Genomic DNA, 55,147 nt, shown 5'->3' with positions numbered 1-55,147 from the left:
CCGGGCGACGGGCCACGCGGTCAGCGGCAGGACCAGCGGCAGGAAGACGAAGACCCCCATGGACGGTCAGTCTTCCGTACCGCCGTGGTCCGCGGGCGGGACGTTCCGAGTGTTCACCGGGCCCGGCCCGGCGGCCTCCAGCAGGGCCCGCAGCACCTGCTCGTCACCGGGCGGCAGGGCGGTGACGAAGCTGGCGAGCACCGCCTCGCGGTCCCGTTCGCCGTCGAGGAGCCGGCGCATCCGCAGGGCGGCGAGCCGGGCCACGTCGGCGGTGGGCGTCCACAGGAAGGCGCGGCCCTGCCGTTCCCGGGCGACGACGTCCTTGGCGAGCAGCCGGGTCAGGATGGTCACGACGGTGGTGTACGCGAGGTCGCCGCCGAGCCGCTCCTGCACCCAGGCGGCGGTGACGGGACCGCCGGCCTCGCGCAGCGCGCCCAGCACCTGCCCCTCCAGCTCCCCCTGCCCCCGCCGGGCCCGCGCCATGGTCCCGTCTCCCTCCGGCGTCGGCGTGTGGTGACACGCTCACCAGCGTGTCTGACCACGCTACTTCACGCCGGCCCTGCCTCCGTACGTCCGCCGGCCGCGACGGTGCGCGATCTCGCCGAGCACGATGTCCACGGCGAGGAAGGCGGCCAGCGGGATCCCGAGCAGCGGCACGAACCAGCCGAGGACCGCGACCACCGCCATCGCCGGGACGAGGAGGTACGGCGGGACCTCCGCCCAGGCCCCGCGCGGGATCGGCCGGCCGAAGGCGGAGCCGCGGCCGCGCTGCCACCACATGCGGTAGCCCCAGAGGATCAGCAGGATCAGCGCGACCGCGAGCAGGGCGAGGGCGAGCTGGTTGACCAGGCCGAAGAGGATGCCGGTGTGCAGGTCGATGCCCCAGCGGGTCAGTTTGGCGAGAACCGGGTAGTCGGCGAAGCGCAGGACGTCGGTCACCTCGCCGGCGCCCGGGTCCACGGCGACGGAGTCCTGCTTCTCGGGCCAGCTGCGCTGGACCTGCCGCACCACGTAGGCGCTGTTCGCGTCGGCGGGCGGGACGATCTCGACGGGGTCCCCGAGTCCCTCGGCGCGGGCGGCCGCGAGCACCTTGTCCAGACCGACGCCGTGCTCGGCGTCACCGCCCGTCCCGGCCGCCGTGCCGTGACCCGCGTGCTCGCCGCCGCTCGCGGCCGCCGAGACGGACGGGGTGGCCTGGCCGAGCGAGGTGCGCAGCTCGTCGATGTTGGCGCCGGCGTACGTGGACCAGGTCAGGCCGGTCGCCGAGAGGAAGACGAACCCGGCGGCGGCCCAGACGCCGACGGTGCCGTGCAGGCCCAGCGTGCGGCGCCGCCCGCTGGTGCCGCGCACCTTGCGCAGCGCCCGCCGCCGGGCGAACCACAGCACCAGGCCGCCGCCCGCGATCACCCACAGCCAGCTCGCGGCGAACTCGCTGTAGAGCCGCCCGGTGTCGCCGAGGTGGAGGTCGCGGTGGAGTTCGTCGATCCAGGTGCGCAGCGGCAGCGCGCCCGTCGAGCCGTACTGTTCCAGCGCGCCGCGCACCTTGCCGGTGTACGGGTCGACGAACACCGCGAGGGTGTGGTCCGGGTTGACACCCTTGACTCCCGACAGCAGCACCCTGGTGGTCGCGCCCGCCTCCGGCGACGGCCGTACCGCGGAGACCGTGCCCTCGGGGTGGGCCTTGCGGGCGGCGGCGACCTGTTCGGAGAGCGGCAGCTCGGTCCCGCCGACGGGGACGGTCAGCTCATGGGCGTACACCAGCTTCTCGGCCTGGAAGGAGAAGGCGTACAGCAGGCCGGTGGCGGCGGCGACGAGCAGGAAGGGGGCGACCAGGACGCCGGCGTAGAAGTGCAGGCGCAGGACGAGGGGGCGCAGCGGGGCCCAGCGGCTCGGCGACGCGGCGGGGGCGGCGGGTTGCGGGGCCTCGTCCGATGGGGGTCCCCCCGATCGAGCGGAGCCGAGATGGGGGGAGGTCGAAGGGGTGATGGGCATCGAGGGCTTCTCCGGGGAATGGTGCGGAGCGGGGACGGTCCAGTAGTCGGACCGCTCCCGGGCGGAGTTCCCCACGGTCGAAGTGACCTGAGTCACACCCCTCGCCATGGCATGCTGGCCCGATGGCATCTCCCAGTGCTCGCGCACCCCTTGCCGACCGGATCGAGGAACTCCTCGCCCCCGGCGGCCCGTTGCCCATCGTCGCGGCCGGCGACCCGGTGCTGCGGCGCGGAACCGAGCGGTACGACGGCCAGTTGGCCCCGGCCCTGCTGGCCCGCTTCGTCGAGGCACTGCGCGTCACCATGCACGCGGCACCGGGCGTGGGCCTCGCCGCGCCCCAGGTCGGCGTCCCGCTCCGCATCGCGGTCATCGAGGACCCGGCGCCGGTGCCCGAGGAGATCGCGGCGGCCCGGGGCCGGGTCCCGCAGCCGTTCCGGGTGCTGGTCAACCCGGTCTACGAGCCCGTCGGCACCGCCCGCGCCGCGTTCTTCGAGGGCTGCCTGAGCGTGCCGGGCTGGCAGGCGGTGGTGGCCCGGCCCGCGAGCGTCCGGCTGACCGGCGCGGACGAGCACGGGCACCCGCTCGACGAGGTGTTCACGGGGTGGCCGGCCCGCATCGTCCAGCACGAGACCGACCACCTCGACGGCATGCTCTACCTGGACCGGGCGGAGCCGCGCTCACTGTCCTCCAACGCCGCCATGACGGAGCGCTGGACACAGCCGACCCCGGCGACGGCCGCCGAGGCCCTGGGTTTCGAACTGCCGTGAGGCGACAGCGCTTCGCGAGGCGCGGTGCTCGTCAGCGCCCCGAACGGGGCGCTGGGGGTACCCCCGGCCGAAGGCTGGGGGAGGAACTGCGCGGCCAGCCCCCACCGGCCCGCAGACAACCCCCACGCCCCGTCTCCTCCTTGAGGCCTACCCCCTGTACGCCTCAAGGAGCCGCAACCACACCTCACTCAACGTCGGATAAGACGGCACCGCATGCCACAACCGGCCGATCGGCACCTCTCCGGCCACGGCGATCGTCGCCGAGTGGATCAGCTCACCCACCCCCGGCCCCACGAAAGTGACTCCGCGCAGGGTCTCCGTATCCAGGTCGACGACCATCCGGGCGCGCCCCTTGAAGCCGTCGGCGTACAGCCCGGCCCCGGCGACGGAGGAGAACTCGACGTCGACGGCCCGCACCCGGTGACCCGCCTGCTCCGCCTCGGCGAGGGAGAGTCCGACGGCCGCCGCCTCCGGGTCGGTGAAGACGACCTGCGGTACGGCGTGCTGGTCGGCGGTGGCCACGTGCGCACCCCACGGTGCGTCCAGGAGCGGCGTGTCCGCGACACGCGCCGCGATCGCCGCGCCCGCGATGCGGGCCTGGTACTTGCCCTGGTGGGTGAGGAGCGCCCGGTGGTTCACGTCCCCGACGCCGTACAGCCAGTCGGTGCCCTCGACCAGGAGGGTGTCGTCCACCGACAGCCAGGACCCCGGCTCCAGACCGACCGTGTCGAGGCCGATGTCGTCCGTGTGCGGGACGCGCCCGGTGGCGAACAGGATCTCGTCGGCCTCGATGCGGTCGCCCCTGTCGGTCACGGCCACGACCGTGCCGTTCTCGCGGGTGACCGACCGGACCGACGTACCGGTGCGGACGTCGACGCCGGCCTCCTCGAGCGCGTCGGCGACGAGCTCGCCGGCGAACGGCTCCATGCGGTTGAGCAGGCCCTTGCCCCGGACCAGGAGGGTGACCCGGGAGCCGAGGGCCTGCCAGGCGGTCGCCATCTCGGTGGCGACCACACCGCCGCCGACGACGATCAGCCGGCCGGGCGCCTCCTGGGCGCTGGTGGCCTCGCGGCTGGTCCAGGGCTTCACCTCGGCGAGGCCGGGCAGGTCGGGCAGCTGGGCGCGGGTGCCGGTGGCGACGGCCACCGCGTGCCGGGCGGTGAGGGTGGTGAGGGTGCCGTCGGGGCCGGTCACGGTGACCGTGCGGGGTCCGGCGAGGCGGCCGTGGCCGCGATAGAGGTCGGCGCTGATGCCGTCGAGCCAGGCGACCTGGCCGTCGTCCTTCCAGTCCGAGGCGAAGTAGTTGCGGCGGGCGAGGACCGCGGGGGTGTCGAGGGGGCCCTGGACCGCCTGGGCGAGCCCGGGCAGGCGGCGGGCGTCCGCCTGGGCGATGACCGGGCGCAGCAGGGCCTTGCTGGGCATGCAGGCCCAGTACGAGCATTCGCCGCCGACGAGTTCGCTCTCCACGACCGCGGTGGTGAGGCCGGCCGCACGGGTGCGGTCGGCCACGTTCTCCCCCACGGGCCCGGCCCCGAGCACCACGACGTCGTAAGCGATGGATTCCGTTTCCGTCATGGGGCCAGTCTTGCGGGTGGTGTGCGCGGAGGCCACACGGGTAGGCAGCCGGAATACCCGCCCGGCCGGACATGTTGTCGCGAGCGGTTCCGCCCCGCCCCGGGGCGCCCCCCACGTCAGGAAGAGGGAAGCACGCATGAGCAGCACCGTGGAGCTCACCAAGGAGAACTTCGACCAGACGGTCACCGAGAACGAGTTCGTCCTCATCGACTTCTGGGCGTCCTGGTGCGGCCCGTGCCGGATGTTCGCGCCGGTCTACGAGAAGGCCGCGCAGGACAACCCCGACCTGGTCTTCGGCAAGGTGGACACCGAGGCGCAGCCGGAGCTGGCGCAGGCCTTCGGTATCCAGTCGATCCCGACCCTGATGATCGTCCGCGACCAGGTCGCCGTCTTCGCCCAGCCGGGTGCCCTGCCGGAGGCCGCCCTGACGGACGTCATCGGCCAGGCCCGCAAGCTGGACATGGACGAGGTCCGCAAGAGCATCGCCGCACAGCAGGACGGTGCGCAGGGCGAGTGAGACCCGGCAGGCCGGGTCACGGCTGCTGACGGTCACCGGAAGGCGGGACGCGCCGCCGAACCGGGGCACGGGTGCCCGAGGCGGCGGCTCCGCCGGAGAAGGGTCCCACGGATCGTCGTCCACGGTCCGGTCGTCGCGTCGTTCACGGTCCGGCCGCCGCTGTGGGGGCGCCGGTCGGGATCAGCTGGACTCGCGCTGCACCACGGAGGCGCCGAGCACCCGGTGCGTCTCCGGTTCGCCGCCGGGGTCACGCACCACGCGGTCGACCAGTTCGGCGAGCTCGCGGCCGGAGGGCAGGTCGATGTGGATCGTGGAGAGCCGGGGCCGCAGCAGCCGGCCGAGCATCAGGTCGTCGGCGCCGAGCACCGCGGTGTCCTCGGGGATGCGCACGCCCTCGTCCTGGAGGGCGCGCATGAACAGCATCGCGTACTCGTCGTTGTACGCGAACACCGCGTCGAGCCCCAACTCCGGCCAGCGTGCGGCAAGTTCGGCCGCCGACTGTTCCGTGTAGCCGAGCGGCACCGCGGTCACCTCGGCGTCGGTGCCACGCAGCGCCTGGCGCACACCTTCGAGGCGGGGCCGGGAGAAGGTCTCCAGCCCCGCCTCCTCGGGGACGACCACGCCGATCCGGCGCCGGCCGCGGGCGTACAGGTGGCGTCCGGCGCAGTGGCCGACGGCGTCGTGGTCCATCAGCAGGGCGTGGGCGCCCTCGACGCGTTCGGGGCCGAAGGTGACCACGGCGCGGGCGCCGGCCCGCTTGAGGACCGCGACGCCCTCGGAGCCGAGTTCGGAGCCGGGGACCAGCACGGCCACCGGCCTCAACTCGGCCCAGGCGCGCGCGGCTTCGTCTCCGCGGAGGCCCGCGGTGCCGAACTGGACGACCGTGTAGTCGAGGCGGCTGAGGGCCCACTGGAGGTCGTTGATGAACTGCCCGTAGAGCGGGCCCACCGCGATGGCCGGGGCGGGCATCAGGACCATCCGGCTGTGTCCGGCGCGCAGGCTGCGGGCGGCCGCGTGCGGGACGTACCCGAGTTCCTTCGCGGCCTCGTGGACCCGGCGGCGGGTGGGCTCGCTGATCCGGACGGCACTGGTGTTGTTGAGGACGTAGGAGACGGTCGCACGGGAGACGCCGGCCAGGCGGGCCACGTCGGCGCTCGTGGGGACCGAGCGCGGGACCGGCGACGCTGCCGAGGTCGGTTTCGGGATCTGCACCATGACGTACGGCATCTTGGCAGAAGCCCGGCAAGGGGGGACCGGCGGGGCAAGGTGGTTGACGGTTCGACGAATTGGGTCCCCGGCCATCCGGCCGAGGACCCACCCCGCTATGGGACGAACATGTTCGTCACGAACTTGTTCGCACCGAACATGTTCGTTATGGTCGACGCATGCCAGCAACTCCCCGCTCCCGCCGGGAGCGTCCCGCCAAGCCCGCCCTGACCAGGGAGGGCATCGTCGCCGCCGCCGTGGAGATCCTGCGCGCCGAAGGCCTGCAGAAGGTCACCATGCGGCGTCTGGCCCAGGAGCTCGACACCGGGCCGGCCTCGCTGTACGTCTACGTCCGCAACACCGCCGAACTGCACGCGGCGGTCCTGGACGAGCTGCTCGGCTCCGTCGGCCCGGCCCCGACGGAGGGCGGCTGGCGGGAGCGGCTGGAGCGGGTGCTCATCGCGTACACGCAGATACTCCTGGAGTACCCGAGCCTCGCCCGCTCCGCGCTGACCGCGTGGCCGAGCGGCCCGCACTACCTGGACCTGATCGAGACCCTGCTGGGCCTGCTCGACGAGGGCGGGGTACCGCGCGAACGGGCCGCCTGGGGCGTCGACCTGCTGCTCCAACGCGCCACCGCGACCGCCGCCGAGCACGCGGGCGAGGCGTCCCGGGAGGACTGGGACGCCCTCGGCCGGGCGCTGAGCCAGGTGTCGGACCGTACCCACCCGCACATCGCCGCCGCCTCCGGGGTGCTCCTGTCGGGCGCGCCCGAGGCCCGCGTGACCTGGGCGTTCCAGGCCCTGATCAACGGCATCGAGCACACCGCCGTACCAGAACCCCGAGACTAGGAGCTCCTCATGTCCACTGCCCACCACCCCGTCGCGATCGTCGGTGCCGGTCTCGGCGGGCTCACGCTCGCCAGGGTGCTGCGGGTGCACGGCGTCGAGGCGGCCGTCTTCGACCTCGACGCCTCGGCCGCGGCCCGCACCCAGGGCGGCATGCTCGACATCCACGACGACTCCGGCCAGGTGGCGCTGCGCGCGGCCGGGCTGTACGACACGTTCCTGACGCACGTCCACGCGGGCGGCCAGGCGACCCGGGTCCTGGACAGGGACGCCCGGGTCCTGCTGGACATCCCCGACGACGGCGCCGGCGGGCGGCCGGAGATCGACCGGGGCGATCTGCGCGGGCTGCTGACCGGCTCTCTGCCGGAGGGCGTGATCCGCTGGGGCGCGAAGGTCACCGGCGCCCGCCCGATCGGTGGCGGGCGGCACGAGGTGACGTTCGCGGACGGCGGCTCCGTCACGACCGATCTGCTGGTCGGCGCGGACGGCGCCTGGTCCCGGGTGCGGCCCCTGGTCTCGGACGCACGGCCCGCGTACACCGGGGTCTCGTTCGTGGAGGCGGACCTGCCGGACGCGGACGTACGGCATCCGGTGAGCGCCGAAGTGGTCGGCGGGGGCATGCTGTTCGCGCTCGGCGCGGGCCGGGGTTTCCTCGGCCACCGGGAGAGCGACGGCAGCCTGCACGTGTACACGGCGGTGGAGGCGCCCGAGGACTGGCTGGACGGGATCGACTTCACCGACGCCGAGGCGGCGAAGCGGGCCGTGCTCGACCACTTCGGCGACTGGGACAAGAGCCTGCGGGCGCTGGTCGCGGACGCCGAGGGCCCGCTGGTGCCGCGGCGGATCCACGCCCTGCCGGTCGGCCACCGCTGGGACCGGGCACCCGGAGTCACTCTGCTCGGTGACGCGGCGCACCTGATGTCGCCGTTCGCCGGCGAGGGTGCCAACCTGGCGCTCGTCGACGGCGCCGACCTCGCCCTCGCGCTCATCGCGCACCCCGGCGACACGGAGGCCGCCGTGGCCGCCTACGAGGAGAAGATGTTCACGCGTGCCGAGCGGTCCGCCGCGGACTCCGCGGCGAGCGGCGCCCTGCTGTTCCGCGCCGACGCACCGCAGGGCCTGGTCGACATGTTCACCGCCACCGGGGCGGACGTCAGCGGGGCCGCGCCGTCCGTGTGACGCGGTCGACCAGGTCGGTCCAGCCGGCCTCCAGGCGCTCCATCGGCATCCCGCACTGCCTGGTCAGATGGTGGATCTGGGCGGGATCGAGATAGGCGAGCAGCGTCTGGGCGAGCAGTTCGCAGTCGGCGCCCGGCTCGATCTGCCGCAGCAGCATCGTGACGTGGGTACGCAGCGCCTGGATCGGCGGATTGGCGTAGCGCCGGGTGGGCTCGGGCTGGGCGGCCAGCTGGAGGTCCAGTTGCTCGGCCGAGCGGTAGAGCACCGCGACGCCGAACGCCCGCAGCCGCTCGACCGGCGGGGCGCCGGGGCCGAGGGGCGGCGGCCCGCCCAGGAAGTCCGCCTGGAGCTGCCGCGAGGAGTGGTCGAGCAGCGCCATCAGCAGTCCGGTGCGGTCGCCGAAGCGACGGAAGACCGTGCCCTTGCCCACCTCGGCCGCCGCGGCCACCGCCTCCATGGTCACGCCGGCCACCCCGTGCTCGGCGATCAGCCGGGCGGCGGCCTCCAGCAGCCGGGCACGGTTGCGGGCCGCGTCGGCACGCAGGCACGGCTCTTCGGGAGCGGGTCCGACTTCGAGCAACTGCGGCGCGTCGAATGGCTCCTGGGGCTGCGGGAGGGGCGGCAGGACGCTGGACATGAAGACAGCGTAAAGCATCGGGAACAGAACTGGACCGAGGTCCGGTTAGGGTGTTAGAAACTAAGCGGACCTCGGTCCGGATTCGTAACGGCAGTGTTTCACCCCCCCCTGGAGTTCCCATGTCTGTCCGCATCCTTGCGCTCGTCGGCAGCCTTCGCGCCGGTTCGCACAACCGCCAGCTCGCCGAGGCGGCCGTCAAGCTCGCCCCCGAGGGTGCCGTGGTCGAGGTCTTCGAGGGCCTGGCCGACATCCCGTTCTACAACGAGGACATCGACGTCGCGGGCAACGTCCCGGCCGCCGCCGCGAAGCTGCGCGAGGCCGCCCAGGCCGCCGACGCGTTCCTGCTCTTCTCCCCCGAGTACAACGGCACCATCCCGGCCGTGCTGAAGAACGCCATCGACTGGCTCTCCCGCCCGTACGGTGCCGGCGCCTTCGGCGGCAAGCCGGTCGCCGTCATCGGTACCGCCTTCGGCCAGTACGGCGGCGTGTGGGCGCAGGACGAGGCCCGCAAGGCCGTGGGCATCGCCGGCGGCAAGGTGATCGAGGACATCAAGCTGTCGATCCCCGGTTCGGTGACCCGCTTCGCCGAGACCCACCCGGCCGACGACACCGAGGTCGCCGCCCAGCTGACCGAGGTCGTCGCCCGCCTGCACGGCAACGTGGGCGTGGCCGCCTGAGGCACCCCCACGCCCGGAAAGGGGCCGGCACTCGCCGGCCCCTTTCGCGTCTTTCAGGTCGCGCTCCCGCTCAGGTCCCGCTCCCGGTCACTCGATCCCGGCGAGCCGCTGGACGGCCGGGGCGGCGAAGGTCTCCATCCATCCCGAGGTCTCACCCAGGCGCGGGGAGAGGATGACGGTGTCGAGGCCGAGCTTGGCGTAGCCCTCGATGTCACGGGTGAAGGCGTCCAGGTCGCCCGTGGTGGCCGGTTCGGCGCCGTACGCGATGGTCTTGCGGATGGTGTCGTAGTCCCTCCCGACGGTGTCGCAGTGGCCGCGCAGCACCTCCAGCTTGTGCCTCAGCTCCTCCGCGGAGGACGGGATGAGGTTGCAGGCGTCGGCGTACTGGGCGACCAGGCGCAGGGTCTTCTTCTCGCCCTGGCCGCCGATCATGATCTCGGGGTGCGGGGTGCTCACCGGAGCGGGGACGCAGAGCGTCTCGGCGAGCTTGTAGTGCCTGCCCTCGAAGGGGCCGTTGTTCTCCGGGTCCCACATCTGCAGGCAGATCCTGAGCGTCTCCTCCAGCCGCTCGAAGCGCTCCGCGAGCGGAGGGTAGGGCACGCCGAGTCCGTGGTGCTCACGGTCGTACCAGGCGGCGCCGATGCCGAGGGTGGCCCGGCCGACCGACACCACGTCGAGGGTGGTGGCGATCTTGGCGAGGAGTCCGGGGTGCCGGTACGTCACCCCGGTCACCAGGGCGCCGAGCCGCACCGTGGAGGTGCGGCCGGCGAGGTAGCCGAGGGTGGTGTAGGCCTCCAGCATGGGGTCCTCGGCGCCGCCGTTGAACTCCATCTGGAAGTAGTGGTCCATCACCGAGACCCAGCTGACGCCCGCGGCCTCGGCCGCGGCCCCGGCGGCGGCGAGTTCGGCGCCGAGGGCGGGTCCGCCGCCGGGGTGGTTGAACCGGTTGATGTGCACGCCCACGCGCATGACCGTTCTCCGTTCCGCCCTGATGTTCCACACTGGTGTTCCGCACCGGCGTACCGCGCCGGTGTTCCGCACCGATCGTCGTCCGCCTCCTCGACGCTAGGTCCTGGAGCGCGCTCGAAGTCAAGCCCCGGCGCCGGCGGCCCGGCGTGTCCGGACACGTTTCCGGACAGGCACCCGCCGGATGGCGGGGAGCTTCCGCCGTCCGGCGGCCCCCGGGAGGCGCACGGCCGCCCGGATCATGGGCACACGAGCCGCAGGACACCACAGCGAGGAGCCGCCATGACCGCCGTACCGCCCCCGTTCGACCCCGAACTCTCCGCCGCCCTGGAGCTGATCAAGGACATGATCTCGCCGTCGTTCACGATGGCGGACATCGCCGAGATCCGGCAGGGCGCGGGGATACGGCTCCTCGCCGAGCTGGACCTCACGATGGAGGGCGCGTTCGAGGTGGAGGACCGCACGGTCCCCGGCCCGGCGGACGCCCCCGAGATCTCGCTCCTGATCTGCCGCCCAGTCGCCCCGGCCGCCGCCGGTCCGCTCCCGGTGATCTACCACGTGCACGGCGGCGGCATGGTGCTCGGCAACAACCGGGTGGGCGTGGACGTCCCGCTGGCCTGGGCGAAGGAGCTGGGCGCGGTCGTGGTGTCGGTGGAGTACCGGCTGGCGCCCGAGCATCCGCATCCGGCGCCGGTGGAGGACGTGTACGCGGGCCTGCTGTGGACCGCGGAGCACGCGAAGGAGATCGGCGGCGACCCGGAACGGATCGTGATCGCCGGCGCCAGCGCGGGCGGCGGCCTCACCGCGGCCCTGGCCCTCCTCCTGAGGGACCGTCAGGGTCCGTCCGTGATCGGCCAGATGCTGATGTGCCCGATGCTCGACGACCGCAACGACACCCCCTCCAGCCACCAGATGAAGGGCCTCGGCGTCTGGGACCACACGTCCAACGAGACCGGCTGGACCGCCCTGCTGGGCGAGCACCGGGCCGGTCCCGACGTCTCCCCCTACGCGGCCCCGGCCCGCGCCACCGACCTCACGAACCTCCCCCCGGCCTTCCTCGACGTCGGCTCCGCCGAGACCTTCCGCGACGAGACCGTCACCTATGCCTCCCGCATCTGGCAGTCCGGCGGTATCGCCGAACTCCACGTCTGGCCCGGCGGCTTCCACGGCTTCGACGGCTTCGCCCCACAGGCCGCCCTGTCCCAGTCGGCCAGGGCGGCCCATGTGGACTGGCTGCGGCGGGTGCTGGCGCGCTGAGAGCCTGACGGACCCGCGGTCAGCGCGGGCCCAGGCCCAGCCCCCTGCGGTACGGCGGGCGTGGGCCCGCGGTGGCCGTGATGGTGGTGCAGGCCGGGTGGGCGGGGCAGGGGGCGGTCGGGGTCAGGAGGGTGTTGGACGTGAAGTGGAGGTGCTGGGGGTCGCCGCAGTCGGGGGCGGGGGGCCAGGCTCCCGGGTAGGGGCGGCGGGCGAGCCAGGTGGGGACCTTGTCGTCCCAGTAGTTGCCGGTGTAGCGGATGTTGCGGACGGGGCGGTCACCCCAGTTCTCGCTGCAGCCGCCTATGGAGGCGACGTAGTCGTGGACGACGTTGTCGCGGACGGTGATGCGGTTGCTGGAGTCGTCGGTGTAGATGCCGACGTTCCAGACGGCGCCCGGGCTGTCGGTGACGGCGTTGCGGGCGACCAGGGCGCCGTCGGCGTAGGAGGGGCCCTGGTCGCCGCGCAGGTAGATGCCGCCGCCGTCGGCGAGCAGGCGGTTGGTGGCGAGGACCCGGTTGCCGATGATGCGGTTGCGGCGGGTCAGGCCGCGCAGGTCCTCGCTGGGGCCGGAGAGGATGCCGGTGTAGGGGACGTGGTCGACCTGGTTGTGGGCGATGAGGGTGTCCTGGGTGGCGCTGTTCCAGAGGGCGGAGGCGGCGCGGTACTCGGTGCCGATGCGGTGGATCCAGTTGTCCGCGATGCGGTTGCCCGTGTTCGTGCCGCGGGTGGCCGGGGGCAGGACGCCCAGGGAGATGCCGCCGTCGGAGATGTCCGTGAAGACGTTGCCGGTGACCGTGGTGTGCGAGGTGCCGGCGGTGAGGGTCAGACCCTGGGCGCCCAGGTGGACGAAGCGGTTGCCGGCGAGGGTGATGCGGTCGCTGTGCCGGAAGGTGACGTTGCCCGGGACCGTGAGGGCGGTGATGTCGCCGCCCCGGCCCGGGCGCATGTACATGCTCCAGGCGGCGGCGAAACCGGCCGGTTCGTCCGGTGCCAGCCAGGTGGCGTGGGCGAAGGTCAGGCCGCGCAGGGTGAGGTCGTGGAGCGGGTGGGCGGCGGAGCTTCCGGTGCCGCTGAGCAGGGTCTGGAGGATGGGGGCGATGACCTCGGTGCGGGTCATGTCCTCGCCCGCGCGCGGGCGGTAGAGGAGAGTGTGGTGGCTTGGGCGGGAGCGGTCCAGGGACCAGGTTCCGGCCCGGGTGAGGAAGTCGGCGGCGTTCTCGACGTCGTGGGTCCGGGCGAGGGCGGCCGCGCCGTAGAGGGCCCGGGCCAGCCGCCAGCAGGGCTGGTCCATGGTGATCACGGTCCTGGCGGGGGTGGAGGCGGTCGCGGAGACGGCCTTCACGCCGCATCGGCCTTCCACGTAGTCGTAGCGGTAGACGACTTCGAGGCCGGCGGGGTGGTGCCAGGAGAGGGGGATCCTGCTGGTCGTGGTGTAGCCGGTGGCGGTCGGGGTGAGTTTTCCGGGCAGGGGTCCGCCGAGGGAGGCGCGGGGGGCCCGGTGGCCGTCGACGTAGAGCTGGCGGGTCTCCAGCCCGCCCACGTCGGCCCGCCAGACCCCGGGCCGGCCGGGGTCGGGGCGCCAGCCGGTGACCTGCCGGCCGCCGCTGAGGGTGACCGGTTCCTGGTGTGCGGTTCCGTAGCCGTACGCCTGGTAGACCACCCGGTGGCCGTGCCTGCCGGAGTCGGCGGGGGTCAGGCGGACGGGGGAGGTGAGGCGGTAGGTGCCGCCGCGCAGGTTCACCGTGACGTCGGAGGTCGTGCGCGGGGCGATGGCCCGCACCGCGCGCTGGGCGCGGGCCGGGGTGGCGAAGGGGCGGTCGAGGGTGCCGGGCCCGTGGTCGTCGCCCCACGGGGCCACGTAGAGCCGGGTGGGTGATGGGTGGTGGGGCGGCGCCGGTGTGCCGGCCGTCGATGCCAGTGCGGCCGCCACGGCCAGGGCGGCGGCCGCACTGCCCCGTGCTGTCCTCACGTCTCGTACCTCCCGCTCGTCGGATGGGCCCATCGTCGGGCGGGAGCGGCCTCGGGGGCGTCGGCCGATCGTCTATGGCTGGGCCTCCATCGTCTGTGCGTCGGGCGCCTTTGGTCGCCGTTCGCGCGTCGGGAGGTGGAGCGGACCGGGAGGTGGAGCGACCTGGGCTCAACCCCCGTTCGCCGACGCCTTCTTGATCGCCTCCCTGATCCTGGAGTAGGTGCCGCAGCGGCAGACGTTCTCGATGGCGTCGATGTCGGCGTCCGTGGGGTGCGGGGAGCGTTTCAGAAGGGCGGCGGCCGCCATGATCTGGCCGGGCTGGCAGAAGCCGCACTGGGCCACGTCACGGTCCAGCCAGGCCTGTTGGACGGGGTGCAGGGTGTCGCCGTCGGCCAGGCCCTCGATGGTGGTGACCGCGCGGTCCGCGCAGTCGGCGACCGGGACGACGCAGGGCTGGATCTCCTCGCCGTCGAGGTGGCTGGTGCAGGCGCGGCAGACGCCCACCCCGCAGCCGTACTTGGGACCGGTGACGCCGAGCAGGTCGCGCAGGACCCAGAGGAGGGGCATGTCGGCGGGGGCCTCGACCGTCACCGGCTTGCCGTTGAGGACGAAGGAATACGAACGCATCGGTGCCTTCTGGGAGTTGGGAACGGCAGTGGTCAGAAGTCGAGGGGGAAGCTGCGGGGTTTCCTGCCGGTGGCGCGGGCGTAGGCGTTGGCGACCGCGCCCGCAGCCGCGGGGACGCCGAGTTCACCGGCGCCGCCCGGGTCCCCGCCGGAGGGGATGATGTGCGCCTCGAACTCCAGCGGGGCGTGCCGCTGGCGGGCGTAGCGGAAGTCGGCGAAGCTGCCCTCGCGGACCGCGCCCCGGTCGATGTGCAGCCCCGCGCGCAGCACGGTGGAGATGCCGTCGACGGCGGTGCCCATGAGCTGCGCCTCCAGGCCGCGCGGGTTGACGGCCGTACCGACGTCGGCGGCCATCACCACCTTGGTGACCCGGGGGTTCTCCGGGTCGGTGGCGTCGATCTCGGCCAGGCAGGCGACCGCGGACCCGTACTCCTCGTGGACGGCCACGCCCTGGGCGGTACCCGCGGGCATCCGGCGCCCCCAGTTCCCGGCGGCGGCCGCCTTGGCGAGGACGGCCTTCACCGTCCTGCTGCGCAGGGTGGTACGGCGGAAGGCGACCGGGTCCCGGCCCAGCGCGCGGGCGATGTCGTCGACGACGATCTCCTCCGCCGTGCGCGTGGTCCCGGAGTCCACCGAGCGCCAGGCACCGAGCGGTACGGGCAGTTCGATGCCGCCCGAATCGCCGCTCACCCGGCCGAAGTTGTACAGCCCGCTGTCGCTGGGCAGCGGACGTACCGCGGCGGACTGCGCGGTCAGGCCCTGCCCGTCGGACGACTCCCCCACCGAGGCCGACATGTGCTGGAAGGCCACCACCCGCCCCCCGGCGACACTGGCCCGGATCCGGTGGTGGTCGGCGGGGCGCATCCTGCCGTGCCGGATGTCGTCGTTGCGGCTCCACATCAGCTTCACGGGCCGACGGGCCGCCCTGGAGATGAGCGCCGCCTCGGTCGCCTGGTCGAAATTGAGCCGCCGCCCGAACGAGCCGCCGCCGCGCATCACATGGACGCGTACGGCGGTCCTGGAGAGCCCGAGCAGGTCGGCAACGGCCTCGCGGGCCTCCATCGGGGTCTGGGTGGCGAACCACAGCTCGGCCCGGTCGGAGCGGACGTCGGCGACGGCCGTGAGCACCTCCATCGGGGCATGGCTGACGAACGCGAACGCGAACTCGCCCTCGATCTGCGTCGATCCCCGCGGCGGGGTGCCGAGCCGGGGTACCGCGGCGCGCAGCCGGGCGCGGATCTCCTTGTCGGACAGGGCAACGAGCGGGCCGTCGGCCCAGGTGATCCGCAGCGCGTCCCGAGCCTGGAAGGCGTGGTGGAAGGTGTCCGCCACGACGGCGACCCCGCCCGGTGTCTTCACGACCGCGTGGACGCCGGGCAGGGCGCGGGCCGCGGTGTCGTCGAGGGAGACCAGTCTGCCGCGCAGGGTCGGCGGCCGGGCCACCACGGTCGGCTTCGCGCCCGCCACCGCCAGGTCACCGGCGTACTTCGCGGCCCCCGTGACGATGTCCCGGGCGTCGATCCTGGTCGTCGGCTTCCCGATCACCCGGTGCCGGGAGGCCGGCTTGGGCCTGCTCGGCACGTCCGGGTTACGGATCCGGGCCGCGCTCGCGGTGAGGGAGCCGAAGGTGGCCGTCCGGCCGTCGGGGGCCACGACCATGGTGTTCCGGGTGTGCAGGACGCGCGCGGGGAGCCGCCAGCGGCGGGCGGCCGCGGTCACCAGCCGGGCGCGCGCGGTGGCGGCCAGCTGCCGGGCCGGGCCGTACAGCGAGCTGACCGAACTGGAGCCGCCGGTGTACTGGTTGCCCTTGCTGCGGGCGTCGGCGAGCGGGATCCGGACGTCGGCGAGGCGGGCGTCCAGCTCCTCGGCGATCATCATGGCGACGGCGGTGGTGATGCCCTGGCCGACCTCGACGCGGGGCAGCCGTACGACGACCTCGTTGGCCGCGGTGACCTCCAGGACGAGCATCTCCTCGTCGGTGCCGGTGACCAGGACACCCGGGGCCGCGGTGGCGCCGTCGGCCCGCGGGGTGTCGCAGCCGAGCGGGGCGGCGACCGTGAGGGTGGCCGCGGCCACCGTGTACACCATGAATCTCCGGCGGGACGGTCCGGCGGCGGCCCGCCGGGGCTCGTTGCGGTCCAAGCTGGGCTCCTGTCGGTCGGTTCCTGTGCCGGCGCTGTGTGCGGCCGGGCCTCGACAGCTAGGAGGGGCGGGCGCCCGCGCGGGTTGCCTGCCGTGCCGGGCTCTCCTCGCCGTACCGCCGGATGACGCATCATGGCCGTATGAAAGAGCTGGCGGGGCGGCTGGCCGCGGTGGACCCGGATGCCGGGGCCGCCGTCGCGGTCATCGCCTACTTCGACCGGCTGGCCGAGACCCGGGCCGGTCTGGAGGCGCTGGTGCGCGGCGCCGCCGTGCTCGCCGGGTGCCCGGCGCGGCTGGCGGACGAGGAGCGGCGGGTCCGGCTGCGGGTGGAGCAGGACGGACGGCGGACGGACGTGGCGGGCGCTCCCGAGCCCGGGTGGCCGTGCGCGCCGCTGGTGCCGGGCGGGCCGCCGGCGCTGTGGCTGGAGCGGGCCGGGGCCGACGGTCCGAGTGTCGTCGACGCGGTGATCCTGGAGCGGGTCTCGGCGGCCGTGCGGTCCGTGCTCGACCGCACCCGGGGGCGGGCCCCAGGGCCGCCGGTGGACGACCCCGCGCTGGTCGAGACGGTCCTGGACGCAGCCGCCCCGCTACCGGCCCGGCTGCACGCGGCCCGCAGGCTGGGCCTGGACACCGCCGACCGGGCGGCGCGCTTCCGGGCGGTGGCGCCGGCCGACGGACCACCCCGGATCGTGGCCGACGGGACGCCCCGGATCACGGCCGACGGCGCGCCACCGGTGCCGCCGGCCGGACGCGCGGGCGTGGGGACGGCCGTGGCCGTCGCGGACCTCCCCCGGTCCTGGGCGGCGGCCCGCACCGCGCTGCGGTTCACCTACGACGCCGGCGCACAGGAGCCCGGCGGCCCGCCCGTCGTGCACGCCGACGAACTGGGCGGGGTCGCGCTGCTCGCCGATCTCGTCGTACCCGGTACGGAACCGGCACCGGACGTCCGCGCGGTGCGGGCCGCCGCGGCGGACGCGCCCTGGATGCTGCGCACGCTGCACGCGGTCGCGTCGACGGCGAGCCTGCGGGCGGCGGCCGCCGACGTCAACGTCCATCACTCGACGCTCCAGGACCGGTTGACGCACGCCGAGCATCTGCTGGGCTGGTCGGTGCGCACCCCGCAGGGCCGGTTCCGGCTGCAACTCGCCCTCACCATGCACCACCTGATGGGCAGCCAGTAGAGGTCAGTAGACGTCCCGGACGTAACGCTTGTCCGCGGCCAGCTGCTTGACGTACACGGTCGCCTCGTCCTCGGTCAGTCCGCCGTGCACGGTGGCGATGTCCTTCAGGGCCCGGTCGACGTCCTTGGCCATCCGGGAGGCGTCGCCGCAGACGTAGAAGTGGGCGCCGTCCTGGAGCCAGGACCACAGCAACGGCCCGTGTTCGCGCATCCGGTCCTGGACGTACACCTTGGCACGCTGGTCGCGCGAGAAGGCGGTGTCGAGGCGGCTCAGGGTGCCCTCGGCGAGCAGGGCGGTGAGCTCCTCCTCGTAGTAGAAGTCGGTGGCCCGGTGCTGTTCGCCGAAGAACAGCCAGTTGGGGGCGCGGTGGCCGCGGGCGCGGCGCTCCTCCAGGAAGCCGACGAACGGCGCCACGCCGGTGCCGGGGCCGACCATGACCATGGGGGTCGCCGGGTCGGCGGGCGGCCGGAAGTGCGGGGAGCGCTGGACGTGCACCGGGACCGGCGTGCCGGGTTCGGCGTCCGCGAGGAACGGCGAGCAGACGCCCTGCCGGGGCCTGCCGCGCAGGTTCTCGTAGCGGACGACGGAGACGGTGAGCGAGACCTGGTGGGGGTCGGTCAGCGGACTGGACGAGATGGAGTACAGGCGCGGCTGGAGCCTGCCGAGGACGCCCGCCCATTCCCGGGCGTCGGCACGGATCCCGAACTCGGCGACGACGTCGACCGCCTGGCGGCCCCAGGTCCACTTGGCCAGCTCGTCCTTGTTGTCGGGACGCAGCAGCTTGCGCAACTCGCGGGGGTCACGGGTGCGTTCGGCGGCGAAGCGGAGCAGGTCCGGGGTGACCCGGGTGATGTCCAGATGGCGGGCGAAGGCCTCGGCGAGCGGGACTTCGCCGACTCCGCCGACATCCACGCCGGTTGCGGCGTCGAGGCCGGTGACGTCCAGCCATTCCGCCACCAGGTCACGGGAGTTGAGGGGACGGACGCCGAGCGCGTCGCCCGCCTCGTAGACCAGTGGGGTCTCGCTGTCGCGGGTGTCGAAGGTGAAGCGGCGGACCTCCTTGCCGGCGCCGGGCAGGCTGAGCAGCCGGTTGCCGACGAGGCGGGCGGTGGTGGGGGCGGGGCGCCGGGACCTGGCGGGCGCGGGGGCCGGCGCCGCGGAGCCGTCCTTGAGCGCGGTCAGCACCCGGTCCAGCCAGGCCTCCGCCTGGGTCTCGTAGTCCGGTTCGCAGTCGGTGCGCGGCGCGATGCGGACCGCGCCGAGTTCGTCCATCCGGCTGTCCAGGCGCCGCCCGTGCCCGCAGAAGTCGTCGTAGCTGGAGTCGCCGAAGGCCAGCACGGCGTACCGGCGGCCTTCGAGGCGCCCGGCGTCGAGGGCGGCGAGGCCGTCCCAGAAACCCGCGCCGTTGTCGGGGGCGTCGCCGTCGCCGAAGGTGCTGGTGATCAGGAGCAGGTCGGCGCCCGTGGGCAGGGTGGCCGGGTCGGCCTGGTCCATGGCGACGAGGGAGGCCGCGTGGCCGCCCGCGGTGAGGCGCTCGGCGGTGCTGGCGGCGAAGTCCTCGGCGTTGCCGGTCTGCGAGGCCCAGAGGACCACCACCTGGCGGCCCGGCGTGGGGAGGGGGGCCGGGGTCACGGTGGACCGGGAGTACATGCCGGCGAGGGTGCCGTTGACCCACAGGGCGTGCTCGGGGCTGAACGGCGCGTCCGGCGGCAGCACGGGGACGCCGGGGGCGCCGACCGGGATGCCGGCGAGGAAGCCGAGCAGGTACTGCCGTTCGGACGCGGTGAGGACCGGCGGCGGGGTGGGGCCGAGGCCGAAGACGGAGGCGGCGGAGGGCAGCACGGCGGGGGGCGCGACGACGCCGCCACCGGCTACGGCGGCGCCGCCACCGGGTACGGCGGCAGCGGGTGCGACGACGGCGGCCGGGGTCTCCTGCGCACCGGGCACCTGCACGCTCACCGGTGTCGACACCTTGGTCAGCGACACCGCGCACACCTTCAGCTCGGGCTGGAACGACAGGGGATCGACGGCGTCGCTGGTCACGGCGTTGACGCTGAGGTACTCGCCGAACAGGTCGTTCCAGTGGAAGGGCGCGAAGCAGGAGCCGGGCAGCACCCGGTCCGTGACGACCGCCGGCAGCACCGCGCGGCCGCGCCGTGAGGCGACCTCCACGGAGTCGCCGTCGGCGAGCCCGAGCGCGGCCGCGTCCTCGGGGTGGACCTCGACGAACGGGCCCGGGTCGAGCTTGTTCAGCTTGGCGACCTTCGCGGTCTTGGTCAGGGTGTGCCACTGGTGCTGGAGGCGGCCGGTGTTCAGGACGAACGGGTAGTCGTCGTCCGGCATCTCGGCGGGGTCCACGTGCGGCCGGGCGTGGAAGACGGCGCGCCCGGAGGCGGTGGCGAAGGTGAGGGAGCCGTCGGCGTCGACGTACCGGACGGGGTTGCGGTCGGGGCCGTCGGCGGTGGCGGCCGGCCACTGGACGGGGGCGGTGCGCAGCCGGTCGTAGGTCACGCCCCGCAGGTCGTAGCCGGTCTGCGGGTTGTGGAAGCGCTTGATCTCCTCGAAGATCTCCTCCGCGCTGTCGTAGGAGAAGCCGTCCTCGTATCCCATCGCGCGGGCCACGCCGGCGATCAGCCGCCAGTCGGCGGTGGCCTCGCCGGGCGGGTCGGCGGCGGGGCGGGCGAGGGTGAGGTTGCGCTCGCTGTTGATGAGGACGCCCTCGGTCTCGGTCCACAGGGCGGCGGGCAGGACGACGTCGGCGTAGGCGTTGGTCTCGGTGTCGGTGAAGACGTCCTGGGTGACGACGAACTCGGCGGCCTCCAGGCCCTCGATGACGGTCCTGCGGTTGGCGACGGAGGCGACCGGGTTGGTGCAGATGATCCAGCAGGCCTTGATCTCGCCGTCGGCCATCTTCCGGAACATCTCCACCGTGCCCTTGCCGACGCCGTCGGCGCGGATCGAGCCGGGCGCGAGCCCCCACTGCTCCTCGACGAACGCGCGGTCCGCGGCGGCGAGGACCGACCGCTGGCCGGGCAGGCCCGGTCCCATGTACCCCATCTCCCGGCCGCCCATGGCGTTGGGCTGGCCGGTGAGGGAGAGCGGGCCGCTGCCCGGACGGCAGATCTTCCCGGTCGCGAGGTGCAGGTTGACCAGGGCGTTGGTGTTCCAGGTGCCGTGCGTGGACTGGTTGAGGCCCATGGTCCAGCAGCTGGTCCACTCCCCCGCCTCGCCGATCAGCCGGGCCGCCGCGCGCAGGTCGGCCTCGGGGATCCCGGTGATGTCCGAGACGGCGGCGGGCGGGTAGTCCGCGAGGAACTCCGGCATCGCCTCCCAGCCCTCGGTGTACGCGGCGACGAAGCCGGGGTCGGTGTGCCCGTTCTCGTACAGCAGGTGGAGCAGGCCGTTCAGGAGCGCGAGGTCGGTGCCGGGCTTGACCTGCAGGAACAGGTCGGCCTTGTCGGCCGTGGCGGTGCGGCGCGGGTCGACGACGATCAGCTTCGCGCCCGCCTTCACCCGGTCCATCAGGCGCAGGAAGAGGATGGGGTGGCAGTCGGCCATGTTGGCGCCGATGACGAGGAAGACGTCCGCCTTGTCGAGGTCCTGGTACGAGCCGGGCGGGCCGTCGGCGCCGAGCGAGAGCTTGTAGCCGGTGCCGGCGCTGGCCATGCACAGCCGGGAGTTGGACTCGATGTTGTTGGTGCGGAGCCAGCCCTTGGTGAGCTTGTTGGCGAGGTACTGGGCCTCCAGGCTCATCTGGCCGGAGACGTAGAGGGCGACCGCGTCCGGGCCGTGTTCGTCGACGATCGCGCGCAGCCGCCGCGCGGTCTCGGCGACCGCCGCGTCCACGGCCGACGGCACCGCCTCCGCGCCCCGCTCGGGCCGCAGCAGGGCGGTGGTCAGGCGGCCGGGCGCGGCGAGCATGTCGGCGGTGGTGGCGCCCTTCGTGCACAGCCGGCCGAAGTTCGCCGGGTGCTCCTTGTCGCCGGACGCCTTCAGGACGGTACGGCGGCCGTCCGGGCCCATGCCGATGTCCAGGACCATGCCGCAGCCGACCCCGCAGTACGAGCAGACGGTCCGCACCCTGCCGGTGTCGGTGCTGCGCGAGTCCGGCGCGGCCACGGGCGCCCCCTGTTCCTGCTGGTCAGCCTCTTCCATTCGACACCGACGGTAGGTAGGGCTGATTACACCGGCGTCACCGCTCCTGATCAACGGGGGTTAAGGCCGCCGCACAGCCCCGCTCCGGGCGGTGTGAGCGAAGGCGCCCGGGATGCCCGCCGGAGCCGTCCCGGGATGCGCCGTGCCGGGACCTGTTGCACGATGAGGGCGGCCGAGGGAGGGGGCAGGCGAGGAGGACCGGGTGGACAGGGACACCTCCTCTCGACGACGGGCCGCACCGGCGCCGGCGCCGGCAACCGCGCCTGCGGCGACCGCGCGGGACACACCGAGGTCACCGGGCGCACGGGACACACCGAAGACGCCGGGTGCGCCCGTCGCGCGGGGCACACCGGCTCCGGCCGCGGCGAAGGCGTCCCCCGTCGGCATCGGCTACGTCGACATGCTGCGTGGCATCGTCGAGGACGCGGCCGTGGGCTTCGCCGTCCTCGGCACCGATCTGCGCTACCTCTACGTCAATCCGCACATGGCCCAGGCGACGGGCGTGCCGGCCGCCGCCTACCTGGGCCACACCCAGCGCGAGGTGCTGCCGCACATCCAGCGGCCCGACCAGGTGCTGCGGGACGTCATCCGCGACGGACGGCCGCGCGAGGCCATCATCACCGGACGCACCTGGGTGGACTCGCCGTACCAGGTCCGGGAGTGGCGGTGTGTGTACCACCGGCTCGTGGACGGCACGGGCAGGGTGGTGGGCGTGGCCGCGGTGGGCCTGGAGATCAGCGAGCCGCAGCAGTACCTGTACGAGCTGGAGCGCGCCCACCGGCGGCTGGCGCTGCTGGACTCGGCCGCGTCCCGGATCGGCACCGGCACCGACGTCGCCGGGACCTGCCGGGAGCTGGCGGAGTTCGTCGTACCGGAGCTGGCGGACGCGGCCGGAGTGGAGCTCACTCCGCCGGACACCGTGTCGGCGCGGCGGACGCCGACACGGCTCGCGGCGTACGCCACGCGCCCCGGGCTGGCCACCGGGCTGGCGGCCCTCGACTCGCGCGGCGAACTGGTCGGCTGGCCACGCGGCACCGGGACCCGGCGGAACCTGGCGGCGGGCCGGATCTGGCGCCGCAGCGCGATCACCGCGGCGCAGTGGCGGTCGCTGATCCCGCGCTGGGCGCCCGCCCAGGCGTGTCTGGCCGCCCGGGTCCACTCGGTGCTGCTCGCCCCCCTGGTCTCGGACGGCCGGGTGCTCGGCATCCTGCTGCTGGCCCGGGCCGGGGACTCCGGGCCGTTCTCGAACGAGGACGCCACGGTGGCCCGCGAGCTCGCCGCCCGCGCCGCCCGCGCCCTGGACCGGGCGGTCCGCTTCGAACGCGAGCACACCATGGCCCTGGAGCTGCAGCGGGCCCTGCTGGCCGAGCCCGGCCAGTTGCAGCAGCACGCCGGTGTGGAGACCACGGCCCGCTACCGTCCCGCCGACGACGGCTCGATGATCGGCGGTGACTGGTACGACGTCCTGGCACTGCCCGACGGCCGCACGATGCTGGTCATCGGGGACGTGATGGGCCACGGTGTGGACGCGGCCGTGGCGATGAGCCACTACCGTTCGACGCTCCGCGCCCTGGCCCTCGCGGGGCTCTCGCCGCGCCGCATCCTGCAGCACGCGGACCGCATGGTCGCCGACTCCGGCTTCGAGCGGGTGGCCACCTGCTTCCTCGCGCTCGGCGACCCGGACGTCGCCACGCTCACCTACGCCAGCGCCGGCCATCTGCCGCCGGTCTGGCTCACCCCTGAGGGCGAGATGCAACTGGTCCCGGTGCCGGTCGGCCCGCCGCTGGGCAGCGGGCTCGGCCGGTACGAGCAGGGCGTCACCCCGGAACGCGGCGGGGTGCTGCTCCTGTACACGGACGGGCTGGTGGAGCGGCGCGGCGAGGACATCGACCGCGGTCTGGCACGGCTGACGGGACTGTCGCTGTGCCCCACCGATCCGCTGGACAAGATCCTCGACACGGTCCTGGCGCACCTCGCCACCGGTTCCGAGGACGACATCGCGCTGCTCGCGGCCCGCGCGGTACGCGGCTGAGCGGCACGCCCGTACGCCGGGGCGCGCGCCCGCCGTGCCTCCGGCAGCCGTGTGACACCGCCGCGGGTGGCTCGTTCACCGCCGGGGAAGCGATCAGCAGTGAGGACCGGGTATGCGGCACGAGGAGAACGGCACGGCGGCCGCCGTGGAGCAGGCGCTGCGGGACTGGCTGTCCGGGGACGCCGAGGGTCCGCTCACGGAGGTGCACCGCTGGGCGCTCCATCCGCCGGGCAAGCTGCTGCGGCCGGTGCTGCTGCTGGAGTCGGCGGCGGCGGTGGGCGGGTCCTGCGAGCGGGTCATGCCCGCGGCGGTCGGGGTGGAGCTGGTGCACGTGGCGAGCCTGCTGCACGACGACATCCTCGACGACGACCAGCTGCGCCGCGGCAAGCCGTCGGGGCATGCGAGGTTCGGGCCGGGCGCGGCCGTCCTGGGCGGTGACGCGCTGATGTTCGCGCTGTTCGAGCAGGTGGTGGAGTGCGGTCGGCGCGGGGTGCCGGAGGCGGCCGTGAACCGGGCCGTGGGCATGCTGGCGCGGGCCGGCCGGCGGATGGCGCAGGGGGTGGCCCGGGAACTGGACCCGGTCCGGGCGCCGGACGCGATCGGCGGGTATCTGGAGATGGTCCGGCTGAAGACGTCGGCGCTGCTCGGCGCGTGCTGCGCGACGGGGGCGGTGCTGGGCGGCGGCTCGCCGGGGCAGGCGCGGGCCCTGGCCGGGTACGGCGAGGCGCTCGGAGTCGCGTTCCAGATCCGCGACGACCTGCTGCCGTACGGCCCGGAGGCCGGGCGGGAGGGCAAGCCCGCCGACAGCGACGTGCGCAACGACCGGCCCAGCCTGCCCCTGCTGCTGGCCGGGCCGGTCTCGAAGGATCCGGAGAAGGTGGGGCGGCTGCTGGTGGAGACGGGCGTGCTGGAGGAGTGCACGCGGATGGCGCGCGCCTATGCGGAACGGGCCTGCCGGGAGCTGGACGCGCTGCCGCAGGGCCCGCACCGGACCGCGCTGTGCCGGATCGCCGAGGCGCTGGCAACCGGGCCGTGGCGTGCGGGCGGAGCCGGTTGACGGCGACGCGGCTGCCCGGCCATCTGGAGACGCTGCGCCCGTACGACCTGGTGGTCACCCCGGTCATCACCGCGCTCGGCCTCACGGCGTGTGCCGGGGCGCTGTACACCGCCGACTACCTCACCCGGCACGAGGACGGGCGGACCAAGCCGTACCGCCCCATCCCCTCCGGACGGCTGCGGGCCGCCACCGCACGGCGGTGCGCGGTCCTCCTCCGGCCGGTGGCGTTCGTCCTGGCCACGCTGGCCGACCGGCGTTCCCTCAGCCGCGGGTTCAGTCGTAGGTGATGACCATGCGGAAGCGCGCGGCCCCGGTGAGCATCTTCTGGTAGGCCTCGTCCGCCTGCTCCAGCGGTACGGTCTCGATCGTCGGGCGGATTCCGTGCAGGGCGCTGAACTCCATGGTGTCCTGCACGTCCCGCGCGGTGCCGGACGGATGGCCGCGGATCTCCCGCGCGCCCGTGAGCAGCTGGAGCGGGCTGATCCCGAGCGGCTCGGGGTCGATGCCGATCACCACCAGCTCGCCCCGGGGCCCCAGCCCGTCCACGGCCGCGGAGATCGCCTGGGAGTTGCCCGCGGTGGCGAGCACGACCTTGGCGCCGCCGAGCGACTGGAGGGACTGCGCGACCGGGGTCTCGGCCGTGGAGTCGACGTAGTGGTGGGCGCCGAGCTGCTTGGCGAGGTCGGCCTTCTCGGCGCCTCGGGCGACGGCCACCGTCTCGAAGCCCATGGCCACCGCGTACTTCACCCCGAGGTGGCCGAGCCCGCCGAGGCCGACGACGGCGACCAGGTCACCGGGCTGGGCCGGGCTGCGCCGCAGACCGTTGAAGGTGGTCACGCCCGCGCAGCCCAGGGGGGCGGCGTCGGCCGAGGCCAGCCCGTCGGGGATGCGGGCCAGCGCGTCGACCGGTGCGATCACCTGCGCGCCGAAACCGCCGTCGTAGGACCAGCCGGGCACCTTCAGGTTCTCGCAGACGATGAAGTCGCCCTGGCGGCAGGGCTTGCAGTGGCCGCAGCTGCCGCCGAACCAGCCGACGCCCACGCGGTCGCCGAGCTGCCAGCCCCAAGCCTCGATGCCCTCGCCGAGCTCCTCGATCCGCCCGGCGATCTCGTGGCCGGGTACCACCGGGAACGTGACACCGGGCAGTGCGGCGGTGACGAAGAAGGTGTCGCTGTGGCAGATGCCGCAGGCCTCGACGGCGATCCGCACATGGCCGGGGCCCGGCCTCGGCACCTCCCGCTCGACGATCTCGAACGGCCCGCCCAGAGCGGTCACCTGCGCGACTCGGTAGGTACTCATGCGTCTCTCCCGGAACGGGTACGACGGGTAGGGTCCGAAGCCCCCCACCCAGCACACCAGCTCCGGGCCGATCCCGCGCGCCGAGCCCCGCCCGGCACCGTCGCCCGGTCCGGCGGTCGGGTGCGGGCCGGTGGGGGCTCGTCGCGCGGTTCCTCCCCCAGCCTTCGGCCGGGGGTACCCCCAGCGCCCCTTACGGGGCGCTGCAGCGGATCAGGAGGTGATGCCGTTGTACTGGTCCCAGGTGTAGGCGAGGTCGGGTGAGGAGGGCTTGCCGGGCCAGTTGAAGTAGTCCCAGACGAGTTCGGCGGGGTTGGTGGCGAGGTAGCCCCGGCCGGGCAGGTCGTCGCCGTCGTCCCAGGCCCAGGGCGGGTTGGCCGCGTCGGTGTCGCACGCTCCGTCGGCCGGGCCGAGGACCCCGCCCGCGCCGCACTTGGCTCCGTAGGGGTTGGAGCTGTCGTCGCCCGCGAAGTTGTCCGGCGTCGCGAACAACGTCGTCAGGGTGCGGTTCGCCCACATGCCGTTCGCGGCGAAGACGTCGGTCAGGGTGTACTGCACGTCCCGGTCGTCGGAGCCGGACGGCACCTCCGCGGTGGAGCCGGGGTAGTAGACGATGCCGTCGCCGCTCGCGTACTGGCTGCGCTCCTGGGACAGGTATCCCTCGGCCCAGGCGGCGTGCGTGTTGGGCTGCTGGGTGGTGAACGGGCGGCCGTGGCCGTCGTCGTGCGGGTCGCCCTGGAGCTTCAGTGTGCCGTCGACGCTCTCCTGGCCGCTGGTGAAGTCGCTGCCGGAGGGCACCCAGGAGTAGAAGTTGCTGTGCGCGACGGTGACGGCGGCCTTCAACTGGCCGTGCGCGGAGCCGTCGTTGGCCACGACGACCAGGACTCCCTCGGCGTCGTTCTCGTGCTCGGTGAGGTCCTCCTGGTAGTTGTCGAGGACGCCGTCCGACCAGTCGCGCGGGTGGAAGTACGTGTACAGCAGGTAGGAGAAGGACGGGGTCTGGACGACCGAGTAGTAGACGTGGGCGGCGAGCGGGAACTGGCTGGTGTTCTCCCAGTTGTCGCGGCCGTTGAGGTCGCCGTCGTAGTCGTACGACGTGATGTAGTCGGACTTGCCGCCGAGTGCGGTCTCGCCGGTGGAGTCGACGTCCTGGAAGTTGACCGGGGCCCACCACTGGGCGAGGGCGGCGCGGTCGGTGGCGGCGTCCGCGGCGGCGGGGGTCGGCTGGGTGAGGCCGGCACCGCAGACGGCGGCGAGGGCGGCCGTCACGGCGAGGGATCTGCGTCGGGTCAGAGGCACACGGAAACGGTGGGGGCGGCTGGTTGCCACGGTTCCTCCGGGGGCGGCGAAAGGAACCGGCACGTCGGTGAAGTCGACGTGCCGGTACGGGAGTTGACGCATGTTCCGGTGGTGCGTGTGGTGCCGCGCGTACGATACAGCGCGGCGCGCGCGGCCCGGCAGGGCCTCAGCAGGTGACGGTGCCCCTGCGCAGGGCGTGACCGCTGTCGTTGCTGTCGTCGGACCACCACACCGGCTTGGTGCCGCCGCTGCACGCGTCGGAGCCGGAGACGGCGAAGCCCTCGTTGTTGTAGTTGTCCATGCCGGTCGGGCGGTTGTAGACGGCGGTGGTGGCGAAGACACCGGAGGAGTTGATCTGCATGGTGCGGTGCCGGCCGGAGCAGGTGTCGTCGCAGACCACCCAGAGACGGGACGTCTGCGGCTCCCACTGGAGCTCCATGACACCGGCCATGCCGCTGCTGAGGGACGCCACGCGGGTGAAGGTGCCGCCGTCCTCGAGGACGTAGCCGTAGATCATGCCGGTGCCCTCGACGCCGACGAAGAACACCCCGCCGGTGTGCGAGCCGTAGTTCGCCGGGTTGTAGGCGGCACCGGTCGAGGCGTCCTTGAACCCGGCCGCGGTCAGGGTGGCGTCGGGGACCCAGGTGATGCCTTCCAGGCCGAGGTTGGAGCCCACCGACGGCAGGTCGGAGGTCAGGTTCCACTCGGCGGCCGCGGTGATGGCGGTGGCGGTGCCGCTCACGTCGTACTTGAGGACGGAGAGCCTGCTGGTGCCGGACGAGTCCGCGTTGCGCTCACTCGCCACGTACACACCGCCGCTGGAGCCGGAGCCGGTGAGCGTGACGCCCTCGTCGTCGGGCGTGCCCGAACCGCTCGGGAACCTGAGCGTCTTGCCGGAGGTCCAGCCGCTGCTGGTGTCGGCCTTCCAGGCGGTGGAGCCGTTGGGCACCAGCCGCCACAGCTTGCCGCTGTTCTGCGCCGCCCACAGCACGCTCCCCTCCTGGTAGAGGCCGCTCATGTCGGAGCCGAAGGCGTTCTTGGTGTCGGCGGTGGCGACCGAGCTGCCGCCCGGCCACGCGGTCGCCGAAATACCGCCGGAGCCACAGTCGTTGGCGGCGCCGAGGGTCAGCGCGGCCGACCCGAAGGAGCCGGTGCCGTCGGGGCAGCGCGACCAGGAGGGGTCGGAGTGCGAGGTCCAGCTGAAGCTGTCGACCAGGGTGGTGCCGTCCGCGAGGTACAGGCGCGCCTCGTCGGAGGAGCCCAGACCGAAGGCGTTGTGCACGTCGAAGGCGACGAAGCCGCCGGGGGCGAGCGTGGTCCCGGAGGCTATCGCGTACTTGGAGCTGTCGTTGTCGTCCCTGAGGATCCATCCGGAGACGTCGACCGTGGCGGTGCCCTTGTTGTAGAGCTCCACCGAGTCGTCGACGCTCCCGGTGGTGGCCACCTCGTTGATCCGGATGTCGTCGGCCGCCGCCGCGTGGGCGGGCGACGCCGTCAGGGCACCGACGACGAGCGTCGGTCCGGCGACGGCGACGAGCAGAACACGGAGGCTGTGGCGCCACCGGCGAGCACGTGATTCGGTCACGAAATCCGTCCTGGGGTTTCGTTGTGACAGGCCGCCAGGACCTTTCCGACACCGCCCGAACGGCCGCCTTCACGCAGGTGAGGGGGTTATGAACGGTGAGCGAACCGCCAAGATCGCTCCGGGCGGCCGGAGGTGGCCGTCCAGACCGTGGCGAGCAGGGCAATGACGAGCACCGGGAGCAACTGGGACGCGTGGGTGCCCGCACCGTCCGCCGCGCGGGCGACGAGGTTGTCGAGCCCCAGAGCGGTACCGACCGCCGTCCGGGCCCGTCCCGCGGCCCACCGCCGCGCTAACTCGCCCTCGACGAGGGCTTGTTGGCGATTTCACGCAGCGCGTGGATGACGCTGCCGAGGTGCGCGCGGGCGGCCTGTTCGGCGGCGGCCGGGTCACGGCCACAGACGGCGTCGATGATCGCGAGGTGCTCCGGGAGCGAGACGGCCGGCCGCCCCGGCTGCAGGGCGAGCCGGAACTGGTGCCGTACCGACTGGCCGCGCAGCCGCTCCAGCACTCCCCCGGCCGTGGACTGGCCGCTCAGCTCCATGAGCCGGCGGTGCAGCCGGTTGTTCAGCTCGGAGTAGGTCATGACCTCCCCGGCCTCGACCGCCCCGATCATCCCCGCGCGGATCTCCCGCAGTTCGGCGATCTCCGCGTCGGTCACCCGCTGGGCGGCCTTGGCGGCGCACAGGCCTTCGACCACCATCCGCACCTCGGTGATCTCGATCGCCTCGGCCAGCGGCACCGCGCGCACCCGGGCGCCACGGTTGGGGATGCGCTCCACCAGCCCCTCGTTGCCCAGCTGGAGCAGGGCCGAGCGCACGGCACCCCGGCTGACCGCGAACCGCTCCGCCAGGTCGACTTCCACGAGCCGCTGGTCCGGCACGTACTCCCCGCGCACGATCGCCGCGCGGATGACCTCGACGACCGGGTCGGACCCGGACGGGATGTTGGGTGCTGCCGGCACGTGGTGCCCCTTTCCGCAACGGAACAGATCGCCAACGATATTGTCGCCAATCCTGCCCTGCCGTGACGGCCTCCGGCCAGGGACGATGAGCACGACCCGAAGACACCCGTGGACTCCGCCGCCCGGCCGAGCGTCCATGCGCGGACCGGCACCGGCCGGCCGGTGCCGTCGGGGTAGGCGGCGGGGCCGCCGTTGCGCATCACCTCACACGTGACCGCCGAGGTCGGACGGTCGACACGACGGGCGACCGTTCGCGAGGTCGCCGCCCTGAGCCGGTCACCCCACGAAGGAAGTTCATGTACCTGAACCTTGCGCACATGCATGTACGCGAGCGGCGCCGCATGCGAGACTCCTTCAACTCCCCCACTCATCAGTTCAGTTGGAGAGGAAGGCACCCATGCACATGTCCCGCAGGGCCGTGCTGGCCACCGCAGGCGGCGCCGCGGTGGCGTACGCCGCCGCACCTCAGTCCGCGCAGGCGCTCACCGGCCAGGTGCCGGCGGCGACCGAGACGGTGCTGCGTGACGCGGCCGACTACGCGGTCGCGAAGGTGCGTGCCGTCGCGCCCGGGGTGAGCGCCTTCCCCGTCGGGACGAAGTTCGAGAAGTGGGTCTACTCCCAGAACGGCGACTGGGTCGGCGGATTCTGGCCCGGAATCCTCTGGATGAGCTGGCTCCACAGCGGCGACGACAGCCTGCACGCCCTCGCCCTGGCGTCGGCCGCGAAACTCGCCCCCCGCCAGTACGACACCAGCACACACGACCTGGGTTTCCTGTTCACCCCGTCCTGGGTCACCGCCTGGCGGCTGACCGGCGACACGTCCTGGCGGGACGGCGCGGTACAGGCGGCGCGTTCACTGCTCCAGCGCTACAACCCCCGTGGCCGCTACCTGCGGGCCTGGGGTGCGCTCAACACCTCCGACAACGCGGGGCGCATGATCATCGACACGATGATGAACCTCGACCTTCTCGTCTTCGCCGCCCGGCAGACCGGCGAGAGCGCGTTCATGGACGCGGCCGTGGGACACGCGCAGACCACCCGGCGCCTCTTCCCACGACCGGACGGATCCACCCCGCACGCCTACGACCTCGACCCCGCCACCGGCGCCCCCATCGGCCCGAACACCGTCCAGGGCTACAGCCCCACCTCCTGCTGGGCCCGCGGACAGGCCTGGGGCATCTACGGGTTCACCACGATGTACCGGCGCACCGGCGACCGCCGGTTCCTCGCCACCGCCCGCACGCTCGCCGACTACGCCGTCAAGGCCCTCGGCCCGGACCACGTGCCCGTCTGGGACTATCGCGCACCGCAGCAGCCGTACGACGTCAAGGACGCCTCCGCCGGGACCGTCATGGCCTGCGGGCTTCTCGACCTGGCCGCCGCCACGGGCAGCCGGCCCTACCGCAGCACCGCGCTGCGCATCCTCGGTGCCCTGTGCGAGACCTGCCTCACCACCCACTCCACCCGCGCCGAGGCCGTCGTCGCCCGCTGCACCCGCAACCGCCCCGCCGAGGACGGCATCGAGATCTCCCTCCCCTATGCCGACTACTACCTCCTCGAAGCGATCCTGCGCGTCCTGCTCCCCCACGACCTGGACCGGGCGATCGATCTGTCGACGGTCTGACGAGGCACTCCTCAGCCGGCACACGGGGTGAACAGCCGCTGATGTTCACCCGTACCCCCTGTCGTACGCCCGGCCGTCGGCCGGGGCAGGACCACCCGGAAACGGAGGGCAACGTGCTGCAGCAGCCACGAGCCCGGCACACCGGCCGCCTGATGCGCGGCGCGACCCTGGCCGCGACCCTGGCGATCGTCCCCCTGACCGCGGCCTGTGGCGGCGGTGACGACGACGCCGACACGAAGCGGAGGCAGACGAAGGTCTCCGTGTCGGACGCCCCCGCGAACGGTGTGGTGGCTCCGGCCAAGGTCGAGGTGATCGCCGGCCTGACCGGCTGCAAGCCCAAGATCCGCATCGAGGCCACGGAACTGCGCCAGGGCCTGTGCCACACCAGGAAGGTCGACTACCTCATCACCACCTTCCCCACCGACGAACTCAAGGAGACCTGGCTGGACTCCGCCTCGGGGTACGGCGGCCAGTACCTGGTCGGCACCCGGTGGATCGTCAGCGCCCAGCCGGAGATGCTGGACGGGTTCCGCGACAGACTCGGCGGCACGATCCGGCAACTGCGCGGCTTCGGCCCGGCGGCGGAACCGAGCGCGTCGTAGCGCGGCGGCGCAGGAACCGCCTCCGCCCGTCTCGTATCGGGGGCGGCTCGGTCATGGGGCGAGCCTAGGGCGTGGCGCTCGTCGTCCCGGCGGTGCCGGTCGGCGGTGCGGTGAGGGGGGACGGCTGCTGCGGCGGGGACGCCTCCCCCGAGTCCGCCTGGACGACGAGGACGACCGCGATGACCGCCGTCGTGAGGGCAGCCATGGTGGCCAGCCACCAGATCCCGATCGCTTTCGCGTGAGCGGCCATGGCACCCTCCTTCGACGCGGAGCGTACGCCGTTGCCCGGAGACGGAAGAACTCTCTTTTCACAGCACGCGACAGCCGGCGCCCCACACCACCGGCCGCACCGCCACATTCTGACCGTCTTCCTCGGTTGTCGCGCCGAATTGAAAAATCTGCAAGGTAATTGACCCGGTATCACCGGAAAGAGCACGACGGCCGTCGACTCGAAGCGCGCCCGCAGCGCCGTCCGACGCGTCCCGTTGAGCCGTTCCCCATGGCCGGCCGGCGAAGGGCTTGTGGAGGTGATGTGCGGGCATACGGGATTCACCCCTTCGAGAGGAGCCAGTTCATGCCCGGCATAGTTGCGGCGGTGTTGTTCTTCATCGCCTTCCTGATCAACGCGGCGGACATCAGCACCAATGACACGTTCACCTCCACGAACCTGATGCTGCTGGGGCTGACCGCCCTGGCCCTGCACGTAGCGGGAATCGGAACCGGCTGGTCGTACCGACGGCGGCGCTGATCGCCGCTTCCGCAGGCCTCACGATCGGTGACCGCCACAGCCTCCTGTGAGACAGACCGTCAAATTACCGAACCGTAACCTGCAAGCCGCTGTCACGAGTAACTTACTCGTGCGTAAGGTCTGGCGCACCGCCATCGAGCGGCACGAGCGCGCCCCTGGGACGGTCGCTCCCGTGCCGCGTGTGCACCTCACTGCCAGCCGCTTCTCAGGAGGTTCGCCATGCCCGCACGCAGACGGCTTCTGGCCGCAGCGGTCACCACCGCCGCCGCCTGCCTAGGCGCTCAGGCCCTCTCGGACACCCCCGCCACGGCGGCGGACGAGGTGGTCTCCCGGGGTGTCGACATCCCCGCGTTCTACAACCCGCCCGCCCACCTGCCCGCGGCCGACGGCGCCCTCGTCCGCACCGAGCCCCTCCCACTCGCCCTCAGCCTGCCCGGACTCGACGGCCCGCTTCCCGGCAGCGCGACCCGTCTGATGTACAAGTCCACGGACTCCAACGGTCAGCCGGTGGCCGTAACCGGCGCCTACATCGAACCGTCCGCTGCATGGCAGGGCGACGGACCGCGCCCCCTGGTCGTCGTGGCACCCGGAACCATGGGACAGGGCGACCAGTGCGCCGCCTCCCTGGGACTCGAACACCCGCTGACGGCCAACAGCCAGACGGTGTCCGTCGGTTACGAGGACCTGGCGGTCTACCGTCTCCTCGCGAAGGGCATCGCGGTGGTCGTCACCGACTACGTCGGTCTCGGCGCGACCGACCGGCTGCACACCTATGTCAACCGCGTCGACGAGGGGCACGCGGTGCTGGACGCCGCCCGCGCCGCCCGCTCGGTCGGCGGAGCCTCCGTCACCCACGCGTCCCCGGTGGGGCTGTTCGGCTACAGCCAGGGCGGCGGGGCGACCGCAGCCGCAGCCGAACTCCAGGCGTCCTACGCCCCCGACGTCACACTCGCCGGCACCTACGCGGGCGCGCCGCCCGCCGACCTGACCTCGGTGACCAAGGCCATCGACGGCAGCGAACTGGCCGGCGCGCTGGGCTGGTCGCTCAACGGCTTCCTCCAGTCCGACCCCTCGCTGAAGCCGATCGCCGAGGCGCACCTCAACGCCGCCGGCAAGGCCGCCCTCGCCGACCTGTCGACCATGTGCGTCGGCGACGCGATCTTCGGCTACGCCTACGCGAAGAGCACCAAATGGACGACCGACGGACGGTCCATCAGCGACATCATCGCCGACACACCCGCACTCCAGTCGTTCCTGAACAGCCAGCGCATCGGCACCCTCACGCCGTCCGGGCCCGTCCGTGTCGCAACCGGCGTCAGCGACAACCTCGTTCCACACGCCCAGGCCCGGCAACTCGCCGTCGACTGGTGCCGCAAGGGAGGCGATGTCACCTACAAGGCCGTCGTGCTGCCCAACGTCGGCAGCGCCCTCCTCAACCACTTCGCCCCGCTCCTCACCGACCAGACCGACGCCGTCCACTGGCTGGCCGACCGGCTCGCCGGCAAGGCGACCACCTCCAACTGCTCCAGCATGCCCCTCCAGCCCTGATCCGCCGGCCGGTGGGCGGCGGACAGTGCGTGCCGGCCGGTGGGCGGCGGACAGTGCGTGCCGCCCACCTCACCGTCGGCCGGGCGCGGGCCTCCGCATCACCGGCGTCAGGCGGGCCGCCGAGCGTCCGGGGCGCTTTCAGTCGGCGGTCGCCGTGGACGGGGTCCCGGGTGGCAGGTTGAACGGGGTGACCACCTGGATCGCCGAGGGGAGGGGCGGGCCGTCGTCCGGCAGGGCCCGGTGGGCCCGCATGACGGTCTGGCAGGCGCGGCGCATGTCCTGGCGCAGGTCGTGGTGGAGCACCGCGGACAGCCGGCGCTCGCGGAGCAGGCGGGTGTTGTCGTGGTCGAGGTCGTGGGCGACGAACACCGCGCACTGCCGTCCGAGGACGTCGAAGGCCTCGAGGGTGGCCCGGTTGCCGCCGCCCACGGAGTACACGGCGACGACGTCCTCGTCGCGTCGGAGAGCCTCCCGGACGAGGTCGTACTGGGTGGCGTCCAGCCCGTCGCTGTCCGTGACCTCCACCAGCGAGCGGTGCGGGGCGGCGAGGCGCATCGCGCTGCGGAAACCCATCTCGCGTTCCTCCTCACCGCGGAAGGAACCCCGGCTGATGGTGGTGAGCACGTTTCCCGGCCGGTCGCCGAGCCACTGTTCGAGCAGGTAGGCGGCGGTGGCGCCGGCCGCGCGGTTGTCGATGCCGATGTAGGCGAGGCGGGCGCTGTGCGGAAGGTCGGTCACCAGGGTGACCACCGGGATGCCGGCCGCGACCAGCCGCCCGACCGCGGCCGCCGTCTCCGGTACGTCGGGGGCCTTGAGGATCACGCCCTGCGTACCGCGCTTGGCGATCCTCTCCAGGGCGGAGACCAGATCCTCGGGCGGGCAGGTCTCGCGGAAGTGGAAGCGGGAGCGCACGACGGCCGGGTGCAGGGCCGGCAGTTCGGCCTCCAGCGCCCCGCGTACGGCGGTGGAGAACCGCTCCGGTGCCTGCATGACGATGTCGATCATGAACGTGCGGCCGCCGATGCGGACCTGGGTCTGCTGGCGGTCCAGGTCCTTGATGGCCTGGTGGACCTCGCGGACGGTGCCCTCCCGCACGTTGCCCCGCTGATGGAGGACGCGGTCGACGGTGGCCGTGCTCAGCCCGGCCTGACGGGCGATTTCCCTGATCGTATAGGGGTGGCGCATGACGGATTCCAGCGGACGGTGATGGACTTTTGATGCACTGCTGAGCATTGAATGACGGGTTCGGGTTCTCAACACTGACAGAAAGGCAGGCACGGCGAAAGGACCCGGATGCCCTCCCAGACCACCGCACAGCGGACTCGGCTGACCGAGGCCGACTGCGACCTCGACGCGTTCCGCTCGCTCGTCGAGCAGGCGACGGATGCCGCCGACCACCCCTCGGCGGAGCGGGTGGAACAGAACGTGCCGCTGTACGACAGCGACCGGCTCCGCACCCTCACGGCCACCGCCGACGGCCGCCGCGAGGTCCAGGACGAGCTGGTCCGGGCACTGCTCGACGGACCCGGCATCGTCGTCCTCAAGGGCGCGTTCGCCGACCCCGACGTCGTGGACCGGGCCACCGAGACCTTCACCGCGCTGATCGAGGAGGAGCGTGCGAGCGGTGCCGCCCGCGGCGACCACTTCGCCGAGCCGGGCGCCAACGACCGCGTGTGGAACGCCCTGGACAAGGTGGCCGTACGGGCACCAGAGGTGTTCGCCGACTACTACGCCAACGACATGACCGCGCTGATCGCCGAGGCCTGGCTGGGCCCCGCCTACCAGGTCACCTCACAGGTCAACGTCGTGAACCCGGGCGGCGCCGCGCAGAGCGTGCACCGCGACTACCACCTCGGTTTCCTCTCCCGGGAGCGGGCCGCCGCCTACCCGGCGCACGTCCACCGCCTGTCGCCGGTCCTCACCCTCCAGGGCGCCGTCGCCCACTGCGACATGCCCGTCGAGTCCGGCCCCACGCTCTACCTCCCGCACTCCCAGAAGTACGAGCCCGGCTACCTCGCCTGGCGCCTGCCCGAGTTCGTCGAGTACTTCGACGCCCACCACGTCCAGCTCCCCCTGGACAAGGGCGACGCGGCCTTCTTCAATCCCGCGCTCTTCCACGCCGCCGGGCACAACCGCTCCGCCGGTATCCGCCGCATGGCTAACCTGCTGCAGATCTCCTCCGCCTTCGGGCGCGCCATGGAGACGGTGGACCGCGAGGCGATGGCGAACGCCCTCTTCCCGGTGCTGCTGCGCCGCAAGGCCGAGGGCGTCTCGGAGGACTGGCTGCGCCGCGTGGTCGCCGCCACCGCCGAGGGCTACCCCTTCCCCACCGACCTGGACCTCGACCCACCGGTCGACGGCCTCGCCCCGCCCTCCCAGGCCGACACCCTCCGGCAGGCCGTCGACGAGGGCTGGACACCCGACCGGCTGGAGCACGAACTGCGGGCCGGCGCCGAGCGCCGCCACGGCTGAAAGGAACACCGCACTCATGGCACTTCTTCAGGGCAAGGTCGTCCTGGTCAACGGCGGCAGCCAGGGCGTCGGCGCCGGCATCGTACGGGCGGCCGTACGCGAGGGCGCGGCCGTCGTCCTGACCGGCCGCCGCGCCGAGTTGGGTGAGAAGCTCGCCGCCGACACCGGCGCGCTCTTCGTACGGGCGGACCTCGCCGACCCGGCGCAGGCCCGCGACTCCGTCGTACGCACCCTGGAGGCGCACGGCCGGATCGACTGCCTGGTCAACGCGGCCGGGCTGACCTCGCGTGGCTCGCTCCTGGACACCACACCCGACATGTTCGACCAGCACATGGCGATCAACCTGCGGGCGCCGTTCTTCTCGATGCAGGCGGCCGTGGCCGACATGAAGGCCCGCAAGGCACCCGGCACCATCGTCAACATCATCTCCAACTGCGCCCACGGCGGCCCGCCCTACCTGGCCGCCTACTCCGCGGCCAAAGCAGGCCTTGCCGGGCTGACCCGCAACGCCGCCCACGCCCACCGCTGGGACAGGATCCGCATCAACGGCCTCAACATCGGCTGGACCGACACCGAGGGCGAGGACGCCGTCCAGCGCGCCTTCCACGACGCCGGCGACGACTGGCGGGAGAAGGCCGCCGCGGCCCAGCCCATGGGCAAGCTCGGCCAGGTCGACGAGATCGCCGACTTCGTCGTCCTCCTGCTCTCCGACCGCAGCGGAGTGGTGACCGGATCCGTCATCGACTGGGACCAGATCGTCTTCGGCGGGATGGACTGAGCCGCTCTTGGACGAGTGCCACCTGGCGGCCGGGTTCCCGGTCCGGCGGACGGTGGTCCCGGCCACTCCCTTGCTCAACCTATCGAATCTCGATAGATTCCCATCGTAACTCGATGGAAGGAGGAGCCGTGGGGAAGCTGACCGTGCGTGCGCTGCGCGCCGTGCTCACGCTGGTACTCGTCGGCACCGCGTTCGTACAGGCGATGATGGTCTGGGTGTTGGCCAGCGGGAGCGATCCGGAGGACGGGACACTCCCGCTGACGGCGTTCCGCCTGATCACGATCCTGGGCATGACCTCGGCCCAGGTCGCCCTGGTCTGCGTATGGCGGCTGGTGTCGATGGTGCGACACGGAACCGTGTTCTCCCACGCCGCCTTCCGGTACGTGGACGGCGTGATCGGCGCGATCGTGGCGGCCGCCCTCCTGTGGTTCGCGGTCACGGCCGTCAACGCGCCGGGCCAGCGGGACGACCCGGGCGTCACCCTCATCATGGGCGGGATCGGCGTGGCCGTCCTCGGGGTCGCGCTCATCGTGCTCGTGCTGCGGATGCTGCTCGCCCAGGCTGTCGCACGCGACGTCGAGGCGAGGGAGATGCAGGCCGAGTTGGACGAGGTGATCTGATGCCGATCGCCGTCGACATCGACGTGATGCTGGCCAGGCGGAAGATGTCCGTGGGCGAACTCGCCGACCGCGTGGGGATCACGCCCGCCAATCTGGCGGTGCTCAAGAACGGCCGCGCCAAGGCGGTACGCTTCGCGACCCTCGCCGCGCTCTGCGAGGTGCTCGAATGCCAGCCCGGCGACCTGCTGCGCTGGGAGGCCGAGGACGGGCATGAACACGGATCGCCGGGATCGGCCCGGGCGGAGGATGTCGCCTGATCGGGTCGCGCTCGCCGGGAGTGGCCCGATACCTCACGTCCGTCCCGAAAGGTCTCGGTAATCTGCGGACCCTGAGACGGTCAGAGGGAACTGGAGATTCGTTCACATGTCCAAGATCGCCCTGTTCGGCGCCACCGGCACCATCGGATCCCGCATCCTGGACGAGGCGCTCCGCCGTGGCCACATGGTCACAGCGGTCGTCCGCGACCCGGCGAAGCTCACCCGGAACGACCCCGGCCTGACCGTGGTCACCGGCGACGTCCTGGATCCCGGGTCCGTCGCCGAAGCGGCCAAGGGGCAGGACGTCGTGATCAGCGCGGTCGGCGGAGGCGACGGGCCCGGCCACGTCGCCACCATCAGGCCCGGCGCCGAATCCCTGGTCGCCGGCGTCCGCAGCCTGGAGGGACCGGCACCCCGGCTCGTCCTGGTCGGCGGCGCCGGTTCCCTGCGCAGGCCGGACGGCACGCAGGTCTGGGACGCGGAGGGCCTGCCGGAGTTCCTGCTCCAGATCATGCACGCCCACGGGGACGCCCTGGACTACTGCCGCACCGTCAGCGATGTGCGCTGGACCAGCCTCAGCCCCGCTGCCACGATCGAGCCGGGCGAGCGCACCGGCGTCTACCGCATCGCCAAGGAAGATCTGATCATCGCCGAGGACGGCGGCAGCCGTATCTCCGCCGAGGACTACGCGGTCGCCCTGCTCGACGAGATCGAACAGCCACGGCACATCGGCGAGCGCTTCACCGTCGGCTACTGACAGGTCGGAAACGTCCCCGGAGACCGAGCCCCCGGCTGCCCCCGGCGGGGCGGGGGCGACGCCCGTGGTTAGGGTTACGGCATGTACACACGGGGGCGCAACCTCAGATTCACCGCGGTGTCGGCCATGGTCGTCCTGGCCCTGACCGGGTTCTCCTCGAGCCGTGACCAGCACGGCAGTGACGGTGGCGGTTGCAGCGGTTCCCGCCAGGACCACGACGGTTCGAGGCCGTCCCCGAGCGGAACCGGCACTCACCGTGCGCAGCCCACCCGCCCCGCCACCCCCACGGCGTCCCCCTCCCGCGCCACCGCCCGGCCTCTGAAGAACGGCACCGCCGCCCTCGTGCGCTGCGCGAGCGCGGACGACCCCTACGCCACCGTCGAAGTCAGGAATCCGAACACACGCGAGGGCCTCTTCACCGTGAAGATCGCTTTCAAGGACAGGAACGGCTTCACCGTCATCGACACCTCTGATCAGGTGTCGGTGGCCGCGAAGGACAAGGCGACCCTGCGCGTACCCGTCGCCGGTACGGGACGTGTGGACGCGATCGATCACTGCGACGTCGATCCGAAAGCCACGGTCGACTGACAGCAGAAGGACGACCGGCCGGCAGTGTCACCCGTCCAGCACGGCCAGGGCGTCGATCTCCACCAGCAGTCCCGGCGGCAGCTGCAGGTAGACATCGGTGAGGTACACGCGCGGCATCACGACGTCGTCGAGGCCGGCGCCGGCCGCCTTGAGGGCGGCGGTGACGTCGCGCAGTACCTGCGTGGTCTGCTCGGCGACCGAGGTGCCGACGGCGTCGCCCGTCTCCGGGTCGAACGGAAGCTGCCCGGAGATCTGGAGGACGGGGCCTTCGCGGATGCCCTGGGACTGCTCTCGTGGTGCGCGCGGCGGATCATCATCCGTGGCCCGTCGACGGTGTTCTGTGACGACCACGCGCGTCCGGGCCGTCCGCACAGGGGCCCGACGAGGGTGTGACGGGCATCACCTCGTTCGGAAAACCGTTCGTTCGATCCCGGCGTCTTGCGGGTGTGAGATCAGCGAGGAAGGCACTGGGCCGACTGGACGAGGAGCATCTCGTCCGGCTGGTGGCCGGCGGTGACCGTGCCGCGTTCGAGGAGTTGTACCGGCGTACGTCGCCGTGGATGGCGGTGCGGCTGCGTCGTCGCTGCGCGGACGAGCAGATCGTCGCCGAGGTCATGCAGGAGACCTATCTGGCGGTGTGGCGCGCTGCGGGCGCGTTCGCCGGGTCCGCGGCCGGGGGAAGCGCCGTCGGCTGGCTGTGGACGATCGCGGCGCGCCGGCTCGTGGACGCGTTCCGGCGCCGGGCCCACCACGCGGAGCCGCCACCGGCCGCCGCGGTGTCCCCCGCGGCGCCCGCGGCCGAGGAAGAAGTGCTCGCGGCGACCGTCGCCGGTGACGTCGGGGACGCGCTGCGACTGCTGGCGCCGGAACTCAGGGACGTACTGCAGGCCATGGTGCTCGACGGGCTGTCCGTCCGGGAGACCTCGGTCCTGCTGGGACTGCCCGAGGGCACCGTCAAGACGCGGGCCCGCCGGGCCCGGACCGAGATGCGGAGGGCACTGGCATGAACGGGGAACACGCGTCGGCACGGATCATCGAAGGCTATGCCCGCGGCGCCAAGGATCTCGGCGCCGACGAAGTGTGGGCCGTGGAAGCCCATCTGGAGGAGTGCCGGGGATGCCGTGACCGCCTGTCCGCCGTTGTCGGTGCCGAGGTGCCCGCCGTGGCGTCGCTGGTCGACACCGTGTGGTCCGGCCTCGAACCCCGGCTGGCGGTCACCGCCACAATGCCGCGCCGACGGCGCCGGTCGGCACGTCTGTCGGGGTGGCTGACGCCCGCGATGGCGCCGTGGCTGGCCATGGTCGTCGGCGTGACGCTGCTGGCCCTGCTGCTCGACCTGGTCGGCACCGGCTTCGGCCAGGTGTCGCTGGTGCTGCTGCTCGCCCCGGTCCTGCCCGTGCTCGGCGTCGCGGCGTCGTGGTCGCGCGGTCTGGATCCCGCGTACGAGCTGACGGCCTCCGCGCCGCGCGCGGGTCTGTACCTGGTACTGCGGCGTACCGCGGCCGTACTCGCCGTGGTCGTCCCCGCTTTGCTGCTGGCCGGCTGGGTGACAGGGGTGACGGCCGCGCAGTGGCTGCTGCCCTGTCTGGCCTTCACCACCACGACGCTGGCGCTGGGCGGGGTCGTGGGGGTGACCCGCGCCGCCGTCTGGCTCATGGCCGGCTGGGCCGCGGTGGTCGTGGCGCCGACCGTGGCCGCCGGCCGTACCCCCTTCGTCCTGCGGACGGACGGTATGCCCGTGTGGGGGCTGGTCCTCCTGCTCGGCACAGGTGTCGTGATCGCCCGCAGGGGCGCGTACTGCGTGCTGGGAGCCCATCGTTGAACGTCGGAGAGGAACATCGGAGTATGCCCGCGTCGAACGCGGCCGAGATCGCACCGACGCCCTACGCCTGGGAGATCCGGGCCACCGGGCTGAAGGTGAGGGCCGGCAGGAAACGGATGGCCGTCGACGACCTCGATCTGGCGCTGGGCACCGGCGTACACGGTCTGCTCGGCCCCAACGGGGCGGGCAAGAGCACGCTGATCCGGGCGCTGGCCACCGTACTGCGCCCGGCCCAGGGCACCTTGGAGCTGCTCGGCGAGTCCGCGGGCGGCAGGGGCGAGCACCGTGCGCTGCGCCGCCGGATCGGTTATCTGCCGCAGGAGTTCGGCTACTACAAGCGTTTCACGGTTCGCGAGTTCGTCGAGTACATGGCGTGGCTGAAGGAGGTGCCCGGGAAGGACATCCCCGCGGCTGTGCAGCGAGCCGTCGAGCGGGTCGGTCTGGCCGACCGTGCCGACGACCGGATGAAGACGCTCTCGGGCGGCATGGTCCGGCGGGTCGGTATCGCCCAGGCCATCGTGAACGACCCGTCGATCCTGCTGCTGGACGAGCCCACGGTCGGCCTGGACCCGGCACAGCGGCTGCGCTTTCGTCAGCTGCTGCAGGAGCTGGGCACGGACACCTGCGTGGTCGTCTCGACGCACCTGGTGGAGGACGTGGCCGCCGCCTGCACCGACGTGGTGCTCTTCGCCGGGGGCCGGCTGGTGTTCCAGGGCACCCCGGACGAACTGGCCGCGGCCGGCGGTCCCGAGTACGTGGGCGACAGCCCCTTGGAGCGCGGCTACTCGGCCCTCCTCCAGGACCCGGAGCAGGCAGGGGGCTCGTGGTGAACACACGTGTGCTGCGCACCGAACTGAAACGGTCCGTCGCCCCCTGGGCCGGCGCCGTGGTCCTGACGTCCGCGCTGGCGTTCCTGTACCTGGTGAACGGCACGTGGTGGACGGGCACCACAGCGTGGACGGCCCAGTGGACGTCCATGGCCCTGTGGACCCGCGCCCTGCTGTTCTACCTGTGGCCGCTCGCCGTCGGGTTCGGTGCGTTGCAGGGGCTGCGCGACCGCCGCTCGAAGATGTCCGAGCTGCTGACGACCACGTCGCGGCCCGCCTGGCACCGCGCCGGCGCTCTTGCGGGCACGACGGCGACGACCCTGGCCTCGGCCTTCGCACTGCTCGTCCTCACGGGCGGGGTCCAGGTGCTCGCCCACACCGCGTACACGCACCTGGGATGGCTGCCGATCTCGCTCGTTGGCGCACTGTCCCTCGCCGCGGGAGCCGTACTCGGCATGGGGGCGGCGCGCGCCCTGCCGTCGGTGCTCACCCCGCCACTGCTGACCGTGGGCGCGTTCGCGTTCACGGCACTCATGCAGACCACGCTGGGCCGGACGCAGACGGCCACGGCCTCGGGGATCCCGCGCACCGAGCCGAACCGGATCTCGCTGCTGTCCCCGGCGGTGCAGGACGTCCGCGACACTCTCGACACGCTCTCCCCCGCCGTGCACCTCGGGCAGACGATCTGGCTGCTCGGCATGGCCGCGACCGGCTTCGCGCTGCTGGTCGCCGCGACCCCGCGGGCCCGGCTGCTCGCCCTGGCGCCCGTCCTGGCCGGCGCGGGGATCGCCCTGCTCGTCCTCCCCTCCGACCCGAACCGGATGTACGTCCTCGACAAGGCCGCCGCGGAGCCGGTGTGCGACGGCCCGGTGTGCGTGACCAGGACGCACCAGGCACAACTCGCCGACGTCGCGGGGCCGGGCAGGCAGGCGCTGGGCCTGCTGCACGCCGCCCTCGGCAGCCGGGCGCCCGTCTCCGTCCGCGAGAACACCACCGTGCTGCCGGAGGGGACCACGCCCAGGTGGTCGAGCAGGGCGGTGCCCGTCGACTTCGACGACGACGTCATCACCGCCGCGAAGGGCGCGGAGCTGACCTGGGCCCTCGTCGGCGAGGGCATGGTGCCGGGGTGCACCCCCGTCGGCTGGAGCGGCACGGGCGAGGAGGATGTCGCGCGCACCGTAGCTGTGGGCTGGGTCCTCGGGGAGCTGAGGTCGCTGCCGGGTTCGACGCCGAGCCGGCGCCACTACGCCGACACCGCGGCCCGCCCGGTGTGGAAGAAACTCAAGGCGCTGCCGCGGGCCGAGCAGCTCGCGCGGATCGACGCGATGCGTACGGCCGCGTTCTCGTGCAAGGGAGACGTGCTCCAAGCGCTGGCCGGCAGCGCGTCCCGATGAGATGGCTGACGCTGTACGCCCGCTCGCGCCGAGTACCCGCGTCGCTCGCCGCGGCGGTGACCGGCGCGGTGGTGCCGTGGGCACTCGCCGGCGACGGCGGCGGGGCGCCCGCGGATCCGCGGCTGCCCGCCCTCGTCCTCGCCACGGGTGCGATGGCCGCCTCGATCGGGCTCGGCGGGCAGGACACCGAACTGGACCGGACCGCTGCGATCCGCTGGGTGCCCCGCAGAGCTGCGCACGTGCTGCTTTCCGCCGTGGCCGTCGCCGCGGTGCTGCTGGCGGTTCAGACCATGGGGAAGGACCTGGCAGCCGCCGAGTTCGTCGTCCGGGACGGTGCGGGCCTGATCGGGCTGGCCGCACTGGCCGCGGCGCTCTCGGGCGGTCCGTACGCGTGGACGCTGCCGTTCGCCTGGCTGTCCTTCGCGTCCTTCGCTCCGGCTCGGACGAACACGGCGATGGAGGTGGCCGGCTGGTTGCTGCTGCCTCCCGGCACCGCGACGGGCACATGGACAGCCCTCGTCCTTCTGCTGTCCGGCACCACCGCCTACGCCGTCGCCGGCCCGCGATGCTGACGGGTCCAGACCACCCACCGCACCCGCTCCCGCGGGCGGGCCCGAACCAGGCGCGAGCTACTGTCCAGCGGGCCTCACTTCCTGGAGCATCCGTGAGAAATGGTGGAAGCGCGCGAGAGAACCGGTGCCCGGCTCACGATCCCGGTCCGCCGGTGGTGGGTGGTCGGGAGGTCGGGACCGCGGAAATCATGCGGTGAATCGCCGCCGACCGTTCCCGCAGCGAGTACTGGGCCGCCCGGGTCCGCGCGCTGCTCGCGGACCCGCAGCACGCCGCACCGTACTTCCAGGCGGCGCTCGCGGACGACACGCTCGAGCAATGGCCGTTCGAACGTGCACAGACCCGCTGGACCACGGCGACTCGCCGCGCAGACAGCGCCGCATCGCCGAAGCCTGCCCGCCGCTGACCGCGGCCCGTGGCCCGACCAGCTCCGCGACGTGGTGGACGGCACCCTGTCGGGCGGCGGCACCCCGGGGCTGAGGAACACGAGGATCACGGGTCACGGTTCCAGATCAGGCACCAGTAGCTGCCGGCCTGTCCGGTGCCCACCGACGTCAGGCCGGTCGGGATCAGCGCCGGATCAGGCCGCCCGAAAGCCGACAGAGAGCAGGCGGGGTCGCCGACCACCCCGGCGGCCTCCATACGCCTGGCAGCGGCCGTTGCCGCCGGGCTCGTGTACCACAGCGTCGACGGCCCCCGCGGAAGCGACGTCGCGGACGGTGCCGGAGGCGGGGTCGATGGCACGCTCGGAGGCGGCGTCGATGGCAGCGTCGACGGCGGCCTCGGAAGCGACGTCACTGACGGCGTCGCGGGCAGCGTCGACGGCGGTCTCGGAAGCGACGTCACTGACGGCGTCGACGGCACTCCTGGAGGCCGCGTAGGTGTCACCGGTGGCGGTGGTGGCACTGGTACTACCGGTGCTACCGGTGCCACTGGGGCCACTGGGGCAGCCGTCGGTGGGGTCCTCACCGGCGGCTTGGCTGCCGAGGACCGTGCGGGCGTCGGCTCCGGCTTCGGTTTCGGCTTCGTCGGGGGCAGCGGGGCGCCTGTCGTCCTCCCCTGTGTCGGCTGGGGGTGTTTGCTGGACGGTGTCGGTTGCCGAGGAGGGCTGCTGGACGGCGTAGGGGTGGGCCCCGGCGATCGGGGGGGCGTGGGCAGCGTGAGGCCCGACGGCGTCGGCCGGGGCGTGCCGTGCTCCTGCGTCACCAAGGCCCACACACCGATGCCACCGAAGACGAGCACGGCTGCACCGCCCGCGATCCACGGGGCACGCCGGTGTGGGCGTCGGTGACGGTTCATGGTTCCTACTGTCCGAAAGCGACAGCAGTGTTGCCACTCGTGCTGCGTTCGGCCTATCGAGGGGCACCGGGACCAGGCCTCCGGAATCGCGCGCCTGCTGCCGAAGCCGGGCAACCGGGGATGGAGAGGTCGGCAGCAGCCCGGTCGGCTTCGGGAACGCTGTCCATCACAGCGACGCACTCACCCGGTCCGCCCCGCCCAGGAGAGTGAACGACCGCCGGTGAACACACGACCACCCACCGCTCGAGATCGAGCACCCGGCGAAGGTCCGGGGCGCCGGGATGCCGAACAACTCCGCAAACGAGGCGGGCGCGTTCTCCCAGCCCGCTTCCCTGGCAAAGCCGTACGAGTCCAGGGTCAAGGCGAGAGTCTCGTGCCGTATCCGCGTCTGAACGTCGCGGTTCGGTACGCCCGAAGCCACCAAGACGGCGTCCATGCACTCACGCAGGTCACGGAACGTGCGGACTTCACCGCGCGGCGGTGATGCCACGGTCCCTCGGGCCCCGGGTAGTACGCGAGGAGTCGCGCCGAGGCTCGACCTCGGCCAGGGGGTAGGGGCGTCCCTGATAGAGGACGCCGATCATCGGCTTGCCCGCGGCGCCGACGCGCGGACCGGCTCCACCTGGCGCTCCGGGAGTTCGACACAGGCCACATCCGTTCCCTCGCCCTCGGTGATCCGGGTCCCGAACCATCCCGCGCGTCGGCCGATGGCCGGCACGACCGCATCGGCGTCATCGGCCGTCCTTTTCACCCCGTCTTCGGCTATCCTCCGAAGGATTCTCCAGGGCCGTGCAGGGCCCGCTGGAGCTGGCTTCGCCCCGGGGCTGGGCCGCAACTCGCCGAGCGGAGCCCCGTGTTGTCCTCGCCGTACCCCGATCGTGCCCGACGACCTTCCCGGATCTCGAAGGAGCATGAATTGCGTGTGAATGTGCGTGTTCGACGGCGCCCGCAATTAACGGGGTTTCGCGCAATGGCAACAGTTGCGGTGTCCGCGGCCCTCGTCGTGCCCCTCGCCGCGACCCCGTCAACTGCGAACACGATCCACGAGAGTACGGCGGTCCGACAGGACGGCACCGCGGAGACACGCGCTCACCTGCGGGAGCTGGCGCGGAAGTTGGTGGAAGAAGGAGTGCCTGGGGTGATCGTGCGCGTGGACGACGGTCACGGCAGGCCCATCGAGATCTCCGAGCAGGCCGCCTGGACGAAGAAGGACCATCGGCTCAGGGCGGACGACGAGGTGCGAGAAGCGTCCAACACCAAGACGGTGATGGCCGCCCTCGTCCTGCAACTGGTCGCCGAGCACAGACTCGCCCTCACCGACCCGGTCGACAAGTGGCTGCCCGGCCAGGTGCGCAACGGCAGAGCGATCACCCTGCGCATGCTGCTCAACCACACCAGTGGGTTGTTCGACTACACCGACGACCCCGCCCTCGTACCCGCCCTCACCGGCCGGGACTCCCACGTATGGACGTCGACGGAAATCCTGAGCCTGGTGAGCAGACACCCGGCACTGTTCGAGCCCGGCACCGAGTGGTCGTACAGCAACACCAACTACATCGCGATCGGCGCCGTCCTGGAGAAGGCCACCGGCAAAAGCCTTGCCGCGCTGGTACGGGACCGGATCGCCGGCCCCCTGGGGCTCCGGCACACCTTCTATGCCACCGGCTCCGCCTGGCACGACCGGCACGCGCACGGCTACGAACCCGACGCCGCCCACATGCCACCGGACGTCCCCGACGAGTTCAGGAACTACGCCGGACCGCAGCACGACGACCACGTGGACGTCACCGGCGACTACGTCACGGCCGACGGAGCGGATGCCGCGATCGTGTCCACCGCAGGTGACTGGTCCCGTTTCTACGGCGCACTGATGTCGGGCCGCCTGCTGCCCGCCGCCCAACTCGCCGAGATGCGCACCACCGTGCCGGAGGACGGCTCGGGGGACCCGGACGAGCTCGCCTACGGGTTGGGCATCGAGACGGCGAAGACCTCCTGTGGCACGGTCTGGGACCACGTCGGCGTCGTCCCGGGCTATGCGACCTACAACGTCACCGACTCCACCGGCCGTCGCACGGCCGCCTTCTTCTTCGCCACGTCCACTCTCACCAAGCAGGCGCACCAGACCGGCGCGGCCCTGATGGACGCGGTCAACTGCGCCATTTTCGACTGACCTGCGCGTTGCCGTGGGAGCCGCCTCCGGATCACGATGCGAAACGCCTAGTCGTGCTGCACAGCCTCAGAGAGCGTCTGGTCCCGGCGAGGTCGTTCGGTAGCGTTTCCAGGGGCGAGCGGGTCTGCGGCGGCCGGACACTTGGACGAACAGGCTGCCACGTTTCGCAATCGCCCACCCCCTTGACCAGGGCCTTTACTCGTTCGTCCGGGCCGACACACTGACCCAGAAGGTCCGCGAGGGCGGCCGCATCGTCGACGTCCCTCGACACCGAGGCCCGGTGAGCGTTCTGGCGCTCGCCGGGCCCCTCACACCTTTTCACCCCGTTCCGCAAGTACGGCTCAGGCCCAGGACGTCACCGGCAAGAACGAACTGTCCTGCCGGAACAGGTCGGTGCCGTTCGAGATGTCCACGCGGAGTTGGTAGTTGTAGTGGCGCAGGTAGTAACCCGGGTAGTTGTACGACTCGAAGCGGACCGAGCCGCTGGTCGAGCCCGTGCGGGCGATGAACGTGGCGTCCTGGGCGAACGTCGTCGTGCCGTCGTTCGCGTCGAAGCGGCCCCGGAAGGCGTAGTGGCGCAGGTAGTTTCCGGAGGCGTCGCGGAAGGAGCAGGCGTTGGCGTCGGCGAGGCCCGCGACGACCGTGAAGGTGGCCGCCTGCTTGTCGGTGGTGGCGCTGGAGCTCGTCACCACCGGGAGGTTGAGGAGGGCGGACACCTCTTCCCAGTACCTGGTGGGGTAGTTGACCGACTGGAAGGAGCGGGTCGCGTTCTTCGTCAGGGACGGGCCGCCCGACACCGTCTCCTTGATCACCGTGAAGTGCCGGGCCGTGCCCGAGAGGGTCGGCAGGGCGGTCGGTGTGGACCACGTGGCGAAGGTGTCGTGGCTGTCGCTGTAGTAGTAGTTGCCGTCGCCGTAGCCGTCGAAGAAGATCCGCCAGGCGCCGTTGTCGAGCTGGATCACGGAGGGGCCCTCGCGGTAACTGCCCCAGCCCGCCCAGTCACCGGTCCTGGAGATCGTGTAGGGGCCCTTGAGACTGGCGGCCGTGCCGTACTCGATGTACTTCGCCGTCTCGTTCTTCGTGAACGCGTGGTAGGTCGAGCCGACCTTCACGATGTACGTGTCGATGTGGTTCGGGCCGATGCCGGACAGGGCGACCGGTGAGGTCCAGGCGGTGAGCGCGGAATCGGTCGCCGTCAGGACGTACGGGGTGAAGATCCACTCGTCGTCCGTGGTCGAGCAGGACACGATGACGTTGACGCTGCCGTCGCCGTCCACGAACCACTCGGGCGCCCAGGCCCGGGACAGGTTCGTGAGGGGGATCGTGTAGTCGTACAGGAACGTCCAGTCGACCCGGTCGGCGCTGCGGGCGAAGCCGATCGTGGTGCTCTCGTCCTCCCAGGTGTGGGTGGTGTAGGTGACGTAGTAGTAGCCGTCCGTGTGCTTGAAGATGCTCGCGTCGCGGATGCGGTTGCCGGGCGGTGTGTAGGCCGAGGACTGCAGGAGGCGGAAGTCCGTGGCGTCGTCGGACTGGTAGACGTTGACCGTGCCGTCGTCGCTGTCGAGGAACGGGACGACGGTGTAGCGGGTGGCGTAGCCGCTCGTGGGCGCGGCGGCCTCGGCCGCGCCGAGCAGGCCGGGCAGTTCGCCCAGGGCCAGGGCCGTCGCGGGCAGGGCGGCCAGCGCGCGCAGCAGGGTGCGACGGGACGGGGCGGGGGGACGTGTGGTCACGGCGGCTCTCCGGGGGGCTCGTGCAGACGCGGACACAGCAATGCGTCCGGCATTTCGAACTGAGTTCGATAAGTCGACGCAGAAAGTAGAAGTCGCGGCAGGTGCACGTCAATGCTCTGTGCAGGACTGGGGCGCCCCTGCGCGCCGGCTGTGGGAAACCTGTCCCGGGGAAGCCGGATCGACGTTACTCTCCGGTAAACGCTGCGCCCCGGAGGTGGGTCACCGTATGCCGTACGACCGTTCCGCAGGTCTCGCCGAGTCCGTACGCGCCCTGGCCGCAGGGGAGTTGACCTCGCGCCAGCTGGTCGAGGAGTGCCTCGCGCGCGTCGAGGCCACGCAGGGCTCCCTCAACGCCTTCCGGATCGTGCGCCGTACGGCGGCCCTCACCGAAGCCGACGCCGCCGACCGGGAGTTGGCCGCCGGGGTACGCCGGCCGCTGCTCGGGGTGCCGGTCGCGGTCAAGGACGACACGGACGTGGCCGGCGAGCCGACCGCCTTCGGCTGCCCGGGCGAGTTCCCGCCGGCGGCGGAGGACGGGGAGGCGGTACGGCGGCTGCGCGCGGCCGGAGCCGTGATCGTCGGCAAGACCAATACGTGCGAGCTCGGGCAGTGGCCGTTCACCGAGGGACCGGCCTTCGGCGCGACCCGCAACCCGTGGCAGCCGCTGCACACGCCGGGCGGGTCCTCGGGCGGCTCGGCGGCCGCCGTCGCGGCGGGACTGGTGCCGGCCGCGCTCGGCTCGGACGGCGCCGGATCCGTGCGCATCCCGGCCGCCTGGACCCACCTCGTCGGCATCAAACCGCAGCGCGGCCGCATCTCCACCTGGCCGCCCGGCGAGTCCTTCCAGGGCATCACGGTCAACGGCACCCTGGCCCGCACGGTCGCCGACGCGGCCCTGCTGCTGGACGCGGCGAGCGGGAACCATCCGCAGGACCCGCACCGGCCCGCCCCGTTGACCCTCGGCGACGCGGTCGGCCGCGATCCCGGGCGGCTGCGCATCGCCCTCTCCCTCAAGCCGCCGTTCACCGCGCTCCCCGCCCGGCTCCAGCCGGAACTGCGCACCCGCGTCCTCGAACTCGCGGACAGGCTGACCGCGTTGGGCCACACCGTCGAGGAGGCCGACCCGCCCTACGGCCAGATCGGGCTCACCTTCGTCCCGCGCGCCACGGTCGGGATCGCCGAGCGCGTCCGCGAGGCACCGCATCCGGGCCTCCTCGACCGGCGCACCCTGGAGGCGGCCCGCCTGGGCCGGCTGCTCGGCGGGGCCCCGCTGCGGGCCGCCCGGCGCGCGGAGGCCGCCCTGCGGGCCAGGATCGGCGCCTTCTTCACCTCGTACGACGTCGTCCTCGCGCCGACCACCGCCGCGCCGCCGCCCCGCGTCGGCGCGCTGCTCGGCCTGGGTCAGTTCGCCACCGACCGGGCGATGATCGCGGCCTGCCCCTACGCCTGGCCGTGGAACGTGCTGGGGTGGCCGGGGGTGAACGTGCCGGCCGGGTTCGTCGGGGACGGGCTGCCGGTGGGCGCGCAGTTGCTCGGGCCCGCGGACAGCGAGCCGTTGCTCGTCTCCCTCGCCGCCCAGCTGGAGGCCGAACTGCGCTGGCACGAGCTCTGGCCGCCGCAGGCCACGGCCGTCGACGCCCCGGCGGCGTAGGAGCAGGCCACTTTCCCGTGGCTTGACCTGCCCGTACCCTCTGACCATGGACGATGCGTCGATGGTCGGGCTCGTGGGGCGGGTCAGCGGAACGATCGGGCCCGGGCTCGTCGGCGAGGTGATCGTCCGGGTGCGCGGGGGCGCCGAGCACTTCCTCGCGTACGCCGCCGACGGCACCGGCCGGATCGAGCGGGGCACGGTGGTGATGGTGGTCGAGTACCTGCCGCCCCGGACGGTCTACGTCACGCCCGCGTACGACAGTTGAGCGGGCATAGCCCCAGGTGAGGGGCGTATGCGTCAAGATTGCAACAAGGAATCGTCAGCGTCTTCTCCCGGCGCTCGCGCGGGCGCACACTCCCTTCGTTCGGTGCCGAAAGGGCACCATTCAAAGGGGGCGTATGCCGATGGTTGTCGGCGTCGTTGCGGGGGTGGCGGTTCTCGCCGTTCTCGTGCTGATCGGTGTGTTCAAGATGATGTGGCGGGTGGCCGAGCCGAACGAGGCGCTCATCATCTCCGGTTCGAAGCATCGGACCGAGGGTCTCGAAGAGGGCATGGGGTTCCGGATCGTCACGGGCCGCGGCACGCTGGTGCTGCCGGGCGTGCAGGCGGTGCGCAAGCTCTCCCTGGACCTCAACGAGACCGAGTTGTCGGTGGACTGCGTGACCCAGCAGGGCATTCCACTGAAGGTGCGGGGTGTGGTCATCTTCAAGGTGGGTGACGACTTCGTGTCGATCGCCAACGCGGGCCGCCGCTTCCTGGACCAGCAGAAGATGATGTCCGAGCGGGTGCACAACGTGTTCGCGGGTCATCTGCGGTCCATCGTGGGCGGGTTGACGGTCGAGGACATGATCCGCGACCGGGACAAGCTCACCGGGCAGACCCGGGCCGCCTGCGGCACGGAGATGGAGAAGCTGGGGCTCATCGTGGACTCCCTGCAGATCCACGAGATCGAGGACCCGACCGGGTACATACAGAACCTGGCGATGCCGCACGCGGCAGCCGTGCAGCGGGACGCCCGGATCGCGCAGGCGGAGGCGAACCGTCTCGCCACCGAGGCGGAGCAGCAGTCGTTCGCCCGGATGGCGGAGGCCACCCGGGACAGCGAGATCCTCCAGGCCGGCTACCAGGCCGAGCGGGACAAGGCGGCCGCCCAGGCCCGGCAGGCGGGTCCGCTCGCCGACGCGGCCGCACGGCAGGAGGTCGTGGTCCAGGAGACGCGGGTCGCCGAGCTGGAGGCGCACCGGCGCGAGCAACAGCTCCAGGCGGACGTCCGCAAGCCGGCCGACGCCAGGGCCTACGAGAAGCGGACGCTGGCCGAGGCCGAGCGTGACGCGCGTATCTCCGCCGCCCAGGCGAAGGCGAAGGAGACCGAGCTGGCGGCGGCGGCCGAGGCGACCCGGGTCAAGACGGCCGCGGGCGCCGAGGCCGAGGCGACCAAGTCCCGGGGTACGGCCACCGCGGCGGCGACCCGGGCCACCGGTGAGGCCGAGGCGGCCGCCGCACAGGCCAAGGGGCTGGCGGAGGCCGAGGCGGCCAGGGCGAAGGGTCTCGCGGAGGCGGAGGCCATCAAGGCGCGTGCCGCCGCCCTCGCGGAGAACCAGGAGGCCGTCGTCGCCCAGCAACTCGCCGAGAACTGGCCGGAGATCGTCAAGGCCGGCGCCTCCGCGTTCGGCAACGTCGACAACATGGTGCTGCTGAACGGTGCCGACGGCATGGCCGAGTTGTTCGCCAAGGCGCTCACCATGGGCGGCACGGGGCTCGGTCTGGCCCGCCAGCTCCTTGCCTCGATGAACCAGAACGGGCAGGCACCGGCCGGGACTTCGCCGGTCCTCAACGGGGCCACGGCCCCGACGTCGCAGAAGGTGCAGGTGGAGGAGGGCGGCGAGTAGCAGCCGGAGAACAACCGGAGCACAGGGGTGCCCCCGGCCGTGGCCGGGGGCACCCCTGTGGTCACTCCTGCGCGTTGAGCCGCTGCAGCAGGTCCAGCAGTGTCGCCCGCTCCGCCGGCGACAGCCCGGCGAAGCAGCCGGCGAGCACCTCGCCGGCCACCCCGTGTCCGGCCGCCAGCATCCGCTCCCCGTCGGGGGTGAGGCGGTGCCGGATCCGCCGCCCGTGGCCCGGCTGCCGTTCCACCAGGCCCTGCGCGGCCAGCCGGCCCACCAGCGTGCCGAAGGCCTGCTCGCTCTGGAAGGTGGCCGCGGCCAGCTCGCGTGCCGAGGCGCCCGGTGACCGGTCGATGGCGCGCAGTGCGTCCCACTGCGCGAGGGTGGTGCCGACGGCCGAGAGCGCGCTGTCCATCGCCCGGTGCTGCCGGTACTGGGCCTGTTTCACCGCTCTTCCGAGAACGTGCAGGTCATCTTGCATGGCTCCACTGTAACCGATGACTAAGCTTGTTTATATAAACATCCTTAGTTAGATTGGACGGCATGACGACGAACCGCATCGCCCAGGTGTACCCGGATCTCCCCATCTCCCTCACCGAGGCCGGTTCCGGCCGCCCGGTGCTCGTGCTCCACGGGGGCGGCGGCCCCGCCACGGTCGCCGGCCTCGCCGCCCGCCTCGCCGAGTCGGCCCACACCATCGCCCCGGTCCACCCCGGCTGGGACGGCACACCCCGCCCCGACTGGCTGACAAGTGTCGACGACCTCGCCGGCGCCTACCTCCACCTGCTCCAGGACGGTGAGTTGAGCGACGTCCTGGTCATCGGCTCCTCACTGGGCGGCCAACTCGCCACCGAGATGGCGATACGGGACACGGCCGGGCTGATCACCGGCCTGGTCCTCATCAACGCGGTCGGCGCGGACATCGACGGCGAACAGGTCACCGACTTCTTCGCGCTGGACCCGCGCGCCCAGGCCGAGCACTCCTGGCACGACCCGGACCGTTTCTACGTCGACCCGGCCGCCCTCCCCGCCGCCGAACTCGCCCGCCGCGGGGCGAACATGGCGACCATGCGGCTGCTCACGGACGGCGGCCGGATGACCGACCCGAAGCTGCTCCCCCGGCTGGGGCGGGTACGGCAGCCCGCGCTGGTGATCTGGGGCGAGAGCGACCGTATCGTCACGCCCGCGTACGGTGCCGCCTACGCGAAGGCCTTCCCGCAGGGCCGGTTCGAGCCGGTCCCCGAGGCCGGTCACCTTCCGCACCTCGAACGCCCCGACGTCACCGTCGAGTTGATCGAGGCGGAGCTGCGCCGCACCGGCACCCCGACTGTTCTCGCAGGCTGAGGCCCCTTAGGGTGCCCTCGTGACTGCGTTTATCGACGACGACAACATCCCCGGCCGGTACGGCCCCACCGCGACCGCCGAGGCCGACCCGCACGAGGTCGGCAAGGTGCGCACCGAGTACTCCCCCGCCCACGACGGCGACCCCGACCCCGGTGAGATCGTGTGGACCTGGGTGCCCTTCGAGGAGAACGACGGGCGGGGCAAGGACCGGCCCGTGCTGGTCGTCGCCCGGGAGGCGGCCGGCACCCTGCTCGCCGTCCAGCTGTCCAGCAAGCGGCACGACAACGACCGCGAGTGGGTGGCGATCGGCAGCGGGCCGTGGGACCGCACCGGGCGCGACTCCTGGGTGGACGTGGACCGCGTCCTGCGGCTGCACGAGGACGGCATGCGCCGCGAGGCCTGCGCACTCGACCGGGGCCGCTTCAACCTCGTACGCCACCGGCTGCACGAGCGCTACGGCTGGAACTGATCCGGGCGCTCCCTTGGTTGCGCGGCTCATTCACCGCGGGCCGGTGGGGGCTGGTCGCGCAGTTCCTCCC

Annotated in this window: 52 protein-coding genes (1 of these 52 cut by a window edge); 31 read left to right on the top strand and 21 right to left on the bottom strand. The window is 72.6% G+C overall.

All coding sequences use genetic code 11. From position 1 onward, the window contains the following. The 3 genes in view from ACFY6U_RS24875 to ACFY6U_RS24865 are tightly spaced (at most 60 nt apart) and all read right to left on the bottom strand, a layout consistent with a single transcriptional unit that may run on beyond the window. Positions 1-60 carry the beginning of a M56 family metallopeptidase gene (locus ACFY6U_RS24875; protein ID WP_390041538.1) on the bottom strand. Its footprint begins 861 nt before the window's first position, so 60 of the gene's 921 nt are visible here — the first part of the coding sequence; its start codon is at positions 58-60; its stop codon lies beyond the left edge, outside the window. A 6-nt stretch (positions 61-66) separates the two neighbouring features. Continuing rightward, positions 67-483: a BlaI/MecI/CopY family transcriptional regulator gene (locus tag ACFY6U_RS24870; protein ID WP_390041536.1), complete on the bottom strand. Its 417-nt coding sequence runs from the start codon at positions 481-483 to the stop codon at positions 67-69. A gap of 60 nt (positions 484-543) precedes the next feature. After that, positions 544-1,992, bottom strand: coding sequence for a PepSY-associated TM helix domain-containing protein (locus ACFY6U_RS24865; protein ID WP_390041777.1), 1,449 nt, complete (start codon positions 1,990-1,992; stop codon positions 544-546). A 122-nt stretch (positions 1,993-2,114) separates the two neighbouring features. Here ACFY6U_RS24865 and ACFY6U_RS24860 point away from each other — a divergent pair, with 122 nt between their 5' ends. Then, positions 2,115-2,759, top strand: coding sequence for a peptide deformylase (locus ACFY6U_RS24860; RefSeq protein ID WP_390041534.1), 645 nt, complete (start codon positions 2,115-2,117; stop codon positions 2,757-2,759). A 147-nt stretch (positions 2,760-2,906) separates the two neighbouring features. Here ACFY6U_RS24860 and ACFY6U_RS24855 read toward each other — a convergent pair whose 3' ends face one another. Continuing rightward, on the bottom strand, positions 2,907-4,334 hold the full coding sequence (locus tag ACFY6U_RS24855) for a dihydrolipoyl dehydrogenase family protein (protein WP_390041532.1): 1,428 nt from the start codon (positions 4,332-4,334) through the stop codon (positions 2,907-2,909). Positions 4,335-4,470: 136 nt separating this feature from the next. Here ACFY6U_RS24855 and trxA point away from each other — a divergent pair, with 136 nt between their 5' ends. Then, on the top strand, positions 4,471-4,851 hold the full coding sequence (trxA, locus tag ACFY6U_RS24850) for a thioredoxin (protein WP_293995986.1): 381 nt from the start codon (positions 4,471-4,473) through the stop codon (positions 4,849-4,851). Between the two features lie 180 nt (positions 4,852-5,031). On the opposite strand, the gene ACFY6U_RS24845 is transcribed toward trxA, so the two are convergent. Continuing rightward, on the bottom strand, positions 5,032-6,078 hold the full coding sequence (locus ACFY6U_RS24845; RefSeq protein WP_351495590.1) for a LacI family DNA-binding transcriptional regulator: 1,047 nt from the start codon (positions 6,076-6,078) through the stop codon (positions 5,032-5,034). A gap of 158 nt (positions 6,079-6,236) precedes the next feature. Between ACFY6U_RS24845 and ACFY6U_RS24840 the strand changes: the two genes are divergently transcribed. Continuing rightward, on the top strand, positions 6,237-6,908 hold the full coding sequence (locus ACFY6U_RS24840) for a TetR/AcrR family transcriptional regulator (RefSeq protein ID WP_390041529.1): 672 nt from the start codon (positions 6,237-6,239) through the stop codon (positions 6,906-6,908). 9 nt (positions 6,909-6,917) lie between these two features. Next, a complete protein-coding gene (locus ACFY6U_RS24835) occupies positions 6,918-8,084 on the top strand; it encodes an FAD-dependent oxidoreductase (protein WP_390041528.1) in 1,167 nt (388 codons plus the stop codon). On the opposite strand, the gene ACFY6U_RS24830 is transcribed toward ACFY6U_RS24835, so the two are convergent. Further along, positions 8,059-8,739, bottom strand: coding sequence for a TetR/AcrR family transcriptional regulator (locus ACFY6U_RS24830; RefSeq protein WP_390041526.1), 681 nt, complete (start codon positions 8,737-8,739; stop codon positions 8,059-8,061). The genes ACFY6U_RS24835 and ACFY6U_RS24830 overlap by 26 nt on opposite strands. Before the next feature lie 101 nt (positions 8,740-8,840). On the opposite strand from ACFY6U_RS24830, the gene ACFY6U_RS24825 reads away from it, so the two are divergent. Continuing rightward, complete coding sequence (locus ACFY6U_RS24825) at positions 8,841-9,398, top strand: NAD(P)H-dependent oxidoreductase (protein ID WP_351495598.1); 558 nt, start codon at positions 8,841-8,843, stop codon at positions 9,396-9,398. 87 nt (positions 9,399-9,485) lie between these two features. Here ACFY6U_RS24825 and ACFY6U_RS24820 read toward each other — a convergent pair whose 3' ends face one another. Next, a complete protein-coding gene (locus tag ACFY6U_RS24820; RefSeq protein ID WP_390041524.1) occupies positions 9,486-10,367 on the bottom strand; it encodes an LLM class F420-dependent oxidoreductase in 882 nt (293 codons plus the stop codon). A 279-nt stretch (positions 10,368-10,646) separates the two neighbouring features. Between ACFY6U_RS24820 and ACFY6U_RS24815 the strand changes: the two genes are divergently transcribed. Further along, positions 10,647-11,621 carry an alpha/beta hydrolase gene (locus ACFY6U_RS24815; protein WP_390041522.1) on the top strand — a complete coding sequence of 325 codons (975 nt, stop codon included), beginning with the start codon at positions 10,647-10,649 and terminating at the stop codon, positions 11,619-11,621. A 19-nt stretch (positions 11,622-11,640) separates the two neighbouring features. Here the strand turns inward: ACFY6U_RS24815 and ACFY6U_RS24810 are convergent, their stop codons facing one another. From ACFY6U_RS24810 to ACFY6U_RS24800, 3 genes are all read right to left on the bottom strand, one after another. Next, on the bottom strand, positions 11,641-13,590 hold the full coding sequence (locus ACFY6U_RS24810; protein ID WP_390041520.1) for a right-handed parallel beta-helix repeat-containing protein: 1,950 nt from the start codon (positions 13,588-13,590) through the stop codon (positions 11,641-11,643). Positions 13,591-13,758: 168 nt separating this feature from the next. Then, positions 13,759-14,217: a (2Fe-2S)-binding protein gene (locus ACFY6U_RS24805; protein WP_390041518.1), complete on the bottom strand. Its 459-nt coding sequence runs from the start codon at positions 14,215-14,217 to the stop codon at positions 13,759-13,761. Between the two features lie 32 nt (positions 14,218-14,249). Beyond that, complete coding sequence (locus ACFY6U_RS24800) at positions 14,250-16,304, bottom strand: molybdopterin cofactor-binding domain-containing protein (protein ID WP_390041775.1); 2,055 nt, start codon at positions 16,302-16,304, stop codon at positions 14,250-14,252. A gap of 194 nt (positions 16,305-16,498) precedes the next feature. Here ACFY6U_RS24800 and ACFY6U_RS24795 point away from each other — a divergent pair, with 194 nt between their 5' ends. Continuing rightward, a complete protein-coding gene (locus ACFY6U_RS24795) occupies positions 16,499-17,539 on the top strand; it encodes a helix-turn-helix domain-containing protein (protein WP_390041516.1) in 1,041 nt (346 codons plus the stop codon). A 3-nt stretch (positions 17,540-17,542) separates the two neighbouring features. On the opposite strand, the gene ACFY6U_RS24790 is transcribed toward ACFY6U_RS24795, so the two are convergent. Next, positions 17,543-21,694: a molybdopterin-dependent oxidoreductase gene (locus ACFY6U_RS24790; protein ID WP_390041514.1), complete on the bottom strand. Its 4,152-nt coding sequence runs from the start codon at positions 21,692-21,694 to the stop codon at positions 17,543-17,545. Between the two features lie 202 nt (positions 21,695-21,896). Here ACFY6U_RS24790 and ACFY6U_RS24785 point away from each other — a divergent pair, with 202 nt between their 5' ends. From ACFY6U_RS24785 to ACFY6U_RS24775, 3 genes are all read left to right on the top strand, one after another. Further along, on the top strand, positions 21,897-23,726 hold the full coding sequence (locus ACFY6U_RS24785) for a SpoIIE family protein phosphatase (RefSeq protein ID WP_390041512.1): 1,830 nt from the start codon (positions 21,897-21,899) through the stop codon (positions 23,724-23,726). A gap of 112 nt (positions 23,727-23,838) precedes the next feature. After that, positions 23,839-24,783 (top strand): polyprenyl synthetase family protein, encoded by a 945-nt coding sequence (locus ACFY6U_RS24780; protein WP_390041510.1) that lies wholly within the window; start codon positions 23,839-23,841, stop codon positions 24,781-24,783. Beyond that, on the top strand, positions 24,780-25,070 hold the full coding sequence (locus ACFY6U_RS24775; protein WP_390041508.1) for a hypothetical protein: 291 nt from the start codon (positions 24,780-24,782) through the stop codon (positions 25,068-25,070). Before ACFY6U_RS24780 ends, ACFY6U_RS24775 begins: the two co-directional genes overlap by 4 nt. Here the strand turns inward: ACFY6U_RS24775 and ACFY6U_RS24770 are convergent. The 4 genes from ACFY6U_RS24770 to ACFY6U_RS24755 all read right to left on the bottom strand — a co-directional run bounded on the left by ACFY6U_RS24770 (position 25,057) and on the right by ACFY6U_RS24755 (position 29,924). After that, positions 25,057-26,082 carry an alcohol dehydrogenase gene (locus ACFY6U_RS24770; RefSeq protein ID WP_390041507.1) on the bottom strand — a complete coding sequence of 342 codons (1,026 nt, stop codon included), beginning with the start codon at positions 26,080-26,082 and terminating at the stop codon, positions 25,057-25,059. The two genes, ACFY6U_RS24775 and ACFY6U_RS24770, sit on opposite strands and share 14 nt — an antisense overlap. 210 nt (positions 26,083-26,292) lie before the next feature. Next, on the bottom strand, positions 26,293-27,378 hold the full coding sequence (locus tag ACFY6U_RS24765; protein ID WP_390041505.1) for a hypothetical protein: 1,086 nt from the start codon (positions 27,376-27,378) through the stop codon (positions 26,293-26,295). A gap of 166 nt (positions 27,379-27,544) precedes the next feature. Further along, the gene (locus ACFY6U_RS24760; RefSeq protein WP_390041503.1) at positions 27,545-28,963 is read right to left on the bottom strand and encodes a lamin tail domain-containing protein; all 1,419 of its coding nucleotides are present in this window, start codon (positions 28,961-28,963) and stop codon (positions 27,545-27,547) included. Between the two features lie 289 nt (positions 28,964-29,252). Then, positions 29,253-29,924 (bottom strand): GntR family transcriptional regulator, encoded by a 672-nt coding sequence (locus ACFY6U_RS24755; protein WP_390041501.1) that lies wholly within the window; start codon positions 29,922-29,924, stop codon positions 29,253-29,255. 397 nt (positions 29,925-30,321) lie between these two features. On the opposite strand from ACFY6U_RS24755, the gene ACFY6U_RS24750 reads away from it, so the two are divergent. Both ACFY6U_RS24750 and ACFY6U_RS24745 read left to right on the top strand, forming a co-directional pair. Next, complete coding sequence (locus ACFY6U_RS24750; RefSeq protein ID WP_390041499.1) at positions 30,322-31,548, top strand: glucuronyl hydrolase; 1,227 nt, start codon at positions 30,322-30,324, stop codon at positions 31,546-31,548. A 152-nt stretch (positions 31,549-31,700) separates the two neighbouring features. After that, complete coding sequence (locus ACFY6U_RS24745) at positions 31,701-32,150, top strand: hypothetical protein (RefSeq protein WP_390041773.1); 450 nt, start codon at positions 31,701-31,703, stop codon at positions 32,148-32,150. 64 nt (positions 32,151-32,214) lie between these two features. Here ACFY6U_RS24745 and ACFY6U_RS24740 read toward each other — a convergent pair whose 3' ends face one another. Further along, positions 32,215-32,400 carry a hypothetical protein gene (locus tag ACFY6U_RS24740; protein WP_390041497.1) on the bottom strand — a complete coding sequence of 62 codons (186 nt, stop codon included), beginning with the start codon at positions 32,398-32,400 and terminating at the stop codon, positions 32,215-32,217. Positions 32,401-32,724: 324 nt separating this feature from the next. Between ACFY6U_RS24740 and ACFY6U_RS24735 the strand changes: the two genes are divergently transcribed. Both ACFY6U_RS24735 and ACFY6U_RS24730 read left to right on the top strand, forming a co-directional pair. Continuing rightward, entirely contained in the window at positions 32,725-32,898 is a 174-nt protein-coding gene (locus ACFY6U_RS24735) for a hypothetical protein (RefSeq protein WP_351497320.1), read from the top strand. Between the two features lie 219 nt (positions 32,899-33,117). Then, positions 33,118-34,446 (top strand): lipase family protein, encoded by a 1,329-nt coding sequence (locus ACFY6U_RS24730; protein ID WP_390041496.1) that lies wholly within the window; start codon positions 33,118-33,120, stop codon positions 34,444-34,446. Between the two features lie 138 nt (positions 34,447-34,584). On the opposite strand, the gene ACFY6U_RS24725 is transcribed toward ACFY6U_RS24730, so the two are convergent. Then, positions 34,585-35,631: a LacI family DNA-binding transcriptional regulator gene (locus tag ACFY6U_RS24725; RefSeq protein WP_390041494.1), complete on the bottom strand. Its 1,047-nt coding sequence runs from the start codon at positions 35,629-35,631 to the stop codon at positions 34,585-34,587. 108 nt (positions 35,632-35,739) lie between these two features. Between ACFY6U_RS24725 and ACFY6U_RS24720 the strand changes: the two genes are divergently transcribed. The 6 genes from ACFY6U_RS24720 to ACFY6U_RS24695 all read left to right on the top strand — a co-directional run bounded on the left by ACFY6U_RS24720 (position 35,740) and on the right by ACFY6U_RS24695 (position 39,918). After that, positions 35,740-36,918 carry a phytanoyl-CoA dioxygenase family protein gene (locus tag ACFY6U_RS24720; RefSeq protein ID WP_390041492.1) on the top strand — a complete coding sequence of 393 codons (1,179 nt, stop codon included), beginning with the start codon at positions 35,740-35,742 and terminating at the stop codon, positions 36,916-36,918. Between the two features lie 16 nt (positions 36,919-36,934). Continuing rightward, complete coding sequence (locus tag ACFY6U_RS24715) at positions 36,935-37,696, top strand: SDR family oxidoreductase (protein WP_390041490.1); 762 nt, start codon at positions 36,935-36,937, stop codon at positions 37,694-37,696. Positions 37,697-37,824: 128 nt separating this feature from the next. After that, positions 37,825-38,316, top strand: a complete 492-nt coding sequence (locus ACFY6U_RS24710; RefSeq protein ID WP_390041488.1) for a DUF2975 domain-containing protein — start codon at positions 37,825-37,827, stop codon at positions 38,314-38,316. Next, entirely contained in the window at positions 38,316-38,573 is a 258-nt protein-coding gene (locus ACFY6U_RS24705) for a helix-turn-helix domain-containing protein (protein ID WP_390041487.1), read from the top strand. The genes ACFY6U_RS24710 and ACFY6U_RS24705 overlap by 1 nt, the downstream gene beginning before the upstream one ends. Positions 38,574-38,679: 106 nt before the next feature. Further along, entirely contained in the window at positions 38,680-39,330 is a 651-nt protein-coding gene (locus ACFY6U_RS24700) for an NAD(P)-dependent oxidoreductase (protein ID WP_390041485.1), read from the top strand. 81 nt (positions 39,331-39,411) lie between these two features. Further along, entirely contained in the window at positions 39,412-39,918 is a 507-nt protein-coding gene (locus tag ACFY6U_RS24695) for a hypothetical protein (protein ID WP_390041483.1), read from the top strand. A gap of 27 nt (positions 39,919-39,945) precedes the next feature. Here the strand turns inward: ACFY6U_RS24695 and ACFY6U_RS24690 are convergent, their stop codons facing one another. Further along, a complete protein-coding gene (locus tag ACFY6U_RS24690; RefSeq protein WP_390041481.1) occupies positions 39,946-40,269 on the bottom strand; it encodes a Rid family hydrolase in 324 nt (107 codons plus the stop codon). A 95-nt stretch (positions 40,270-40,364) separates the two neighbouring features. On the opposite strand from ACFY6U_RS24690, the gene ACFY6U_RS24685 reads away from it, so the two are divergent. From ACFY6U_RS24685 to ACFY6U_RS24665, 5 genes are read left to right on the top strand one after another with little or no spacing between them, the layout of a single operon-like run. Further along, positions 40,365-40,925 carry an RNA polymerase sigma factor gene (locus tag ACFY6U_RS24685; protein WP_390041480.1) on the top strand — a complete coding sequence of 187 codons (561 nt, stop codon included), beginning with the start codon at positions 40,365-40,367 and terminating at the stop codon, positions 40,923-40,925. Continuing rightward, a complete protein-coding gene (locus tag ACFY6U_RS24680) occupies positions 40,922-41,740 on the top strand; it encodes a zf-HC2 domain-containing protein (protein ID WP_390041478.1) in 819 nt (272 codons plus the stop codon). Before ACFY6U_RS24685 ends, ACFY6U_RS24680 begins: the two co-directional genes overlap by 4 nt. 23 nt (positions 41,741-41,763) lie before the next feature. Further along, complete coding sequence (locus ACFY6U_RS24675; protein ID WP_390041476.1) at positions 41,764-42,570, top strand: ABC transporter ATP-binding protein; 807 nt, start codon at positions 41,764-41,766, stop codon at positions 42,568-42,570. Then, on the top strand, positions 42,567-43,961 hold the full coding sequence (locus ACFY6U_RS24670; protein ID WP_390041474.1) for a hypothetical protein: 1,395 nt from the start codon (positions 42,567-42,569) through the stop codon (positions 43,959-43,961). The genes ACFY6U_RS24675 and ACFY6U_RS24670 overlap by 4 nt, the downstream gene beginning before the upstream one ends. Beyond that, complete coding sequence (locus ACFY6U_RS24665) at positions 43,958-44,533, top strand: hypothetical protein (RefSeq protein ID WP_390041472.1); 576 nt, start codon at positions 43,958-43,960, stop codon at positions 44,531-44,533. Before ACFY6U_RS24670 ends, ACFY6U_RS24665 begins: the two co-directional genes overlap by 4 nt. Positions 44,534-45,023: 490 nt before the next feature. On the opposite strand, the gene ACFY6U_RS24660 is transcribed toward ACFY6U_RS24665, so the two are convergent. After that, complete coding sequence (locus ACFY6U_RS24660; protein ID WP_351497348.1) at positions 45,024-45,158, bottom strand: hypothetical protein; 135 nt, start codon at positions 45,156-45,158, stop codon at positions 45,024-45,026. A gap of 1,810 nt (positions 45,159-46,968) precedes the next feature. Here ACFY6U_RS24660 and ACFY6U_RS24655 point away from each other — a divergent pair. Continuing rightward, entirely contained in the window at positions 46,969-48,000 is a 1,032-nt protein-coding gene (locus ACFY6U_RS24655) for a serine hydrolase domain-containing protein (protein ID WP_390041471.1), read from the top strand. A 341-nt stretch (positions 48,001-48,341) separates the two neighbouring features. On the opposite strand, the gene ACFY6U_RS24650 is transcribed toward ACFY6U_RS24655, so the two are convergent. After that, the gene (locus ACFY6U_RS24650; RefSeq protein WP_390041469.1) at positions 48,342-49,730 is read right to left on the bottom strand and encodes a glycoside hydrolase family 43 protein; all 1,389 of its coding nucleotides are present in this window, start codon (positions 49,728-49,730) and stop codon (positions 48,342-48,344) included. Positions 49,731-49,956: 226 nt separating this feature from the next. On the opposite strand from ACFY6U_RS24650, the gene ACFY6U_RS24645 reads away from it, so the two are divergent. The 3 genes from ACFY6U_RS24645 to ACFY6U_RS24635 all read left to right on the top strand — a co-directional run bounded on the left by ACFY6U_RS24645 (position 49,957) and on the right by ACFY6U_RS24635 (position 53,270). Further along, complete coding sequence (locus tag ACFY6U_RS24645) at positions 49,957-51,381, top strand: amidase (RefSeq protein WP_390041467.1); 1,425 nt, start codon at positions 49,957-49,959, stop codon at positions 51,379-51,381. A 46-nt stretch (positions 51,382-51,427) separates the two neighbouring features. Next, positions 51,428-51,646, top strand: a complete 219-nt coding sequence (locus ACFY6U_RS24640) for a hypothetical protein (protein ID WP_351497368.1) — start codon at positions 51,428-51,430, stop codon at positions 51,644-51,646. Positions 51,647-51,779: 133 nt separating this feature from the next. After that, positions 51,780-53,270 (top strand): SPFH domain-containing protein, encoded by a 1,491-nt coding sequence (locus ACFY6U_RS24635; RefSeq protein ID WP_390041465.1) that lies wholly within the window; start codon positions 51,780-51,782, stop codon positions 53,268-53,270. A 61-nt stretch (positions 53,271-53,331) separates the two neighbouring features. Here the strand turns inward: ACFY6U_RS24635 and ACFY6U_RS24630 are convergent, their stop codons facing one another. Further along, complete coding sequence (locus tag ACFY6U_RS24630) at positions 53,332-53,745, bottom strand: MarR family winged helix-turn-helix transcriptional regulator (RefSeq protein ID WP_390041463.1); 414 nt, start codon at positions 53,743-53,745, stop codon at positions 53,332-53,334. A gap of 62 nt (positions 53,746-53,807) precedes the next feature. Here ACFY6U_RS24630 and ACFY6U_RS24625 point away from each other — a divergent pair, with 62 nt between their 5' ends. Together ACFY6U_RS24625 and ACFY6U_RS24620 are read left to right on the top strand one after the other, a co-directional pair. Then, positions 53,808-54,608 carry an alpha/beta fold hydrolase gene (locus tag ACFY6U_RS24625; protein ID WP_390041461.1) on the top strand — a complete coding sequence of 267 codons (801 nt, stop codon included), beginning with the start codon at positions 53,808-53,810 and terminating at the stop codon, positions 54,606-54,608. Between the two features lie 19 nt (positions 54,609-54,627). Then, positions 54,628-55,077 carry a type II toxin-antitoxin system PemK/MazF family toxin gene (locus ACFY6U_RS24620; RefSeq protein ID WP_390041459.1) on the top strand — a complete coding sequence of 150 codons (450 nt, stop codon included), beginning with the start codon at positions 54,628-54,630 and terminating at the stop codon, positions 55,075-55,077. Positions 55,078-55,147 lie beyond the last annotated feature (70 nt).

It is taken from the genome of Streptomyces sp. NPDC013157 (genome assembly GCF_042899865.1).
In the GTDB taxonomy this organism is placed as follows: Bacteria; Actinomycetota; Actinomycetes; order Streptomycetales; family Streptomycetaceae; genus Streptomyces.
Note: the sequence above shows the minus strand (reverse complement) of the source record. Positions and strands in the feature narration are given on the sequence as shown.

Excerpts from the sequence above, each read along its gene's own strand:
- ACFY6U_RS24725 (WP_390041494.1), bottom strand. The coding sequence starts at position 35,631 with ATGCGCCACCCCTATACGATCAGGGAAATCGCCCGTCAGGCCGGGCTG.
- ACFY6U_RS24805 (WP_390041518.1), bottom strand. The coding sequence starts at position 14,217 with ATGCGTTCGTATTCCTTCGTCCTCAACGGCAAGCCGGTGACGGTCGAG.
- ACFY6U_RS24815 (WP_390041522.1), top strand. The coding sequence starts at position 10,647 with ATGACCGCCGTACCGCCCCCGTTCGACCCCGAACTCTCCGCCGCCCTG.
- ACFY6U_RS24695 (WP_390041483.1), top strand. The coding sequence starts at position 39,412 with ATGTACACACGGGGGCGCAACCTCAGATTCACCGCGGTGTCGGCCATG.
- ACFY6U_RS24825 (WP_351495598.1), top strand. The coding sequence starts at position 8,841 with ATGTCTGTCCGCATCCTTGCGCTCGTCGGCAGCCTTCGCGCCGGTTCG.
- ACFY6U_RS24835 (WP_390041528.1), top strand. The coding sequence starts at position 6,918 with ATGTCCACTGCCCACCACCCCGTCGCGATCGTCGGTGCCGGTCTCGGC.
- ACFY6U_RS24780 (WP_390041510.1), top strand. The coding sequence starts at position 23,839 with ATGCGGCACGAGGAGAACGGCACGGCGGCCGCCGTGGAGCAGGCGCTG.
- ACFY6U_RS24665 (WP_390041472.1), top strand. The coding sequence starts at position 43,958 with ATGAGATGGCTGACGCTGTACGCCCGCTCGCGCCGAGTACCCGCGTCG.
- ACFY6U_RS24830 (WP_390041526.1), bottom strand. The coding sequence starts at position 8,739 with ATGCTTTACGCTGTCTTCATGTCCAGCGTCCTGCCGCCCCTCCCGCAG.
- ACFY6U_RS24770 (WP_390041507.1), bottom strand. The coding sequence starts at position 26,082 with ATGAGTACCTACCGAGTCGCGCAGGTGACCGCTCTGGGCGGGCCGTTC.
- ACFY6U_RS24870 (WP_390041536.1), bottom strand. The coding sequence starts at position 483 with ATGGCGCGGGCCCGGCGGGGGCAGGGGGAGCTGGAGGGGCAGGTGCTG.
- ACFY6U_RS24845 (WP_351495590.1), bottom strand. The coding sequence starts at position 6,078 with ATGCCGTACGTCATGGTGCAGATCCCGAAACCGACCTCGGCAGCGTCG.
- ACFY6U_RS24680 (WP_390041478.1), top strand. The coding sequence starts at position 40,922 with ATGAACGGGGAACACGCGTCGGCACGGATCATCGAAGGCTATGCCCGC.
- ACFY6U_RS24630 (WP_390041463.1), bottom strand. The coding sequence starts at position 53,745 with ATGCAAGATGACCTGCACGTTCTCGGAAGAGCGGTGAAACAGGCCCAG.
- ACFY6U_RS24645 (WP_390041467.1), top strand. The coding sequence starts at position 49,957 with ATGCCGTACGACCGTTCCGCAGGTCTCGCCGAGTCCGTACGCGCCCTG.
- ACFY6U_RS24740 (WP_390041497.1), bottom strand. The coding sequence starts at position 32,400 with ATGGCCGCTCACGCGAAAGCGATCGGGATCTGGTGGCTGGCCACCATG.
- ACFY6U_RS24635 (WP_390041465.1), top strand. The coding sequence starts at position 51,780 with ATGCCGATGGTTGTCGGCGTCGTTGCGGGGGTGGCGGTTCTCGCCGTT.
- ACFY6U_RS24790 (WP_390041514.1), bottom strand. The coding sequence starts at position 21,694 with ATGGAAGAGGCTGACCAGCAGGAACAGGGGGCGCCCGTGGCCGCGCCG.
- ACFY6U_RS24865 (WP_390041777.1), bottom strand. The coding sequence starts at position 1,992 with ATGCCCATCACCCCTTCGACCTCCCCCCATCTCGGCTCCGCTCGATCG.
- ACFY6U_RS24625 (WP_390041461.1), top strand. The coding sequence starts at position 53,808 with ATGACGACGAACCGCATCGCCCAGGTGTACCCGGATCTCCCCATCTCC.
- ACFY6U_RS24800 (WP_390041775.1), bottom strand. The coding sequence starts at position 16,304 with ATGGTGTACACGGTGGCCGCGGCCACCCTCACGGTCGCCGCCCCGCTC.
- ACFY6U_RS24730 (WP_390041496.1), top strand. The coding sequence starts at position 33,118 with ATGCCCGCACGCAGACGGCTTCTGGCCGCAGCGGTCACCACCGCCGCC.
- ACFY6U_RS24640 (WP_351497368.1), top strand. The coding sequence starts at position 51,428 with ATGGACGATGCGTCGATGGTCGGGCTCGTGGGGCGGGTCAGCGGAACG.
- ACFY6U_RS24820 (WP_390041524.1), bottom strand. The coding sequence starts at position 10,367 with ATGCGCGTGGGCGTGCACATCAACCGGTTCAACCACCCCGGCGGCGGA.
- ACFY6U_RS24840 (WP_390041529.1), top strand. The coding sequence starts at position 6,237 with ATGCCAGCAACTCCCCGCTCCCGCCGGGAGCGTCCCGCCAAGCCCGCC.
- ACFY6U_RS24715 (WP_390041490.1), top strand. The coding sequence starts at position 36,935 with ATGGCACTTCTTCAGGGCAAGGTCGTCCTGGTCAACGGCGGCAGCCAG.
- ACFY6U_RS24675 (WP_390041476.1), top strand. The coding sequence starts at position 41,764 with ATGCCCGCGTCGAACGCGGCCGAGATCGCACCGACGCCCTACGCCTGG.
- ACFY6U_RS24860 (WP_390041534.1), top strand. The coding sequence starts at position 2,115 with ATGGCATCTCCCAGTGCTCGCGCACCCCTTGCCGACCGGATCGAGGAA.
- ACFY6U_RS24735 (WP_351497320.1), top strand. The coding sequence starts at position 32,725 with ATGCCCGGCATAGTTGCGGCGGTGTTGTTCTTCATCGCCTTCCTGATC.
- ACFY6U_RS24750 (WP_390041499.1), top strand. The coding sequence starts at position 30,322 with ATGCACATGTCCCGCAGGGCCGTGCTGGCCACCGCAGGCGGCGCCGCG.
- ACFY6U_RS24855 (WP_390041532.1), bottom strand. The coding sequence starts at position 4,334 with ATGACGGAAACGGAATCCATCGCTTACGACGTCGTGGTGCTCGGGGCC.
- ACFY6U_RS24705 (WP_390041487.1), top strand. The coding sequence starts at position 38,316 with ATGCCGATCGCCGTCGACATCGACGTGATGCTGGCCAGGCGGAAGATG.
- ACFY6U_RS24745 (WP_390041773.1), top strand. The coding sequence starts at position 31,701 with ATGCGCGGCGCGACCCTGGCCGCGACCCTGGCGATCGTCCCCCTGACC.
- ACFY6U_RS24795 (WP_390041516.1), top strand. The coding sequence starts at position 16,499 with ATGAAAGAGCTGGCGGGGCGGCTGGCCGCGGTGGACCCGGATGCCGGG.
- trxA (WP_293995986.1), top strand. The coding sequence starts at position 4,471 with ATGAGCAGCACCGTGGAGCTCACCAAGGAGAACTTCGACCAGACGGTC.
- ACFY6U_RS24700 (WP_390041485.1), top strand. The coding sequence starts at position 38,680 with ATGTCCAAGATCGCCCTGTTCGGCGCCACCGGCACCATCGGATCCCGC.
- ACFY6U_RS24720 (WP_390041492.1), top strand. The coding sequence starts at position 35,740 with ATGCCCTCCCAGACCACCGCACAGCGGACTCGGCTGACCGAGGCCGAC.